This window comes from Streptomyces sp. NRRL S-118 (genome assembly GCF_000716335.1).
GTDB lineage: Bacteria > Actinomycetota > Actinomycetes > Streptomycetales > Streptomycetaceae > Streptomyces.
This window is the reverse complement of the sequence record NZ_KL591013.1, coordinates 1-56,706: the sequence shown is the minus strand read 5'-3', so window position 1 is coordinate 56,706 and position 56,706 is coordinate 1. Positions and strand designations below refer to the sequence as shown.

Sequence of the window (56,706 nt, the reverse complement as noted above, 5' to 3'; positions counted from 1 at the left end):
TGAACTCGATCATGGGATCGAGGATCGCGTCGAGCATCTCGGCGAGCGGCAGGTCGAAGTTGGCCGGGGTGAAGGCCTGGCCGTGCGCCTCGCGCATCCGGTGCAGCAGCCGCTCGCCGAGCTCGACCGCGATGGCCTCCTTGTTCGGGAAGTACTGGTACAGCGTGCCGGGGGAGACGTGCGCCTCGCGGGCGATGGCGTTGGTGCTCGCCGCCGTGTAGCCGGTCGTGCGGAAGACGGTGGCGGCGGCGTCCAGGAGTTGTGCGATACGTCGCTCGCCCCGGGCCTGTCGGCGTCGCGGTTTCACTTCGTCCGGCACGTGCATCCCCAGCTTCCTCGAACGCGGTTGACAAATACGAGCGGGCGCTCGCATTCTTGGAAAACGCGAGCGATCTCTCGTGTTTGCCAGTGTATGGCGATGGGCGACCCGTGCCAGGGCCGCAGCTACGGCTGCGGCTGCGGCCACGGGTCACGGTGAAGGGGACACCGCGTCATGTCCGAAGTCAACCGACCACCCCGGCAGGGTGGCTGGACCCGTTTCGTCACCGCGCGCCCGCGGCTGTCGCTGCTGGTCGCCCTCGTGATCACGGCGCTGGCCGTGTTCGCCGGCAGCGGGGTGGGCGACCGCCTCGGCAGTGGCGGCTTCGAGGATCCGGCGGCCGGCTCGACGTACGCCACCGAGGCCCTGGAGCGCGAGTTTCCCGCCTCCCAGCCCAATCTGCTGCTCCTCGTGGACGCCGGGCGGGCGGGCGTGGACGACCCGGCGGTCACCGCCGCGGCGCGGCGTCTGGCCGAGCGGCTCGCCGCGGAGCCGGGCATCGTCGGCGTCGGCTCGTACTGGCAGACCCGTTCCCCCGCGCTGCGGGCCGAGGACGGGCACGAGGCCCTGATCGCCGCCCGGATCGAGGGCGACGAGAAGACCGCTGGCGAGACGCTGGAGCGGCTCGCACCCGCCTACCGCGGGGCGCACGGCCCGGTCCGGGTCTCCGTCGGCGGACCGGTCGCGGTGCTGCACGAGATGCAGACGGTCATCCAGGAAGACCTGCTCCGCGCCGAGCTGATCGCCCTGCCGGTGACGCTCGTGCTGCTCGTGATGGTCTTCGGCAGCGCGGTCGCCGCGCTGCTGCCGCTGGGCATCGGCATCGTCGCCATCCTGGGGACGAACGCGGTGCTGAGGGGTCTGACCGAGTTCACCGACGTCTCCGTCTTCGCGCTGAACCTCACCACCGCGCTGGGACTCGGACTCGCCATCGACTACGCCCTGTTCGTGGTGCGCCGGTTCCGCGAGGAGCTGGCCGGCGGCGCCGACACCGGAGCGGCCCTCGCCACGACCCTGCGCACGGCCGGGCGCACGGTGCTGTTCTCCGCGCTGACCGTGGCGGTGTCGCTGGCCGCGATGCTGGTCTTCCCGCAGTACTTCCTGCGGTCGTTCGCGTACGCCGGTATCGCGGTCGTACTGCTCGCGGCCGCCGCCGCGCTGATCCTGCTGCCGGCCGCGCTGCTGCTCCTCGGGCACCGGGTCAACGCACTGGACCTGCGGCGGCTGTTCGCACGGTCCCGGGTCCCCGGGCGGCGGAGGGCAACGGCGGAAGACACCCGTGTGCCGGCCGGGCAGGGCTCCGCGGAGGGTGCCGGATGGGGCAGGGCGGCGGCGCTGGTGATGCGCCGGGCCCCCGTCTTCGCGGTCGCCACAACCGCCGGGCTGGTCCTGCTCGGACTGCCTTTCCTGGGCGTGAAGTTCGGTACGGCCGACGACCGGCAGCTCCCGGCCGGCGCCGAGTCCCATGTCGTCCAGCAGCACATACGCGACGGCTTCCCGGGCAACCCGAGCGGCGGCCTCGACGTTCTCGCGCAGGGCCGGGCCACCCCGGCGCAGTACGCCGCGTACCGCGACCGGATCGCGGGTCTGCCGGGTGTGGCACGGGTGGACGGACCGGTGGTCTCGGGGACGTACGCCTACTTCGCGGTACTGCCGGAGGGAGAGGCGGTGGACGAGGACACCCAGCGGCTCGTCCGGGAGCTGCGGGCGCAGGAGGCGCCGTTCGACACCTCGGTGACCGGGGCGGCCGCCGTGCTGGTCGACTCCAAGGACGCCATAGCGGACCGGCTGCCCTGGGCGGTGGGCATCATCGCCGTGGCCACGCTCCTGCTCGTCTTCCTGCTCACCGGCAGTGTGCTGATCCCGGTCCAGGCGGTGGTGCTCAACGCCCTCAGCCTGACGGCGATGTTCGGCGCGGTGGTGTGGGTCTTCCAGGACGGCCACCTGTCCGGGCTCCTGGGCTTCACCGCGACCGGGAGCATCGAAACGACCCTTCCCGTGCTGATGTTCTGCGTCGCGTTCGGGCTCTCCATGGACTACGGCGTCTTCCTGCTCTCCCGGATCAAGGAGGAGTACGACCACACCGGCGACCACGACCACGCCGTGCGGTTCGGGCTCCGGCGCACGGGTGGGCTGATCACCGCGGCCGCGGTGATCCTGGCGGTGGTGATGATCGCCATCGGCACCTCCCGCGTCACCAACACCAAGATGCTCGGGCTGGGAGTGGCGCTGGCGGTCCTGATGGACGCGATGGTGGTCCGCAGCCTGCTGGTCCCCGCCGTGATGAAGCTGACGGGGCGCGCCACCTGGTGGGCGCCGGCCCCGCTGCGGGCCTTCCACGCCCGCTTCGGGATCAGCGAGGGCGGGATACCCGCCCCCGCGCGGCAGCCCGCCGGCGTCGCGCCGCCGGCTCCCGCGCGGGACGCGGACCGCGAACCGGTGGGGCGCCAGGTGTATTGATCACGAGCTTCCGGGACTTGCCGGGCTCGCGCGGCCCGGCGCGCACATCTTCCCCCGTAGCCCTTCGGGCACCGGGGGAGGCTCCCTCCTCCGCCGTGCATCCGCACGCACCGGAACCCGCTCCCTGCTCACTGATCCGGAAGGCAGGCCCCAGGGGGTGGACAGGGAGCGGTCTGGCCGGGGTGGCCGCGGTGGACGGCCCACTCCCGGTCCAGGACCGACATGGTGAGGGAATCGATCCACTCGCCCTCGTGCAGCAGGACCTCGCGTTCGACGCCCTCGTGGACGAAGCCCACCTTCTCGTAGACGCGCAGGGCCCGCGGGTTGAACGCGTAGACGCCGAGGGAGACCCGGTGCAGGCCGATGCCTTCGAAGCCGTGGGCGAGGAACATCCGGATCGCCTCGGTGCCGAGGCCGCGGCCCCGGCCCGCGCGGCCGACGAGGGTGCGGAAGTTGCAGCTGCGGTGTGTCTCGTCCCACTCGTTGAGGACCAGCTCGCCCACCACCCCGCCGGAGGCCCGGTCGACCAGCGCCAGATCGAGCCGGTCGGTCCGGTCGTTCCGGGAGCCGTACCAGGAGCGCAGGAAGTCCTCCGACATCTCCGGGTCGGCACTGGTGCCGGTGTACTTCAGGACCTCCGGGTCGGCGAGGATCTCCGCCATCACGGGGGCGTCGTCGGCGGTGAAGGGCCGCAGTACGACCTTCTCGCCGGTGAGCGTGGGCTTGATGGTGAAGTCGGCAGGGGAGCCGGCGGGGGAGTCGGTGACCGTCGGGTCGTACGCGCGCATACGGCGATCCTGTGCGGTCGGCGCGTCGGCGTGCAACGGATTTAGGCCCGCGCGGACCGGCCCCGCGCGGACCGGCCCCGCGCGGACCGGCCCCGCACGGGGGGGGCGGTGCGGGGCCGGAACGGCGGGCGTCAGGTCTTGCGCCCGCGATTGCCGGGGCGGCTGGCGACCCAGGCACGGACGGTGTCCGCGTACCAGTAGGGCCTTCCGCCTTCCACGTGGTCGGGCTGGGGGAGAAGGCCGTGCTTGCGGTACGACCGTACGGTGTCCGGCTGGACCCGGATGTGCGCGGCAATCTCCTTGTAGGACCAGAGTCTTCTGTCCGTCATCTGTGGCACCTCCCTGCGGGCGCCGCGGCGGCAGCCCTGGAGGGCCGTCGGGGGAGCCGCGGCGGGACGCTGGCGATCACTGAGCCTGTGCCCGGACAACGACACAGAGTGATCGGCGGGGAACGCCTGTTGATCTGCTGTGACGGAAGAGGCGCGGAGTGGAGACAAACGTGACGAGGGAGGGCTTCCTGTAACGGATGGGGTCATGGCGCCGCCGCGGGGGCGGCGTGCCGACGGGACCGGCCGGCCCGATTCAGGCGCGGGTCCCGGGCATCTCCGTCAGGGATCCCAGGCGCGTGCCCCAGAGTTCCTCGGACAGGGCGAAGCCGTTGGCCGCGCGTCCGGCGAGGCGGCGGTCGCCGTCGAGCAGCCCCGGGCCCGCGATCATGATGACGATGCTGCCGGTGTCGAGCGGGTCCTGCACCAGGCAGGCGTCGCTGTGCTCGTTCTTGCGGCTCAGGCGCAGCCGGTCACCGTCGGCGGTGAGCCAGCGGGCGCGCCCCGGCGAGGTGCAGGGGGTGGCCGAGTGCAGGGCGACGGCGGCGCCGCGCTGGCCCTCGACGGCGGTGAGCAGGACGCGTTCCACCTCATGGGCGGGGATGCCGAGATCGTGACCGCCCGCGACCGCGCCCTGGAGCAGACCCCACGGCAGCCCCGGGGTGGCGGTGGACATGACGCGGTGGGCGGTGTTGCCGCGCGGCAGCAGGTCGAGCGGGACGAAGCCGTTCGCCGTCTGCACGCCGCCGATGCTGAACGCGCCCCGGAAGCCGGTCTCGCGGTGCATCAGCGCGCCCACCCGTCGTGCCAGGTCCCGCATCCGGTCGCGGACGACCGGCGCGGGGTCGAAGTAGGTGGAGCAGCCGGCGTACACCAGCCGGGACGGCTCGGGCCCCTGCAGCACCAGCTCCTCGAACGGCCGCAGTACGACCACGCCGTCGGCCAGGACGAAGCCGTTGATGCCGCACGGCGTCCCCGCCAGGAACGGCGTCACCTTGACCTGGCGGCATTCCTGCGCGACCGCCGCCGTGGCCGCCGCGAACTCCTCCTCGTTCCGCACCCAGCAGGCCTGCTCGAAGGTGACCTGCACGCCGCCGTTCATGTCGCGGTACCAGACGGTGCCCTGCCCGAGGTCGAGACGCTCGTGCGCCGCGCGCAGCGCCTTGGAGGTGGCCGGGACGACCTCGGAGGGCAGCCGGTCGACACCCAGTTCGTCCCAGATCCGCTCCAGAGTGATCTTGTCCTCCAGCGCGGCCCAGGCGGGCGGGCGGCCGTCGGCGACCTGGCGGCCGTCCATCACGTCGTGGGTCACGTTGGACTCGGCGAGCACGATCGCGGTGCGGTCGGGGTCGTACGCGTCGAGGGCCTGACGCACGTGCGCGGGCGGGTCGGCGAGCAGCCGGTCGGTGGCCCGGGCGGTGTCGGTGAAGCTGACGGTGCCCAGCTCGGCGGTGGCCCAGCCGGCGACGCCGGCGGGGATGTCGCCGTGCCCGATGCCGTTGCCCAGGATGAACGGCGCCTGGGAGCCCATCGCCTCCAACGCCTTGACGCGCAGCCGGTACTGGGGGACGTCCCGTCCCAGCAGCACCACCTTGCGCCCCCGGTAGAAGCGGGCCACCGCTTCGGTCAGCTCCGCCCATGCGGGGGTGGGGGCCGCCGGGCCGCTGTTGGCTTCCTGGCTGTTCACGCCGTTTCCTTTCCTCGGTGGGGTTGTCCGTGTGTCTGGGTGGGGTGGTGCGCGGGGGCCGGGCGGGCGCTACGGCCGTGCCGTGCTCGCGGTGTCCGGGTCGTCCGCGGTGTCGTCGTCGGGGGCCTCCGGCAGCGAGCGCAGCTTCCGCGCCGGTCCGGCGAGCGGCCACAGGGCCGAGGCGAGAAGCCCGAGCGCGGACAGGACGAGGGTGTTGCGCAGCCCGAGGAGCCCGGCGCCGAGTGCACCCGCCAGGAGGGCGCCGAAGGGTTCGACGCCCCAGCTGATGAAGCGGACGGAGCCCGTGATCCGGCCGAGCATGTGGTCCGGGACCAGGGCCTGCTTGATGGTCTCGCTGAGGATCAGGTTCACCACCACGGCGAGCACCCAGCCGAACTGCGAGAGCCCGACGAGGACGAGCGCCCACGCCTGCCCCCGCCCCTCGGCGAGCGGGACCAGCAGTCCGGCGGCGCCGGGGGCGGCGTAGGCGAGAGCGAGGGGGACGCCGTAGCCGAAGCGCCGGCTGATCCAGGCAGCGGTGGCCGAGCCGAGGAGCGCGCCGACACCACCCGCCGCGCTGAGGACGCCCAGCAGGGCGGGGCTCATCCCCAGGGTCTTGACCACGTACAGCGTGTAGAGCGCGTAGAACATCGCGGTGAAGAAGTTGAAGTGGGCCGCGGCCAGGGCGAGGGAGCGCTGGACGGGATCGCGCATCAGCAGCTTGAGACCCGACAGGGCGGCCTGCAGGTGCTTCTCGCGCGGGCCGTCGGGGGCGGCGGGCTCGGCCCGCGGCAGACCGCGCAGGGCGAGCGCACTGGCGGCGTAGCTCACGGCGTCGGCCATGATGGCCAGCGGGGCGCCGAGGAACTGCACCAGGACGCCGGCGAGGCCGGGCCCGGCGACGTCGCCGACCGCCGAGCTGCCCTCCATCCAGGAGTTGGCGGGGCCGAGCTGCTTCTTGCCGACGAGCCGCGGCAGGTAGGCCGACATGGCGCTGTCGAACAGCAGGCTCAGCGCGCCGACGGCGAAGGTGACGGCGAGCAGCGCCCAGATGGTCAGCGCGTCCAGCAGCCACAGCACGGGGATCACCGCGAGAACCAGGGCGCGCGCCAGGTTGGCGAACTGCAGCAGGCGGCGGCGCTCGAAGGAGTCCGCCCACACTCCGGCGGAGAGGCCGAAGAAGAGGGTCGCGGCCGAGCCGGCGGCGCCCAGCAGGCCCATCTCCCAGCTGCCCGCGTCGAGGACGAGGACGGCGATGAGGGGTGTCGCGAAGTAGGTGATCTGGGAGCCCGCGAGGGAGAGGGTCTCTCCGGTCCAGAGCCGGAAGAAGCCGGTCTTCCGCAGCTCGGAGGAGATGGGCATGGGTGTCCTCAGCAATCGGTGGAGCGGTCGGCGGGGCGGTCGGTGGAGCGGTCGGCGGGGTGGTCGGTGGAGCGGTCGGCGGTCGAGCCGGCGGTCCGGCGGCCGGTCGAACGGTCCGCCGGGCCGGGCGCGGCCGGGCAGCGGCACCGGTCGGGACCGGCATGGCGTGTCGTACGCCCGGTGTCGAAGGCCAGTAGGCCGCGGGCCCCGAGGGTGGGCGCGTGCCCCGAGGCCAGCCAGCGCAGGGCGTCATGGGCGAGGAGGGCGGCGACGGCGGAGTTCGACGGTCCGAAGGAGTACGGGGTGGGTGCCGTGCCGGCGTCCTCCAGCCGCAATCCGTCGGCGTCGCACCGGGCGCGCCGGTCCTCCTCGAAGCACCGCAGGCAGTGACCGCGCGCCGGATCGAGGAGCGGTCCCCAGTACCCGCTGTCCAGTCCGACGGCGGCCGAGGTCATCGCCGTACCGCGTGCGGCGGCCCAGGCCCAGCAGATCCCGGTGATGCCGGCAGGCGTGTCGGCCCCCACCACCAGCAGGTCGATGCCGTCCGGCAGGGCATCGAGGTCCTCCGGGGCGAGGACGCGCAGGGGCAGCCCGGTGATCCGCGCGTCCGGGGCGAGCGCCCGCAACCGGGCTGCGGCGGCCGTCACCTTGGGCGTGCCCACGTCGTCGAGGGCGTACAGGTGCTGCCGGTTGAGGTTGTGGGTCTCCACCTCGTCGGGATCGACCAGCCAGAGCTCGCGCACCCCGGCGGCGACGAACTCCCGGGCGGCCAGCGCCCCGATGCCGCCGACGCCCACGACGGCGACGCGCGCGCCGTCGAGGCGGCGCTGCATCCGGACGGGCTCGGGGCCGAAGAGTTCCAGATAGCCGAGCTGCCGCTGGTGCGGGAGCCCCTCGTACGCACCGGGGTCGGGGGCGGGTTCGCCGGTGATCCAGCCCTGCCGGCCGAGCTCTCCCACGAGTCGCCCGAGCGCGCTCCGGGCCGCAGGCCGCGCCGTGCCCCCGCGCAGCCGGTCCACCGCCCCGGTCAGCCACTCCTGGGGGCCGCGCACCCGGAGCGCCTGCCGGCCCCGGCTGAGCAGCACTCCGCCGGGCACGGGCACCGCGTCCACGGTCGCCGCCAGCCGCACCCGTACCTGCTCACGCTCCGGCGCCTCCCGGCGCTCCGGTGCTGCCTGATGCACCAACAGCTGCTGCCGCACCGGTGCCTGCTGCCGCATCGGAACCTGCTGCCGCACCGGTGCCAGCGGCTGTTCCGGTGCCTGCCGTTGCTCCGGTCCCTGCTGCGGTACGTGGTCGGCCGGCCGTACCCCGGCCGGGCCGGTGCGACGGGTGTCAGTCACGGCCGGCCTCCGCGAGCAGCCCGGAGCGCCGGAGGTTGCTCACCAGGACGTCCGCGACCCGTTCCCCGTGGGCGGCCGCCAGCTCGCGCGGGGTGAAGGGGCGCCCGTCGAGCAGGTGCGTGAGCCGCGCGCGGGCGGCCGGCGGCAGGGTGATGCACTCCTTGGTGCGCAGGTTCACGGCGCGCAGCCGGCCGGTGGAGCCGCTGCCCCGGCCGACCGCCCCGCCCGGTCCTGACCCGCCCGCCGGCGCGCCGCCCCCGTCGGTCCCGCCCTCCTCGTCGGGCACGTAGAGGTCGAAGTCCTCGACGGGGATGCGCAGGGCGGTGTCCGGCGCGACCCGCACCTCGCGGGGTGCCGCGTCCGCGGTGCCGTTGACCCGGTCGGCGAAGGCGGCGTAGCGGCGGTGGATGTCGGCGCGCTGCTCCGGCGTCATCGCGGGGTCGGTGTTGGGCAGGTGGTTCAGGGCGTACTGGGATTGCCAGTTGCCCTCCTGAGGTGCCGTCACGACCAGGCCGAACGCTTCGGGGTCGCGGCCCACGCGCGAGGACCGGGTCGCCTCGAAGGGGAAGACGGACACGGACTGCATGCAGTGCGCGAGCCCCTCGACGTCGGCGAGGGCCTGCAGGGCCTCCTCGTAGGTGGTGGAGGGCAGGTCCGGGATGAGGTTGACGACGAGCTTCACACCCGCCGCGTGGGCCTCGCGCAGGAAGCGCAGGTTCTCCTCGCGGTCGGCGGACTTGTGCACCAGCTTCAGCACGCGCGTGATGGTGGTCTCCATCCCGACGACGAGGAACTCGCAGCCGGAGGCGGCCATCAGCCCCAGCAGCTCCCGGTCGAAGCGGCGGTCGACCATCACGAACGACGACCAGGTGATGTCCAGCTGCCGCTCGATCAGGAGCTTGCTCATCCGGCGTGCGAAGGCCGGCGGAATGGATTCGGTGACGAAACTGAAGCGCCGGGTGCCGTGCTCCTTCACCAGGTGCTCCAGCTCGTCCACGAACGCATCGGGGTGGCGGCCCCGGAAGGGCGGCGAACCGTCGTACAGCTCGACGAAGTCGCAGTAGTCGCACTTGCCCCAGTAGCAGCCGCGGGCCTGGGTGACGCCGAGGACCGGGTCCGACAGGCGGGCCATCGCCTCGGCGGGGAACACCGGGCGGGGCAGGGAGTTGAGGTTCGGACCCGGCGCCGGGTCCTTGGTGTGCGGGGTGCCGTCCGCCAGCAGGCAGGACACGCCGGGGACCCGTTCCGGCTCCCACGTCCCGGCCTCCGCCTGGCGGGCGAGCGACAGCAGCGGGAACTCCCCGTCGAACCGGACGACGGCGTCCACCTCCGGGAAGTCGGCGAGCAGCCGCTCCAGCTCGGGCACGAGCATCAGGCTGAGCGCGGGGCCGCCGAGCACCACCCGTACCGCCGGCCGGACGGCCTTGAGGCGCAGGGCCAGCAGGAGCGACGGTACGAGCTGGGGCCCCATCGGCACCGAGATGCCGACCAGGGTGGTGCCGTCGGGCACGGGCGGGCCGTCCTGCCCGGCCGCCCATCGCTCGTAGAACCGGCCGAATATGCCGTCGCCGGCGCTTTCCACGGCGCCGCGCCGCAGCGTCACCTCGTCCGGATCGATACGGAACGGCACCGCCAGCGCCTCCACGATCCGGCCCGTGTGCCGTCCCGCGCCGAACAGGTGCCGGCCGTCGGGGCCTACCAGCAGTTCCGGTTCGCGCAGCGCCCAGCGCGCCGCCGACGCGGTGTAGGAGTCGCGGGCCGCCCCGGGCACCCGCCCCTCCGCGAGCGGCGCCAGTTCCGCCGGGGCCAACAGGAACTCGGCGAAGTCCTCGTTGAGGTCGTGCTGCCACACCTCCAGGCCGCGGTCCTGGAGGAAACCCGCCAGGACGGCCGTGGAGGGATAGAAGCTGCCGAAGTTCGACTCGACGAGCGGCGGGAAGACCAGACCGATCACTGGCCTCCCTCCCATCGGGCTTCGTGGGCCTGGCCCAGGAGGTGCTGCCCGATGCTGACGGTGTAGCGGCCGGTGCCCTCGCCGGAGAACGGTTCGACCCAGTGCCAGCACTCCTCCCTGACCGGGATCATGGAGAAGGTGTTGAACAGCGGCTCGACCAGTTCGTCGGTGCCCGCCTCGTTGCGGAAGCCGAGCCGGCCGCCGGTGCCGGGGCGGTGGGCGGCGTCGAGGTAGAAGTTGACGGCCATCACGCGGCCCGGGAAGAGGTCCTGGTGGCGCCGGATGCGGTCGCCGTCCCGGTAGGCGGCCAGCTCCACGGAGGTGCGCGGCTCCAGCGGGAACCCGACGCCCGCGGTGATGAAGTCCCGCAGCGTGTCGGTGAGCACGCTGAAGGCGAGGAACTGCTCGATGGTGCGGCGGTGCTCGTCGGTGATGCTGCCGTTCTGGAGCGCCTCGCCCAGCGGGCGGGCCACGAAGTGGCAGGCGGCGCGGTGCGGGTGGTCCGCCCACTCGGCCTCGGGGATCTCCCGGCTGTCCCGCGAGTTGGTGTAGACGGTGGCGCAGCGCGACCACACCGGCAGCGCGCGCATCGCGGCGTCCATGGCTCCGGCCCACTCGGGCCGCAGGAAGTCGCGCAGGATGAACGGGCGGCCCGGTTCGGCGGTGTACCACTCGCGCATCTCCTGCCAGACCGCGGGCGTGAGGTGGCGCTCGTCGATGAAACGGCGGGCGCGGGCGAGCGAGGACTCGGGCATGGCGGGGGCAGCGGAAACAGTCATGTCGCCTTCACAATCGGGTCGGTGCGTCGGGTGCGCCGGACGGCGGTGGGGCCCGGCGGTGCGGAACCGGGCAGTGGGGAGCCGGGCGGTACGGGGCCGAAGGGCCGTACGGGGGCGGTCAGGGGTTCGCGGCGGTGGCCCGTGCCCCCAGGCCGAGCGGCGGTACGACCCCGCTCGGCGTCAGCCCGGCGGCGCGCACCCGGGGGCTCGCGAGGTAGTGGGCGCGGACCCGCAGCAGCGGCACGCGCGGCATCACGTACAGCCAGCGCTCCTCGGCCGCCAGCCATGCGGCGGTCTCCGCCGTCCCGGTGGTGGTCCGCGCCGCGTCGAACAGCCGGTCGAAGGGGGCATCCGTGAAGCCGGTGGTCCGGCTGTACGTACCGCCCGACGCCCACGGGCCCAGGAGCGCGGCCGGGTGGGGGAAGTCGGCGGTGGTGAGCGTGTAGAGGAGGGTGTGGTCACCGGTCAGGGCGGCGCGCACATAGGCGGGGTAGGGCAGGGCCCGTGGGCGGAGGTCGAGACCGAAGACCTGCCGCAGGCGGGCGCAGACCGCCTCCACGACGGTCCCGTTGGGCACGAAGTCCGCGTACGCCACCTCCAGTGGGCCGGCGCCCGCGCAGGCGGCGCGGACCGCCCGTACCTCCCGGGCACCGGGTGCGGCCGGCCGGGGCGGGGCGTCCCGTCCGAGCAGCGCGGCAACAGGTGCGGGAGCGGCTTCCAGGAGGCCCCCGGTGCCGGCCGCCAGCGCCTCGGGGTCGAGCGCGGCGGCGACCGCGGCGCGCAGCCCGGGTGCCCGGCGCAGTGCGGGCACCCGCCGGCCGAACTCCAGGCTCGCGAACAGCGCCATGGGCGCGGTGACCAGGTCCGGGTCGTGCGCATACCGCCCGGTGTCGGGCACGTCGAAGCTGGTGGTGGGTGTGGCGTGGACGAGACCGGCGCGGAAGGCGCCGACGGCCGCGTCCAGGTCGGCCAGAACCGGGAACGCCAGCTCGTCGGGGAGCCCGTCGGCCCCGGCGTACCGGTGCAGCCTGAGCCGGGGCCCGCCGTCCGGACCGGCCGGGGCAGGCGCGTACGGGCCGAGGACCGCGTCGGAGCCCGGCCGCAGCGGGGAGAACTGGGGCAGCGTCAGCAGCGGCGGGAGGAAGCCGGCGGGTTCGCGCAGCCGTATCTCCACACGGCCGTCGGGGAGCTCGGCCGCCGCGGCGTCGCCGTCGGCGAAGAAGCGGCCCGTCTGCCGGTCCCGTGCGGCGGCGTCCCGGACGCCCGCCACCAGGTGCTCGGCACGCAGCGGGGTGCCGTCCGACCAGCGCGGCCCCTCCGCCGGCCACATCCGCCAGCGGAGTCCGTCGTCCACCGGTTCGAGGCCGTACGCGGTGTGCGGCAGCGGCACGGCCGTGCCGGGTGCCTCGCGGTACGGGGTGGCCAGCACGGCCTCGGCGACCAGGCGCGCGTTGTAGTCGACCGGCCGTCGGAGGTCGTCGCCCAGCGGCACGGCGTCCAGGGCGAGGGCGAGGGCATCGGTGGGCATGGGTCCGTCCTCCAGCAGTGCCCGCCGCCGTTTCCGCCGCCCCCTGCGAGGGGCGGCGGAAACGGCGGACGGAGACCGTCTACCTTCGAGGTCCGCTTACGAGCGGTGCTTGACGGCGAGCAGGTCGTTCAGGGTCTCGCGGTCGAACTCCAGCTCCTCCGCGAGCACCTCCTCGGTGACCTCGACGGTCTGCGCGGCCTGCGCCTCGACGGTCTCGGCGATCTGCTGCGACATGTTCATCTCCTTTCGGACACAAGGGATCAGTGATCGACGGCCGCTCAGCGGAAGAGATCTTCCGTTCCCGGCCGGCGGAGTTCACTGTGCCTCCGCCGTGCCCGTGCAACCAGGGCCTTTGCGCGGCCCTATCCGGCCATGACCCGAACCGTCCGCCTCCGGAACCGTGTGCTCCGCCCACCGGACCGGTCGTTTCCGGCCGGGAGCGGGCGGGGTCCGCATGCGCCCGGCCCTCCGCCGCGGCGCCCCGGCGGGCCGCGGCGGCGGCACGCCCCGGCCGCCATGACCCCGGCCCCCGCCCCCTCCTCCGGCCGTCCCCGCCCGTGCGCGGTCAGGTCGTGTCCGTAAACGTCCTGTCCGCCCGGCGACGCCGGGCACGCACGCTCGCCGGCCCCGCCGGGCGGGGGGACGACGCTGCTTCGCGAACGCTCCCTACGCGACGTCCGCACGCCCGCCGGGCTGCTCGTGCAGCCAGCCGCGGCTCGCGGCGAGGGCGCCCGCCTGGAAACGGCTGCGCGCGCCCAGACGCTCCATCAGCGCGCTGGCGAGCCGGCGGGCGGTGCGGGGCGAGACACCGAGCCGCTTGGCGATGGCCTCGTCGGTGTACCCCTCCGCGAGCAGCCACAGCGCCATCCGCTCCTGGCCCGTCAGCCCCTGCGCGTCCTCCCGCCGCTCCGGCGCCTCGCCCAGCGGGACCGCGCCCTGCCACACCTGCTCGAACAGTGCGCACAGTGCGGCGAGGACGCCCGTGCCGGTCAGGACGGCGGCGCCCTTGGCGGAGTTCTCCGGGTCGACGGGGACCACGGCCAGCCGGCGGTCGACGATGATCATCCGGGTGGGCAGGGAGGGCACCGTCCGGACCTGGCCGCCCCGCTCGGTGAGCCAGGAGGCGTGCGCGACGGTCGCCGGACTGTTGCGGATGCTGTCCAGGTACACCGTGCGCATCCGCACCCCCCGGTCGAGGAGCTGCTGGTTGAGGGGCTGCGCGGCGACCCGGTTCTCCTCCGTCTGCGCACCGTCGGGCGCGAACGACAGCACTTCCTCGCGCACCTCGCGCGTGATCTCCGCCAGCCGCTGCCGTACGGTCTCCACCCCCAGCAGCACCTCGGCCTCGGCCTGCTCCTCGTACGGACGCATCCGGTGGTACTCGGCCGCGAGCCGTGCGGCCAGGGCCTTGGTCTCCGCCAGCCGCTGCTCCTGCGCGGCGAGTTCGGCACGCTGCTGGGCGAGCAGCGTGTCCATCCCCACCTCGGGGTTCACCGCGCGCATCGCGTCGGCGTCCTGCGCCGTGGGACGGACCAGCGCCAGCGCGCTCAGCCGGTCCAGTGCCCGCCGTATCCGCCCCTGGTCGCGGCCCAGGCGCCGCGCCAGCTCCGCCACGCCGTCGTGCGGGTGGAGCAGCATGGCCCGGTAGACGTCCTGCGCCTCGGGGTCCAGCTCGAAGCCCGCCCACTCACCGGCCGTCGTGCCCACCGCTTCCCCGTTCACCCCGTCCCCGTTCACCGCTTCCCCGGCCGCCGTGTCCGCGGCCGTCGCTTCCCCGTTCACCGCTTCCCCGGTCGCCGTGTCCGCGGCCGGCGCGGCCCGGGTGGCCGTGTCCCGGCCCCCCGGCTCCCTCTGCGTGTCCTGCATGCCCCCCGGCGTCCGTACGGGCCGGTCTTCGCCGCCGGCCCTGGTCGCGTCCTCTGCCACGCCTTTCCTTCCTTCCCGCCCCGGGCGGCGGCACGGCTGGTCTGTCCGTGCGGCATGCCCGTGTCCGGTGACACGGACTGCCCGGGTCCCCATGAGGAAATCCGATGATGACACGTGCGGCCTCTTCCGGTCCGGGCCGGAAGAGGCCGGGCTCGCGGCCGCCCGCGCTGCGCCACCACTGGCACAGTTGGCTCGCGTGTTCCACGTTCTTGTCGGGCTGTACGGCCCCGACAGCCGCCCTCTGCCCGCCGACGCCGTCGCCCGCCTCGTCGCCGCCGGCGTCGAGCACGCCTGCGCGCACACCGGCGCCGGCCCGGTCCCGTCCCTCGGCGTCTACCTCCACGCCCCTTCCGCCGCGGCCGCCGAACGCCGGGCCGTCCAGGCGTGCCGCACGGCCCTCTTCGGCTGGCGGATCGTGCACGTCCGGGCCACCGATCCGGCCGTACTGCTTGGACACCTTGGGCCATGACCCTTTGTGGCCAGGCCGTTGGTCTTTTCCCGCGCTCCCCGTCCGGCGGACACTCCTCCCCTGCACCGGTACGGCCGCTCCCGCAGCGTCGACGGCCGGCCGGTCGGCTCACGCCCGTTCGACCCGTCGCATCATTTCGGAAAGGCCCCCGCATGACCCGCACGATCAGCCGCCGTGCCCTCTGTGCCTCCGCCGTACTGTCCGCCGTGGCCACGGCCGTGCTCGCCGTCCCCGCGGCGGCGGCCCCCCACCCCGCACCCGGCGGCGCCCAGGTCAAGGCGCCGCACTCCGCCGGCCACGGTCACGGCCACAAGCCCACGCAGCACGACATGGGCTGGCAGTAGCAACAGGCAGCCGTCCACGGCACGCAGGCCCCGCCCGGTCCGCCCCGGGCGGGGCCTGCCTGCCGTGGACGGCCCTCCGTGGGGTGCCGATCAGGCCCCGCAGGACCGCAGGAAGCGGCGGGTGCGTTCGGCGATGGGGTACGGCTTGTCCGGCGGGCAGGGGTACATGTCCTGCTCCACGATGGCGAACAGCTCGACGCCCAGGGCCTGGGCCGCCGCCAGGACCGGTTCCAGCGCGGGGACCCCGCCCGGGGGTTCGCACATCACGCCCCGTGCGACGGCCGGCCCGAACGGCGTTCCCTCCGCGACGACCTCGGCGAGGATCCGGGGGTCGACCTGCTTGAGGTGGAGGTAGCCGATCCGCTCCCCGTACGTCTCGATCAGCTTGACGCTGTCCCCGCCGCAGTAGGCGTAATGCCCGGTGTCCAGGCACAGCGCCACCAGTTCCGGGTCGGTGGCGTCGAGGAAGCGGGAGACGTTCTCCTCGCTGTCGATGTGCGTGTCGGCGTGCGGGTGGACGACGACGCGCAGCCCGAAACGGTCCCGCACCTCCCGCCCCAGGCGCTCCGTCAGGCGGGTCAGGTCGCGCCACTGCTCCGGCGTCAGGGTCCGGTCCTCCAGCACCTGGCCCGTCTTGTCGTCCCGCCAGAAGGACGGGATCACGACGAGATGGCCGGCGCCCGCGGCCCGCGCCAGCGCCGCGTTGTCGGCGACGTGCGCCCAGGTCTCCTCCCAGACCGCTTCGCCGTGGTGCAGCCCGGTGAAGACGGTGCCGGCCGACACCTTGAGCCCGCGGCGCGCGGTCTCCTCGGTGAGCCGGACCGGATCCGTGGGGAGGTACCCGTACGGGCCGAGCTCGATCCACGCGTAACCGGCCGCGGCGACCTCGTCGAGGAAGCGTTCCCAGGGGACCTGCCGGGGGTCGTCGGCGAACCACACGCCCCATGAGTCGGGGGCGGAACCGATCCGGATGCGCGACAGCGGCGGAGGTGACAGCGGCGTCATGAGGGCCAGCTTGGTGGCGCCCGCCGCGGGGCGTCAAGCGATGGTCCGAATGTAAGGACAAAATGTTGACAGGCTCTCCGGCTGCGGCTAGACCTGACCACGGCGCCGACGCGAAGGGGACATGGATGGCACCCGACCCGACCGATCCCACCGACCCCGCCGACCCGTACGACCTCATCACCATGGGGCGCATCGGGGTGGACCTGTACCCGCTGCGGACCGGGGTCCCGCTCGCGCGGGTCGACGCCTTCGGCAAGTTCCTCGGCGGCTCCGCCGCCAACGTCGCGGTCGCCGCCGCGCGGCTCGGGCGCCGCAGCGCCCTGATCACCCGCACCGGCGCCGACCCGTTCGGCGAGTACCTGCACCAGGAACTGCGGGCGTTCGGTGTGGACGACCGCTGGGTGACACCGGTGGAGGGGTGTCCCACGCCCCTCACCTTCTGCGAGATCTTCCCGCCCGACGACTTCCCGCTGTACTTCTACCGCTTCCCCAAGGCCCCCGACCTGGAGATCCACGCGCACGAGCTCGACCTCGCGGCGATCGCCGCCGCGCGCGTCTTCTGGATGACCGGCACCGGCCTGTCCGCCGAGCCCAGCCGCACGGCCACGATCGCCGCGCTCGCCCACCGGGCCCGGCGCGGCATCACGGTCTTCGACCTCGACTGGCGCCCCGTCCTCTGGAAGGACACGGCCGGGGCCGACGCCGCCGCCCGCACCCACTACACCGCGGCGCTGCGGCACGCCACTGTCGCCGTCGGCAACCTCGACGAGTGCGAGATCGCCACCGGCCGGCGCGAACCGGCCGCCGCCGCCCGCGCCCTGCTCGACGCGGGCGTCCGCCTCGCCGTCGTCAAACGGGGCCCCGAGGGCGTCCTCGCCATGACGGCCGACGGCCGGACCGTCGACGTGCCGCCCGTCCCGGTCGACGTGGTCAACGGACTCGGGGCCGGAGACGCGTTCGGCGGGGCGCTGTGCCACGGGCTGCTCGCCGGCTGGGACCTGGAACGCATCCTGCGGTTCGCGAACGCGGCCGGCGCCCTGGTCGCCTCCCGCCTCGCGTGCTCCTCCGCGATGCCCCGCCCCGACGAAGTCACCGCCGCGCTGGACGGCGTACGGCCGGCGGGCCCCGGACCGGACGGCGTGGAGCCGGCGGGTTCCGGACCGGACGGCGGGCGGCCGGAAGGCGTACGGCCGTGACCGGCGTCGACCTCGGGCACCTCGTCGCGGTCCGCACCCGCCACCCCGAGGCCGTGGCCGAGGCCGCGGAGCGCCGCAGGCGCAGGCCGCTCGTCGGCGACTCCGGCCGGCTGATGATCGTCGCCGCCGACCACCCCGCGCGCGGCGCCCTGGCCGTCGGCGACCGCCCGCTCGCCATGGCCAACCGCCTCGACCTGCTCGAACGGCTCTGCCTGGCCCTGTCGCGCCCCGGCGTCGACGGCGTCCTCGCCACCGCCGACATCCTCGACGACCTGCTCCTCCTCGGCGCCCTGGAGGACAAGGTGGTGATGGGCTCCATGAACCGCGGCGGCCTCGCCGGGGCCGCCTTCGAGCTCGACGACCGGTTCACCGGCCACCGCCCGCAGGACCTCGCCCGCCTCCGCTTCGACGCCGGGAAGCTGCTGCTGCGCATAGAGCCCAACGATCCGGGCTCGCTGACCACGCTCCACTCCGCCGCCCGCGCCATCGACGCGATGGCCGCGCTCCGGCTGCCCGTGTTCGTCGAGCCGTTCCTGTGCCGCCGGGAGGCGGACGGCCGGCTCCGCAACGACCTCGGCGCAGAGGCGGTCACCACCTCCCTCGCCATCGCCTCCGGACTCGCGGGCACCTCCGCGTACACCTGGCTCAAGGTGCCCGTCACCGAGCACCCCGACGACATGGCGCACGTGATGGAGACCTCGACACTGCCCGCCGTCCTGCTCGGCGGAGAGGTCGGCGACGACCAGGACGCCGCGTACGAGAGGTGGCGCAAGGCCCTGCGGCTGCCCACCGTGCAGGGCCTGGTCGTCGGACGCTCCCTGCTCTACCCGGCCGGCGGCGACGTGGCCGCCGCCGTCGACACGGCCGTGGGCCTGCTCTGAGACACCGTGCCGAGGGGGTACGAAGGACCATGCGAGAACCGCAGTCACCACCGCCGCGGGACCGGCAGTTGTACGTACCGCGGGGCCGGGCCGCCCACGGGCCCTACGCCCTGCGCGTCGACCCCCGCTACGCCGGCTGGGACTACTCCGCCCTGCGCGTCCTCGACCTCGGCGCCGGCGGCACGCACCGGTTCGCCGCCGGCGACAGCGAGTGGATCGTGCTTCCGCTGTCCGGCGGCTGTACCGTGCGGGTGGAGGGCGACGGCGAGGACGCGGTCTTCGAACTGCTGGGCCGCACAAGCGTGTTCGGCGGCGTCACGGACTTCGCGTACGTGCCGCGTGACGCCCACGCCCAGATCGCCTCCGGCGCGGGGGGCCGGTTCGCCCTGGCAGGAGCGAGGTGCGAGCGACGACTCCCCGCTCGCTACGGACCCGCGCCGGAGGTTCCGCTGGAGGCGCGCGGCAGCGGCACCTGCGCCCGCGAGGTGCGGGGCTTCGCCGCCGCCGACGCCTTCGCCTGCGACCGGCTCATCGCGGTCGAGGTCCTCACCCCCGGCGGCAACTGGTCCTCCTACCCGCCGCACAAGCACGACGAGCACCTCCCCGGCGAGGAGACCCGGCTGGAGGAGATCTACTACTTCGAGATCGAGCACGGGGGAGCGGGCTACCAGCGGGTGTCCCCCTCCCGCCCCGGCGGCGCCGACGTCCTCGCCGAGGTCCGCACCGGCGACGCCGTCCTCGTACCGGACGGCTGGCACGGCCCGTCCATCGCCCCGCCCGGCCACGCCATGTACTACCTCAACGTCATGGCGGGCCCGGGCGACGAACGGGAGTGGCGGATCCGCTTCCATCCCGACCACCTGACGGAGGCATACCGATGAGCAGCCCCCGGCCCGGCACGCGCCGGCTCACCACCGCGCAGGCGCTCGTCGCCTTCCTGGCACGCCAGTACACCGAGCGCGACGGCCGGCGCCACCGCCTCATCGGCGCCACCTGGGCCATCTTCGGGCACGGCAACGTCGCCGGCCTCGGCCAGGCCCTGCTGGAGTACGGCGAGGAGATGCCGTTCCTCCAGGGCCGCAACGAGCAGGCGATGGTGCACGCCGCCGTGGGGTACGCCCGCCAGTCGAACCGCCTCTCCGCCCACGCCGTCACCACCTCCATCGGACCCGGCGCCACCAACCTCGTCACCGGCGCCGCCCTCGCCACGATCAACCGCCTGCCGGTCCTGCTGCTGCCCGGCGACACCTTCGCCACCCGCCCCGCCGACCCGGTCCTCCAGCAGCTGGAGGTGCCCGGCGCGGGTGACGTGTCCGTCAACGACACCCTGCGGCCCGTGTCGGCGTACTTCGACCGGATCACCCGCCCGGAGGCGCTGGTCCCGGCGGCCCTGCAGGCGATGCGCGTCCTCACCGACCCCGCCGCCACCGGTGCCGTCACCCTCGCGCTGCCGCAGGACGTGCAGGCGGAAGGCTTCGACTGGCCGGAGGAGTTCTTCGCGGAGCGGGTGTGGCGGGTGCGCCGGCCGGCACCCGACGCGGCGGAGCTCGACGCCGCGGTGCGGGCGGTCCGGGCCTCGTCCCGCCCCCTGATCGTCGCAGGCGGCGGCGTCCACCACAGCGCGGCCGAGGACGCCCTGCGCACCCTCGCCGAAACCACCGGCATCCCGGTCGCCTCCACCCAGGCGGGCAAGGGCTCACTGAGCCACGACCACCCGGCCGACGTCGGCGGCATCGGCCACACCGGCACCGCCACCGCGGACCACCTCGCCCGCACCGCCGACCTGGTCCTGGGCGTCGGCACCCGCTGGACCGACTTCACCACCGCGTCCTCGACGCTCTTCGCCCACCCCGGCGTCCGCTTCGTCAACCTCAACATCACGGGTTTCGACGCCCACAAGATGGCCGGCCTGCCGCTGGTCGCCGACGCCCGCACCGCGCTCCTGGCGCTCGCGGCGGGCCTGGGGGAGCACCGCGTCGACCCGGCGTACGCCGCCGAGTACGGGCGGCGCAAGGCCGCCTGGGAGGCGCGCGTCACCGCCGCGTACACCCCGCGCGGCGACGACGCGCGGCCCACCCAGCCCCAGGTCCTGGGCGCACTCGACACCCTGGTCACCGGGGACGACATCGTGATCAACGCCGCCGGCTCGCTCCCGGGGGACCTGCACAAGCTGTGGCGGGCCCGGTCCCACGACCAGTACCACGTCGAGTACGGGTACTCCTGCATGGGCTACGAGATCCCGGCCGCCGTGGGAGTCGCCCTCGCCGCACCGGGCCGGCCCGTCTGGGCGTTCGTCGGCGACGGTACGTACCTGATGAATCCCACCGAGATCGTCACCGCGGTGCAGGAGCGCCTGCCCATCAAGGTCGTCATCCTCCAGAACCACGGATACGCATCCATCGGCGGCCTGTCCGAGGCGGTCGGCAGCGAGCGCCACGGCACCGCCTACCGCTACCGCGCGCCCGACGCCACGTACACCGGGGACCCGCTCCCGGTGGACCTCGCGGCCAACGCCGCCTCCCTCGGCATGCGCGTCCTGCGCCCGCGCACCGTGCGTGACCTGCGGGAAGCCCTCGCGGAGGCACGCGCGTCGACCGTTCCCACATGTGTCTACGTGGAGACCGAAACGGCAGACACAGTGTCGGGCGCGCCCCCCGCCGAGGCATGGTGGGATGTGCCCGTGGCCGAGACCGCGACCCGCCCGGCCGCGGTGAAGGCCCGCGAGGAGTACGACCGGCATGTCGCAGCCCGGCGCCGCCACCTGTAGAGGTCTGAAGAGGAGCACGTACGTCATGACGAAGACCGTTCACCACTGGATCGGTGGCAAGACCGTCGAGGGCACGTCGGGCAACTGGGGTCCGGTCACCGACCCGGCGACCGGCGCGGTCACCACGCGGGTCGCCCTCGCCTCGGCCGAGGAGGTCGACGCCGCCGTCGCCGCCGCCAAGGCCGCGTACGCGACCTGGGGCACGTCCTCCCTGGCCCAGCGCACCGGCATCCTCTTCCGGTACCGCGCGCTGCTCGACGCCCGCCGCGACGAGATCGCCGGTCTGATCACCGCCGAGCACGGCAAGGTCCACTCCGACGCCCTCGGCGAGGTCGCGCGCGGCCTGGAGATCGTGGAGCTGGCCTGCGGCATCACCGTCCAGCTCAAGGGCGAGCTGTCCACACAGGTCTCCAGCCGGGTCGACGTCGCCGCCATCCGCCAGCCGCTCGGTGTGGTCGCCGGCATCACCCCGTTCAACTTCCCGGCGATGGTGCCGATGTGGATGTTCCCGCTGGCCATCGCCTGCGGCAACACCTTCGTGCTGAAGCCGAGCGAGAAGGACCCGTCCGCGGCGAACCTCCTCGCCGAGCTGGCCGCCGAGGCGGGCCTGCCCGACGGTGTCCTCAACGTCGTCCACGGCGACAAGGTCGCGGTCGACGCGCTGCTGGAGCACCCGGACGTCGCGGCCGTGTCCTTCGTGGGCTCGACCCCGATCGCCCGCCACATCCACACCACCGCGTCCGCCAACGGCAAGCGCGTCCAGGCGCTGGGCGGCGCCAAGAACCACATGCTGGTCCTCCCGGACGCCGATCTCGACGCGGCCGCGGACGCCGCGGTCTCGGCGGCGTACGGCTCCGCGGGCGAGCGCTGCATGGCCGTCTCGGCGGTCGTGGCGGTCGGCGCGATCGGCGACGAGCTCGTCGAGAAGATCCGCGAGCGTGCCGAGAAGATCAAGATCGGCCCGGGCACCGACCCGGCCTCCGAGATGGGTCCGCTGATCACCGCGGCCCACCGCGACAAGGTCGCCTCGTACGTCACCGGCGCCGCCGCCCAGGGAGCCGAGGTCGTCCTCGACGGCACGGGGTACACCGTCGACGGGTACGAGAACGGCCACTGGATCGGCCTGTCGCTCCTCGACAAGGTGTCGACCGACTCCGACGCGTACCGGGACGAGATCTTCGGTCCGGTGCTGTGCGTGCTGCGCGCCGACACCTACGAGGACGGCGTCCGTCTCATCAACGACTCGCCGTTCGGCAACGGCACCGCGATCTTCACCCGCGACGGCGGCGCCGCCCGCCGCTTCCAGATGGAGGTCCAGGCGGGCATGGTCGGCGTGAACGTGCCGATCCCGGTGCCGGTCGGTTACCACTCGTTCGGCGGCTGGAAGGACTCCCTGTTCGGGGACCACCACATCTACGGCAACGACGGCGTGCACTTCTACACCCGCGGCAAGGTCGTCACCACCCGCTGGCCGGACCCGTCCGAGGCCCCGGCGGGCGTGGACCTGGGCTTCCCCCGCAACCACTGACCCGTCCGGACCGGGAAAACGGCTGGCCCCGGACGGGGCCGGCCGTCGATCCTTGCCGGGATGAACGAGAACGAACCGAAGCACCGCATCCGCGCCCTCCACACCGAGGACACGGTCACCGTCTACCAGGCCTACGCGCCCGCGATCGGCGGGCCCGCCGCCCGCACCGGCCGGTTCCCGGCCGCCTGGAAGCGGGAGCGGATGACGTGGATCAAGCCGAGCTTCCTGTGGATGATGTACCGCTGCGGCTGGGCGACGAAGGCGGACCAGGAGACGGTCCTGGCCGTCGAGATCACCCGCGAGGGCTTCGAGTGGGCGCTGCGACACGCCTGCCTGTCGCACCACGTCCAGGGCTTCCACCCCGACCAGGCCGCCTGGAAGCGGCAGTTGCGGCAGTCGCCCGCCCGCGTCCAGTGGGACCCCGAGCGCGACTTCCACCTGGCGCCGCTGCCCCACCGCTCGCTCCAGCTGGGGCTCGCGGGCGAGGCATCGGCCCGCTACGCCGACGAGTGGACGGTCTCCATCCGGGACGTCACACCGCTCGCCCGCGAGATGCACGCCCTGGTACGCGGGGGCGACCTCGAAGGGGCGCGACGGCTGATGCCCGAGGAGCGCCCGTACCCGGCGGGTGCGGAGCTCCTCGGGCACCTCGTGCCGTCAGGGGTCCCAGGGGGCGCCGATCCGGCCCGATCGGCGGGAGGCCCTAGAACAGGGAGTACAGCAGCCGGTTCGGGGAGCCGGTGAGGGCGTTCTGGACCTTGCCCGGGGTCGCGTTGCCGACCAGCGCGTCACGGACCTGCGCCGGGGACGCCGCCGGGTGCCGCGCCAGGTACAGGGCCGCCACGCCCGCCGTGTGCGGTGCCGCCATCGACGTGCCGGAGATCGTGTTCGTCGCCGTGTCGCCGGTCCGCCAGGCGGAGGTGATCTTCACGCCGGGTGCGAAGAGGTCCACGCAGGTGCCGTAGTTGGAGAACGAGGCGCGCTTGTCGGCGTTGTCGGTGGCACCGACCGTGATGGCCTCGGGGACGCGCGCGGGGGAGGTGTTGCACGCCTTCTCCGGCAGGCCGAGGATGTTGCCGTTCCCCGCCGCGACCGTGTACGAGACGCCCGAGGCGATCGACCGCGCGACCGCGCTGTCCAGGGTCGCGCTGGCGCCGCCCCCGAGGCTCATGTTGGCGACGGCCGGCTTGACGGCGTTCGCCGTGACCCAGTCCACGCCCGCGATGACCCCGGCCGTCGTGCCCGAGCCGTTGCAGTCCAGCACGCGGACCGCGACCAGCCTGGCGGCCTTCGCCACGCCGTACGTCCTGCCGCCGACCGTACCGGCGACGTGTGTGCCGTGACCCTGGCAGTCCTGCCCGTTCTGCCCGCCGCCGACGGTGTCGGTGCCGACCACCGCGCGGCCGCCGAACTCGCTGTGCGAGGTGCGGATGCCGGTGTCGATGATGTACGCGTTCACGTTCGACGCGGTGGTGCCGTACGTGTACGTCGTCGACAGCGGCAGGCTGCGCTGGTCGATGCGGTCGAGGCCCCAGGTGGCGTCCGGCTGCGTGGCGTTGAGGCGGACGGTCCTGTTCTGTTCGACGTACGCCACCCTCGGGTCGGCCGCGAGGGCGGCGGCCCTCGCCCGGGAGAAGGTGCCGGTGAAGCCCGTGAGGGCGCTGCGGTACTCGCGCTGCGGGGTGACGCCGAGATCGGCGGCGCGCGTCGAGCCGTCCTTGAGGACGACGATCCAGCTGTCGGGGACGGCGGTGTCCGCGGGGGCGGGACGGAGGTCGCCGGCGGGCGCGCCATGCGCCGTGGGGGTCGCGGCGAACTGCAGGCCGGCCGCGAGGGCGAGGACGGGTATCAACGCACCGATGCGGCGACGGGGCCTGCGAGAGGGGGCTCTCATCTCGGGGCACCTGACCTTTCATGTCCGGAGGGCCCCACAGCGTCTCGGCTGGTCATGTACGGCACAAGAGAGCTAGTAGCTCCTCCCCACTTCGTCGCCGAATTCCCACGTCAGCATGGCGAATTCTCCATCGTCGGCGGCGCCGGCCGAGCGGTACGTCGCCAGCGCGGGGGCGTTGTCCGTGTCCACGCCGACCCACATGCCGTAGCAGCCGCGCCCGCGAGCCTCGGCGGCGAGCGCCCCGGTCAGCGCCCGGCCGATGCCGCGCCGCCGGTACGGCTCGTCGACGGACAGCTCGTACAGGCACATCTCCGTGCCCTTGTCGGGGTGGAGCATCTCGACACCCGACACCATCCCGGCCGGTGTGCCGTCCACGTACGCGATGAGCATCAGATGGCCGGGCGCGGCGAGGAACCGCGCGGCCCATTCCGGACGCGCCGGGCCGTCGTAGAGGTGCTCGGCGGCCATGAGCTCGGCGACCGTGGTGGCGCGGCGTATCTCCATCGCCGGTTCCTTTCGTCCGTGCGCGCATACCGCGGCTGGTGTACGGCGACGGTAGTCCGTACGCCCGGAGGAGGTGAGCGAGTTCCGCCCGTGGGCAGCGACCGGCCGCCCGCCGGCCCGTCTAGGGTCGGAGACATGCAGATCCGACTCCCCCGGCTTCCCCGCCCGGCCCGCGGCCGGCGGGCCGCCGCCGCGGCCACCGCCGTCGTGCTGCTGGCCGGCGCCGGCACGTGGACCGCGGTCGCCGCGGACGACGAGCCCGCCGTGCAGCGCGAGGACACGGTGCTGGACATGCCCGGGGCGAGGATCGACACGTCGTTCTTCACCGCCTCCGGTACGGGCGGCGACGGCCGGCGCCCCGCCGTCCTGCTCGGTCACGGCTTCGGCGGCAGCAAGGACGACGTGCGCGGGCAGGCCGAGAAGCTGGCCCGGGACGGGTACGCGGTGCTGACCTGGTCCGCGCGCGGCTTCGGCGCCTCCACCGGCCGGATCGGCCTGAACGATCCCGCCTTCGAGGTCAAGGACGTCTCCCGCCTCGTCGACTGGCTCGCCCGGCGCCCCGAGGTCCGGCTGGACGCCGCCGGCGACCCGCGCGTGGGCGTGACCGGAACCTCGTACGGTGGCGCGATCTCGCTGCTCGCGGCCGGCCACGACCGGCGGGTGGACGCGATCGCCCCGCAGATCACCTACTGGAACCTCGCGGACGCGCTGTTCCCCGACGGCGTCTTCAAGAAGCTCTGGGCAGGCATCTTCTTCTCCACCGGCGCCGCCCCCGGCCAGGGCACGGCCCCCGCCCCCGCGACCCGGGACCCCGCGGCCCCCGATCCTGCGGGACGCGGCGCCGCGGCCCCCGACGGCGCCGAGGCGACGAACGGCGCGGCGGGTGACGCACCGGGCGGGACGCGGCGCGCGGTCCGGGCCGCGGCCGCGCCGGCCGCGTGCGGACGGTTCCAGGACGAACTGTGCCGCATGTACGAGCGCGTGGCCGTCGCCGGGAAACCGGACGCGGCGGCGCGGGAGCTGCTGGAGCGGCGCAGCCCGTCGGCCGTCGCGGACCGCATCAAGGTGCCCGCGCTCATCGTGCAGGGGCAGTCCGACTCGCTCTTCCCGCTGTCGCACGCCGACGCGATGGCCGAGGCCGTCCGCGCCAACGGCGCACCCGTCGCCGTCGACTGGATCGCCGGCGGGCACGACGGCGGCGACCGCGAGACCGAACGCGTCGAGGCGCGCATCACGACCTGGTTCGACCGGTACCTCAAGGACGACACCGGAGCCGGCACCGGCCCCGCCTTCCGGGTCAGCCGCACCGGCGGTGTCGACTCCACCGACGGGCAGGCCCAGCTGCGCGGCGCCGTCGCCGACCGCTACCCCGGGCTGCGCAGCGGCACGCGCACCGTCGCCCTGACCGGCGGGGAGCAGAGCTTCCGCAACCCCGCGGGCGCAAGCCCGCCCGCCATCTCCGCCGTCCCCGGCGTCGGCGGCGGACTGTCCCGGCTCTCCTCCTTCGGCGTCGGCCTGTCCCTGGACTTCCCCGGGCAGTACGCCCGTTTCGACTCGCCGCCCCTCGGCGGGACGCTCCGCATCACCGGCTCGCCCACCGTCCGGGTGCGGGTCGCCTCCGACACCGGAGAGGCCGTTCTCTTCGCCAAGGTCTACGACGTCGGCCCCGACGGCCGCAGCCAGGTCCTGCCCGCGCAGCTCGTCGCCCCGGTCCGCGTCGCGAGCGCCACCCCGGACATGGCGGACAAGGGCAAGGGCAAGGAGGTCGAACTGACGCTGCCCGCCATCGACCACGAGATCGAGGCCGGGCACCGGCTGCGGCTCGTCCTCGCCGCCACCGACCTCGGCTACGCCTCCCCGGCCGCCCCCGCCACCTACACCGTCACCGCCACGAGCGGCCTGTCCGTGCCGACCGCGCCCGCCGTCCGCACCCAGGCGGCCGGACTGCCCTGGTGGGTATGGGGCCTGCCGGCCTCCGGTGCCCTGGTCGCGGCCGCTCTGCTGCTCACCGCCCGCCGCCGCACCGCCGCGCCCGCACCCGACCCGGCGCTCGCCGACGTCCCGCTCACCATCAGCGGCCTGACCAAGCGGTACGCGAAGTCCGCCGACCGGTACGCCGTCCGCGAGCTGTCCTTCCGCGTGGAGAAGGGCCAGGTCCTCGGACTCCTCGGGCCCAACGGCGCCGGCAAGACCACCACCCTGCGCATGCTCATGGGCCTGATCACCCCCGACGCCGGTGAGATCCGGGTGTTCGGGCACGCCGTGCGGCCGGGCGCCCCCGTGCTGTCCCGCGTCGGCGCGTTCGTCGAGGGAGCGGGTTTCCTGCCGCATCTGTCGGGCCGCGACAACCTGGAGCTGTACTGGCGGGCGACCGGCCGCCCCGCCGAGGACGCCCGCATGGACGAGGCCCTGGAGATCGCGGGTCTCGGCGAAGCCCTCGCCCGTGCCGTCCGCACCTACTCGCAGGGCATGCGCCAGCGGCTCGCCATCGCTCAGGCCATGCTCGGACTGCCGGACCTCCTCATCCTCGACGAACCGACCAACGGACTCGACCCGCCGCAGATCCGGGAGATGCGGGACGTGATGATCCGGTACGCGGCCGGAGGGCGGACCGTCATCGTCTCCTCCCACCTCCTCTCCGAGGTCGAGCAGTCCTGCACCCACCTGGTGGTCATGGACCGCGGCCGGCTCGTCCAGGCGGGCCCCGTCGCGGAGATCACCGGCGCGGGCGACACCCTGCTCGTCACCACGGCCGGTGAGCTCCCGGAGCCGCTGGTCGAGAAGATCGGCACGCTGCCGGGCGTCGGCTCCGCGGCCCGTACCGAAGGCGGCGTGCTGGTCCGCCTGGACGGGACGACGAGCACCGCGGCCCTGATCGCCGAACTGGTCCGGCTCGACGTGCCGCTGACCGGCATCGGACCGCACCGCCGCCTGGAGGACGCGTTCCTCACCCTGATCGGAGGAGGATCCGCGTGAGCACGCTGCTCGACTCCGCACCCGGCTACCGGCCCGGGCGCACCCTGCCGCTGCGCGTCGAGGCGGTGCGCCAGCTCAAGCGGCGCCGCACCCTGGTCATGGGCGGGATCCTGGCCGCCCTGCCCTTCGTGCTGACCATCGCCTTCGCCATCGGCGGCGGCGCGGACGGGCGCGGCAACGACCGGATCACCCTCATGGACACGGCGACCGCGTCGGGCGCCAACTTCGCCGCCACCTGCCTGTTCGTCTCGGCGGGCTTCCTGCTGGTGGTGCCGGTGGCGCTGTTCTGCGGCGACACGGTGGCGTCCGAGGCGAGCTGGTCGTCCCTGCGGTACCTGCTCGCCGCGCCCGTGCCGCGGGCCAGGCTGCTGTGGTCGAAACTGGCCGTGGCGCTGGGCTTCAGCGCGGCCGCGATCCTGCTGCTGCCCGTGGTGGCACTCGCCGTGGGCACCGCGGCCTACGGCTGGGGGCCGCTGGAGCTGCCCACGGGCGGTTCGCTGGACACGGCCGCCACCGTGCCGCGCCTCGCGCTGGCCGTGGTGTACGTCTTCGTCTCCCAACTCGTGACGGCCGGGCTCGCCTTCTGGCTGTCGACCAGGACCGATGCGCCGCTGGGCGCGGTCGGCGGCGCGGTCGGCCTGACGATCATCGGCAATGTCCTGGACGCGGTGACCGCACTCGGGTCATGGCGCGACTTCCTTCCCGCGCACTGGCAGTTCGCGTGGGCCGACGCGCTCCAGCCGCACCTGGAGTGGGGCGGCATGCTCAGGGGCGCGGCGGTCTCCGTGACGTACGCCCTGGTGCTGTTCGCGCTGGCCTTCCGCGGCTTCGCGCGCAAGGACATCGTGTCCTAGGGAGTGTTCGCGGAGTCCCGTCCGTCCGGCGGGCGAACGACGCTTCTTCGCGGACACCTCCAGGCCCGGTGCCGGCCCTGTCCTGGTCCGGGTCCCGGAGGCGCAGGCGGCCCTCGGGTCCGGCGCGCGCGTCAGACCCAGCCGCGACGAGCCGCTTCCGCTCCCGCCCGGAAGCGGCTCGTGGTGCCGAGGGCCGCGAGCAGCTCTCCCACGCGCCGGCTGTAGGTACGCCCCGATATCCCCAGCCGCGCGGCGGCCGTCTCATCGGTGAGGCCGGCCAGCAGCGCCTCCAGGACCGGCCGCAGGTGCGGCGGCAGCGATCCGGGTGGCGCGGGCGACGCCGTCACCTCGTCGCCCGCCTCCCACCAGGCGCGGTGGGCACGCACCAGCGCCTGCACGATCACCGGGTCGCGGATCAGCAGCAGCCCGTTGTAGAGCAGTTCGAGGTCGAGCGGGATCGCCGCGACCGTGCGGTCCACGATGATCATCTTGAACGGGATCGACTCCGTCAGCCGTGTCCGGCCCGTCAGCCGGCCCGCCGCCGCGACATCGGCCGCCGTGACCCGGTCGAGCGCGTGCCGCGGCACGATCTGCCGGACCGTACCCACTCGTTCCACCCGCTCGGTGGCCGTGCGGACACAGGCGCCGGCGAGTTCCAGGAAGGGCTGCGGGATCGAGTGGCCGAGGCAGGCGGCCGGGTCGTCGAAGGTCAGCAATTCCCTGCGGGCGGACTCGGCGAGCGCCGCGAGCGCCGCGCAGACCTGTCGGGTCCCGCGCACCGACTGCCCGGCAGGGCGAGGTTGCTGACGCGGTGGTGCTTTTTGACGTGTCATCTGCTGAGGTACCTGCATCAGCGCGTGCGGCAGTGCCTGCGATGGCACCGCAGCACGGGCCGGTGCCCTGTCTCTTAATGCCGTCCGGCCGAGCACGGAGCCCGGAGCGTTCGCCACGGCTGACCACCCCCGCCATCCCCTTGGAACGTACGCAACTCCATGTACTCACGTGACTGCGTACGGTGACAAGACCCAGTTCAGGGGTTGGCGAGTCCAAGCCATCACCGGGCGAACGGGGGACCGATACCCCACGGCGGTCTCTTCGAGACCCGAACGAAGGCTCCGAACGTCGCCGTCCGGTGGCCGCCGCCGTCCCGGTTACGGGTCCCCCGGGGACGCGACCGGAGGCGACCCCCGGGACGCGCCCCCGGAGGTGCCCCCGGAGCGCGGCTCAGTGCTACGGCCCGGACGCGGCTGCGTGATGCGGCCCGGACGCGGATCCGGGACATGGCGCCGGAGGAGGTCACGGGGTTCGGCCCCGCCCCCGCGGCCACGCCGTCACCGTGGCCGGAAACCTCCCCCTCCGCGACGCTCCCGCCGGCCTCGGGGAGTCGCGGGAGCCCGCCCGGGATGCGCCGTTTGCAGTATTGCGGGTGGCGCGCCGGGCGTCGTCGCCTTCGGATGGTCACCGTGGGCCCTCTCCCCGTGAGGGTCGTGCACCGCCGACGAGAAACGGACAAGACATCGTGATCCGCTCCCGCTCCCCCCGGCGAGGGGCCGCCACGGCCCTCGCCTGCCTCGCCTTCACCGGTATAGCCGTAGGTCTGGCCGCCCCCGCGGCCGCCTCCGGCGACGCGAGCGCGCTGCCCGTCGACAACGCCTTCCTGCGCGCTTCCCGCCAGGGCAACCTCGCGGAGATCGCCGCGGGTCAGGACGCGCAGAAGAACGCCACGACCTCGTGCGTCAAGAGCGCGGGCCAGGCCCTGATCCGCGACCACACCAAGCTCGACGCCTCCACCAAGGCGCTCTCCGACAAGCTCGGCGTCGACCTGCCCGTCGCGCCCACGGCGGAGCAGCAGAAGGCGCTCGAGAGCGTCATGAAGAAGGCCGGTACGAGCGCGTACGACACCGCCTGGCTCGCCGTGATGGCCGCCGCCCACGAGAAGACGCTGGCGCGCATCGACAACCAGGTCGCCCACGGCCGGAACGCCGAGGTGACCGCCGCGGCCAAGGCCGCCCGGCCGGTCGTCGCCATGCACCTGGACATGGTGCGCGGCGGCGCGTGCCACCACACCGGCGACCACACGCCGAAGGCCATCCACGCGGGCAGCGGCGGACAGGCCGCGCTGGCCGCGGAGGTCCCGGTGTTCCTCGCGATTCCGGCGGTGGCGCTCGGCGGCGTGCTCGTCGCGGGCGGCGCCTTCTGGGCCGCGAACCGCATCCGTCGCAACGACAGCCGCTGACCCGGCGGATGTCACGGCCGTGACCGGCAAGGACGGCCTCCGGCTGGGCGGCGGGTCCGGCCCGGACGGGCTGCTGGTCCGGGCCGGGTTCGCGTCGGCGGCTGTCGCGGCGCTGGCGTGCTTGTTCCTGGCACCGCCCGGCCGGCCCGCCGTACGCACGCCCGACGCGGGCGCCGTCCCCTCGTCCGCGTCGGCGGCCGGGGCCGCGCACGCGGCGTCCCCGCCCCTCGCCCTCGCCGTCCCCGGGCACGTGGAGCGGATCCCGGTCGATCCGGTCACCATCGGCACCGGAGGCGTCCTGGCCCTGCCGGCGTCGCCGTCCCGCATGGGCTGGTGGGCCCTCGGCGCCCATCCCGGCGCCGCCCGGGGCACCCTCCTGCTGGCCGGGCACCTGGACACGGCCGACGAAGGGGCAGGCCCCCTGGAGGGGCTCCACACGGTGCCGTTGGGCGCCCGCGCCCACATCACCACGGCCGACGGCGCCCGCCACACGTACCGGATCGTCGCCCGCCGCACCTACCCGAAGTCCGAGCTTCCGGCCGACCTGTTCAGCGCCGAAGGGGCTCCGCGCCTCGCGCTGGTGACCTGCGCCGGCACGTTCGACCGGAAGGCGCACGCGTACGCCGACAACCTCGTCCTCTACGGCGTGGCCGAGGGCGGTACACGGCGCTGATCCGGTGTCAGGCGGCCGTCCAGCCCCCGTCCACGGGGACCGCCGCGCCGGTGACGAAGGAGGAGCGGTCGCTGCACAGCCACACCGCCGCCTCGGCCACCTCCGAAGGAGCGGCCATCCGCTTCTGGATCGGCCGGGCGAGGAAACGTTCCTCCAGGCCGGGGGTCTCCTCCAGCACCTGGTCCATCAGTTCCGTGCGGGTGTTGCCCACGACGAGCGCGTTGACCCGCAGGCCACGCTGTCCGTACTCGGCGGCGGCCGCCCGGGTGAGGCCGATCACCGCGTGCTTGGCGGCGACGTACGGCGAGACGGCTCCGGTGGCGAGCACGCCCGCGACGCTGGAGGTGTTGACGATGGCGCCCGAGCCGGAGCGGAGCATCACCGGTATCTGGTGGCGCATGCAGTTCCAGACGCCCCGCACGTTGACGTCCATGATCTGCTGGAAGACCGCGTCGTCGGTCTCGTGCAGGTCGGTCCCCACGGTGGCCCAGCCCGCGTTGTTGAAGGCGCCGTGCAGGCCGCCGTAGGTGTCCACGGCGACCGCCACGGCCGCGGCGACCTCGTCCGTCCGGGTCACATCGGCGGGCGCCGCGACGGCACGGCCACCGCTGCCGGCGATCTCCTTCTCGAGGGCCCGCAGCCGGTCCTCCCGGCGGGCCACCAGCACGACCGCCGCGCCCTCCGCGGCGAACAGCCGGGCCGCGGCCGCGCCGATGCCGCTCGACGCGCCCGTGACCATGACGATCTTTCCGTCGAGGAGTAACTGACCAGGTCTCATGCGGCCATTGAACTCCCCGGGCCGGGGACGGCGCCGTGACGCCGGTCACGCGGGGGGCGCGATCCGGTCACGCCGCGTGGCGGAAGACCGCGGCGTGATCCCGGGCCCAGGCCGCGAAGGCCGCGGGCGGCCGTCCCAGGACCTCCGCAACCCCGTGAGCCACGTCCGCCTTGCCACCCGCCGCCTGACGGGCGCTCATCTCCAGCAGCGCCTGCACCAGGGGTTCGGGATAGCGCTCGCGCCAGGCGTCGACCGCCTCCCGAGGGGTCATACCGACGAAGCGCAGGGGTCTGCCCACCACGGCCGCCAGCTCCCGGCACTGGTCGCGCGCGGACACGGCGGCGGGTCCGGTCAGGGCGTACGCGCGTCCCGCGTGTCCGGGTTCCGTCAGGACCCGGGCCGCCACCGCCGACACGTCCCGGGGGTCGACGCAGGCGTTGCGCGAGTCGCCGTGCAGCGCCCGTACCACCGACTCCCGCGCGATCGACGGCGCCCAGTCGCGCGTCTTGGACATGAACGCCCGCGGGCGCAGCAGCGTCCACGCCATCCCCGAGGCGCGCACCCGCTCCTCGTTCTCACGCTGCCAGCGGGTGACGAGGTCGTCGGCGTCCGGGTCCGTGACGGCGAGCGCGGACACCTTGACGACGTGCCGGACACCGCCCGCCCGGGCCGCCGCGAGGACGTTGTCGTCGTGGTCGGGCCGCAGGGGGTTGCTCGTGATGACGAGGAGTGCGTCCGCGCCCTCGCAGGCGCGGGCGAGCGAGGCGCGGTCGGCGAAGTCGGCGCCCATGACCTGCCCCGCCAGTCCGCCGGCGGCCGCCCTCGCGGGGTCCCGGGTGAGCGCCCGGACGCGGTGGCAGGACGCCAGCAGGGCGGCCGCCTCGCGACCCAGCGTGCCGCTGGCGCCGGTGACCACGACGGTCAGACCCCGCGGGGCGGCCGTGGTCTCCGGGACGGCCGGCGCGGTGGTCCCCGGTGCGACCGGGGCGTCCGGAGCGGCGCGGGTGCTCATACGCTGCCCGCGCGGTCCGTGGCGAGTTCGATCCGCTCCGCGACCGCGGGGGCCGCGATCCCCGGGAGCAGGTAGCGCCACATCGCCACCGTCCGCTCGGGAAGGTCCGCGCGCCCGCTGACCAGCTGCGAGTAGAGCTGGATGCCGGTACACGCCCCGACGACGAACTCGGCCACCTCGACCGGATCCGTCGACGCCAGCAGTTCGCCCCGGTCCCGCGCGTCGAGCAGGCACTCGGTCATGATCCGCATCCACGTCCGGTACGAGGTGTCGTCCCGCATCCCGAACGCCCCCTGCTCCACGGCCAGCCGGACGGCGGCGCGCAGCAGCGCGTCCTCCTGGAGCTGGCGCGACCACACGAGCGTGATGTCCACCAGCCGTTGCAGCCCCTGCGACTGCAGGAGCGGGACGATCGTGTCCGGCTGGGCGTTCATCACGGCCTGTGCCAGGCCCTCCTTCGACTTGAAGTGGAAGTACATGGCTCCGGTCGTCGCGCCGGCGCGCTCCGCGATCTTGGTGATGCTGGCGCCGGCGAACCCGTATTCGTCGAGGACCTCCGCGGCCGCACGCAAGATCGATTCTCGCGTCCTGACCGCCCGCTCCTGTTTCGTCCGTGCCATGCACCCTCCTCAATCATAGAGAACGCTCTCTATGGTATCCGCCGCCCTGCTCAACATCACCGTCCTGACCAGCGGTTCGGGAAACTTCGGCTGATACCGCTCGACAAACAAAAAGAACACTCTCTATTTTATGAGGGTGCGTACGGCCCACAGGGGCCCGTGCGCACGGTCATCGACACATGCGATCTGGGGGGAAGACTGCGCATGCCCAACACCACCGCGCGCACGACCGGGACGCCCGCACCCGTGTTCACGCCCACCCTCACCCACGCCGTTCCGCGCGAGTTCGTCCACCGCGCGGCCATAGCCGAGGTGTTCCTCACCGGCTGGCACCCCACCGGTGAGGACTCCTTCACCGTCACCGCACAGTGGCCCCGGCAGCACTGCTTCTACACGGCGCACGAGGGGCTGCACGACCCGCTGCTGCTGAGTGAAACCGTCCGTCAGACCCTGCCCCTGCTCTCCCACGCGGCCTACGACGTCCCCTTCGACACCCGTCTCAGCTGGGACTTCTTCCGCTACACGCTGGACCCGGCGGCCCTGCCCACCGGCTTCGTGCCGGCCGAGCTGGAGCTGCGCGTCACCGCCTCGGACATCCGGCGCCGGGGCGGCCAGCTGGCCGCCGTGACCATGCACTTCGACATCCTCCGGGACGGCGCGCCGCTCGCCACGGCCGAAACCCGGTACGGCTGCTACTCCCCGGCGGTCTACCAGCGGCTGCGCGCCGGACGCGCCGACATCGACCGGGTGCTCGCGACCGCGCTCCCTCCCGCCGCGCCGGTGGATCCCACCGTCGTGGGTCGCGACCGGTGGCCGGATGTGGTGCTCGCCCCGGCCGACCGGGACGGGCGCTGGCAACTGCGTACGGACCCCGGCCACCCGGTGCTGTTCGACCACCCGGTCGACCACGCGCCCGGGATGCTCCTGCTGGAGGCCGCGCGCCAGGCCACCCAGGCCCTCCGGCCCGGCCGCCGGATCCTTCCGGTGGGCATGGACATCGCCTTCTTCCGGTACGTCGAGTTCGACTCGCCCTGCTGGGTCACGGCCGACCCGGACGGCGTGGACGCGCTGGGCCGGGACCGTACGAAGGTCACCGCATGGCAGGAGGAGCACGTGGCCTTCTCGGCGACGGTGACATCGGAGGCGTTCCCCGGCCGCTGACGGCGCGTCCGGCACCTGCCGGACGGGACCGGTGTACGGGACGGTCCGGTGACGCGGGCGGTGCGGAGGGGCTTCACGGCTCCTCCGCACCGCCCGCTCCGTCATGTCCGCCGCCCCCCCCGGCCGCCCCCCGGGGCCGCGTCACGACATGCGCCGGCCGCCGCACAGGGGGCGGTGCGGCGGCCGGCGGGTCGGGCGGTCAGGCGGAGCGCCTGTCCAGTCCGACGATCCGTGGCGGTTCGGCGGGCGCGGCCAGGCGGCTGTAGGCGTACGCCGCCGAGACGAGCGTCATGTGGTGGTGCCAGCCGGGGAAGGACCGGCCCTCGAAGTCCAGCAGGCCCAGGTGTTCGCGCAGGCTGTGGACCGTCGCGGCGGTACCGGCCCGCAGCCGGGTCAGGGCGAGCAGTTCGTTCATGCGCGTCTGCACCATGTTGGTCAGCCACACCCGCGACGGCCGCTGCTCGTCGGGGTGCCACTCGGCGAACAGGCGGTAGGTGCGGTGCGGGGTGCCGACGCCCGCCCGGACGCCGGGCACGCGGACCAGGCCGTTGAGGATGCGCAGCAGGCGCTGTTCCCCGTCGGTCGCCGTCACGGTGGCCGTGTGCGGGTGCCGTCTGCTGTTCATGGCCAGGAACGACCGGGCGCTGAGCGTCGAGGACGAGGCGGCCGTGTGCACGGCCGGCTGGGACTTGAGGTGCCCGTCGGCGATCACCTGCATGCCGTCGGGCACGGCCACGACGAAGTCGAAGCCGCGCGAGGCCAGTCCGGAGACGAGGGGAGCGATGCTGGGCAGCTCCGTCATGTCGGCCACGACCGGCACGGCGGCCGCGGAGGTGCGCGCGGCGGCCGTCGCCACCAGGTCGAGCGTGTCCGCCCACAGCGGGCGGTGGCGCACGGTGTCCGGGATGCGGGTGCGCCGGCGCAGTGTCTTGTCGTCGGTCCAGTGGTCGGGGAGGAACAGGCGCCAGTCGACCGGGACGTTGTGCCCGGGGACGGAGAGGAACAACCCCAGGCAGACCTGGCAGTTGACGGTACGTCCGGCCGAGGGGACGAAGCGGCGGTGGACGCCCACCGAGTGATCGCCCCGCTTGGGCAGGACCGTGGGGGTGATCGTCCAGGCCCGGACCGGCGCGCGCTGCTCGACCCAGCGCATCAGCTCCTCGCGGGCGGGTTCCCACTCCCAGGGGCTGGCGTTCACGAACTGCTGGAGCGACTGGGATGCGGTGGGTGAGGTGGAGACGGCGGCGGCCAGGCGCCGGATCGACTTCTTGCCGGGTGTGGTGAGCAGGCCCTGCAGATAGGCGTGCGCCCATCTTCGCTGGTCGGCGCGGGGCAGATGGCCGAAGAGTTCCTCCGCGTAGGCGGCGATCGGAGCCGGGTCGGCCGGCCCCCGCAGGTGCGTGATGCCGTGCGCAGCCACGATGGTTCCCCCCTTGTGGTTCGGACGGGCGACGGGTGTTGGAGACTCTCCTCACCCCAAAGAATAGAGAACGTTCTGTATTTTCCAAGGGGGTTGCCGGGCAGGCGGCCTACTTGCGGAAGTCGGCCCGTGCCCATGGCGGTTGACCGCCCGATCCGCCGCGTCTTGTCCAAGTCGGCGTTGCCGGGGCGCCGGAGGGCCCACAGGCTGGTCGGGACAGGATCCGGACCGCCGCAGAGGGGGCGCAGTGGTGGCAGTTGACGCACGGGACGCGAATGCGGCGACCGCGGCGGCCGGCCGGCCGGGCGGCGCGCGGCTGCCGTCCCTGACGGGGATGCGGTTCGCCGCGGCGCTGCTCGTCTTCCTCTTCCACGCCACGTACGAGCACGTCTTCAGCGATCCGGGGGCCGACGCCGCCTTCTTCCGCCTGTTCTCCAAAGCGGGCTGGGTCGGTGTGTCCTTCTTCTTCGTCCTCAGCGGCTTCCTGCTCACCTGGTCCGCACGCCCGGACGACACCCCGCGCCGCTTCTGGCGGCGGCGCCTGTGGAAGATCTACCCGAGCCATGTGCTGACCTTCGCCGTGGCCGCCGTGCTGCTCGCGTGGACCGGGCAGGCGCTGCCCGGGGCCGTGCGCAACCTGCTGCTCGTCCAGACCTGGGTGCCGGACGTGGACGTGATCCTGAGCGTCAACCCGGTCAGCTGGTCACTGGCCTGCGAGGCGGTGTTCTACCTGGCCTTCCCGTTGCTGTTGCGGCTGGTGCTGCGGATCCGGCCGGACCGGCTGTGGTGGTGGGCCGGGGGGCTGGTGGCGGGCGTCCTCTGCGTGCCGCTCCTGGCGTCGGCGGTCCTGCCGGCCGGGCCCGAGATGTGGTGGCTGGCCGTCTCGGAGGAGCACTACTGGTTCGTGTTCGCCTTCCCGCCCGCACGGGCCCTGGAGTTCGTCCTCGGCATGGTGATGGCGCGGATCCTGTGGACCGGGCGCTGGCGCGGTCCCGGGCTCCCGCTCGCCGGGCTCATGCTGGTGGCCGGGTACGCGGCCGCGCTGGTGGTGCCGTTCGCGTACGGCATGGTGGCGGCGACGGTCGTCCCGCTGGCCTGCCTGGTGACCGCCGCGGCGGCGGCCGATGTGCGAGGAAACGTTTCACCGTTCGGGGGCCGCGTCATGGTCCGGCTCGGCGAGATCTCCTTCGCCTTCTACCTGCTGCACCGGCTCGTGCAGATGTACGGGCACCGGGTGGTCGGCGCGGAACGGTCCTGGGGCCTCGTCGAAGGGACCGGGATGCTGCTGCTCTGGCTCGCCGTGACGCTCGCCCTGGCCTGGCCGCTGTACGTGTTCTTCGAGCGGCCCCTCACCCGGCGCATGGGCACCGGCCCCACGCCGGCTGCGCCCGCTCCCGCGCCGGGCGCCCCCCTGCCGCCCGCTCCCGGTACGCCCGGGATGCCCGACCACCCCCTGGCCCGAGGGGCCGGAGAGTCCGGCCCGCCCCGTGACGGAGGCTCATGATGACGCTGACGATCGATGTCTGGTTCGACTACATATGCCCCTTCTCCGTGATGACCCGCCAGGTGCTCGCCGAGGCGGTCACCGACCCGGACGTCAGGACGGTGTGGCGCGCCTACGAGCTGCACCCGGAGGGCACGCCGCCGCCCGGCGAGGGGGACTACCCCGAGCGGGTCTGGGAGAACTCCGTGCTGCCCATGGCCGAGCGGCTCGGCGTCAAGCTCGGCGCCGCCCCCTCGCTGCCGCTGCCGCGCACCGGGCGCGCGCTGCGGGGGCACCGCCACGCCGAGCGGGAGGGGGCGGGGGCGGCGTACAGCGACCGCGTCTTCGACGCCCACTTCCTGGAGCACCTGGACATCTCCGACCCGGCGCTGCTCGCGGACCTGGCCGGTGAGGTCGGCCTCGACCGCCGCGCGTTCCTCGCCCACATCACGTCCGGGACGGCCGCCGCGCAGTACCGCCACGAGCAGGAGGAGGCGCGGCGTGTCCACCGCATCCACACCGTGCCGACGCTGACCATCGGCAACTGGCGCACCGAGGGCGTTCCGACCGCCGACCGCCTGCGGGACGTGCTCGCCACGCTGCGGAGCCGCGCGACCGAGGCAGCGTGATCGAAGCAGCGTGACGGAAGCGGTGTGACGGCCGGGTCCGCCGCGGCGGGCGGTGGACGAGGGCCCCGGTGCCGGACGGCACCGGGCGCCCTCGTCGCGCGATGCACCCGCCGGCGCGGGGCCGGCCGCCGCGCCCCGCGCGGAGGTCAGGCGCCGGACTCCAGGGCGTCGACCGCCTGGGCCAGCAGGGCCGTCAGCGCGTCGACCACGCCGGGCGGCAGACCGGCCAGCAGACGGGCGTGCACGCCGTCCACGGTCTCCTGCACCCGGTCGCACACGCGCGTGCCCTCCTCGGTGAGCTGCGCCCAGGAGCTGCGCCCGTCGTACAGGTCGGCCTCCCGCACGACGTAGCCGGACTCGGTCATCCGCCGGATGACGTTGCTGGTCCCGCCGGACGACAGACGGCACAAGGAGGACAGTTCGGTCGGCTTGAGCCGGTGGTCCGGCGCGGCCCGGAGCGCGGCCAGGACGTCGAAGTCGGCACGGGTCAGACCGTGCCGGGCCGCCTCGGCGTTGACGGTGGCGTCCATCGCGGAGGTCAGCCGCGTGGCCTGCTCGGCCAGTTCCGCCGGCGCGCTGCGCGCCGTGGGGCCGGCCGCGCTGCCATGGCCCCGCCTTGCCTTCACGTCCACGTCACTTCCCCGGTTCCTCCCCGGCCTGGGGACTGATGCCCGTCACGGGCGAGGGGAAGTCTAGGCGCGCACGCCCCACCGCAGTAGCACACCCCGGAACGGCGAGCGGCTCCCGGACCGTGGGGGCCGGGAGCCGCGACCGCGCGGGGCGGGGAGGGTGCGGGGAGCGGGGGTCAGGCGGTGGAGCGGGACACCGCGTCGGCCCAGCGGGCCAGCAGGGCGTCGGCCGCGTCGGCGCTCGGGGCCTCCGCCCATACCCTGGTGACCGCGCGCGAGGCGTCCGGCAGCACCAGGGCCCACCGGCCGTCCGGTTCGATCACGCGGATGCCTTCGGTGGTGTCCACCTCCAGGCCGGCCGCGGCCTCGGCGACCTGCCGCATCACCGCGCCCTTGGCCTCCCACGGGGTGGTGAGCTCGCGCCGGCGGACGAACGTGCGCGGCACCTCCTGCACCAGCTCGCTCAGCGGCCGCGCCCGCCGGGCGAGGAGGCCGGTCAGGCGGGCCAGCGCGCCGAACCCGTCGGTGTACGGGGAGTTCTCCGGGAAGGTGAAGCCCCCGTGGCCGTCGGCGGCCAGGACGGTGCCCGCGGCGCCCGCGGCCCGGATCGCGCGGTCCGGCGCCGAGGCCGTCCGCACCACCCGCCCGCCGTGCCGGGCGGCGACGGACTCGGCGGCGCGGCTGACGGTGGGCGGCAGCACGACCGTGCCGCCCGGCCGTTCGGCCGTGACGAGCCCGGCCAGGAGCAGCAGCAGGGTCTCGTCGGGGACGATCCCGCCCCGCTCGTCGACGACCGCGATGCGCTGTCCGGTCGGGTCGACGCGGACGCCGAAGTCGGCGTCGTTGGCGGCGACGACGTCGCCGAGGTAGCGCAGGGCGGCGCGGCGCTCGATGTCGGTCTCGGTGGCGCGCTCGTCGTCCAGGCCGGTGTTGAGCGTGACCGCGCGGACGCCCAGGCCGTCCAGGAGGCCGGGCAGCACCAGGGCGCCGCTGCCGAACGCGGCGTCCACGACCACCTTGGGTGCGCGCTCCCGGATCGCCGCGGTACCGGTCAGCCTCAGCAGCCGCTCGGTGTACGCCGTGATCGCGGTCCGCGCGGACTCCTCGCCCGAGAGCAGCCCGCCGAACTCCCCGGCGGGCGCGCGGCGGAACCGGGCCTGGTGCAGCAGGCGTTCCAGCTTGCGCTGCGCGGCCGTGCCGAGGTCGACGCCGTGCTCGTCGAGGAAGGTCAGGCTCACCGAGTCGGCCGCGCCGGGGGTCGCCGTCAGCAGCACGCCGCCGTCGGTGAGGGCGGCCTCCCGCCGGGCCACCGGCACCGGGACGTGCCCCAGGTCCCGTACATGCACCCCGCTCGACTGGAGCGCGGAGACCACCGCGGCGGCCAGCACCCGGGAACCCTGGGCGTGGTCGCGGGCGACGGTGACCGTGGCGTCGTGGGGCACCGTCGTGGCGTAGGCCCCGGCGAGCCGCACCACCAGCTCGGCGGTGAGGTCGACGTTCACCACGCCGCTGACGCCACGGGGGCCGAACAGGGAGCGCGAGCCCCGGCCGTCCCAGATCAGGTCGGTGCCGATGACGGCGCCGGGCCCGATGGTCCTGGCCGGGTTGACGACGACGCCCGCCGAGACGACCGCGTCCTGCCCCACCCGCGAGTCCTCGCCGACGATCACGCCCTCCTCCAGGCGCGCGGAGCGCCCGGTGGTGGCGTTGCGCCCCACCACGCAGCCGCGCAGGGAGGTGTGCGGCCCGGCGTAGGCGTACGGATGGAGCACCGCCCGGTGCAGGTGGGCGCCGGGTTCGACGACGCCGTGGGCGCCGATCACGGAGTGCTCGTGCACCCGTGCCCCGGCGGCGACGCGGGCGTGCTCGCCGATGACGACGGGGCCCCGGACGTCCGCCTCGGGGTCGACGGAGGCGCTGTCGGCCACCCACACCCCGGGCAGGACCTCGGTGCCGGGGAGCTCGCCGTCCACCCGGCCGTCCAGCAGGTCCGTCTGGGCCTGCCGGTAGCTGTCCAGGGTGCCGACGTCCTGCCAGTACCCGTCGGCGACGTAGCCGTGGACGGCCGCGCCCTCGGCGATCAGGCGCGGGAAGACGTCCCCGGACCAGTCGACCGGCTCCCCGGCCGGGACGCGGGCGAGCACCTCCGGTTCCATCACGTAGATGCCGGTGTTGACGGTGTCGGAGAAGACCTCGCCCCACGTCGGCTTCTCCAGGAAGCGCTCGATGCGCCCGTCCGCGCCCAGCACGGTGACGCCGAACTCCAGCGGGTCGGGCACGCGGGTCAGGCAGACCGTGACCAGCGCGCCCCGCTCCCGGTGGTGGCGTATCAGCGCCGACAGGTCGATGTCGGTCAGCGCGTCGCCGGAGATCACCAGGAAGGGGGCGCCGGCCAGCTCCCGTTCGGCGTTCTTGACGCTGCCCGCCGTGCCCAGGGGCGTCTCCTCGTGGGCGTACGTGAGCGACATGCCGAGGCCGGAACCGTCGCCGAACCGCTCCTGGATCAGGTGGGCGAGGAACTGGACGGTGACGACCGTCTCCCGGATGCCGTGTCTGCGCAGCAGCCGCAGGACGTGCTCCATGATCGGGCGTTCGCCGACCGGGAGCAGCGGCTTGGGCAGGGACGTGGTCAGGGGGCGCAGGCGGGTGCCCTCGCCGCCGGCCATCACAACGGCCTTCGCGACAGTCTTCGGAACAGCCTTCACAGGGAGAGACTCCTTATCGACGGATGGCGGTGCAGGGAATGGGGGGCGGGCGCGGGCGGCGCCGCGGGAGGTGCGGGGGAGGGCGGCGCGGCCGGTACGGCGACGGCGTGCACACCGCCGAGGCGCAGCGCGGACAGCACGGCGTCCCGGGCGCCTTCGAGGACGAGGTCGGTGCCCTGGGGCAGTTCCTGCTGGGCCAGGGCGACGCAGCGCACCCCGCCGGCGGCCAGCGACGTCAGCTCCCCGAGCCGGAGGACCAGGCGGTCCACCGGCTGCTGGACGGCCTGGCCCAGCAGGGCGCGCAGTGCCGTCACCCGGGCGTCGGTGAGTTCGCCGGACAGGTGGATGACCGCCGTCCGTCCGGAGACGGCGAGGTAGGCGTCGAAGGTCATCGGCCGGTTCCTTTCCGTACGGGCGCGGGGCCGGGCCGCAGGCGGACCCGGACCGTCGGCCGGCCGGCGGTGTCCGGCAGCCGTACCGCCATGGCGTCGGCGTCGAAGTCGGGCCAGGGCTCGCCGTCGACGAGCACCCGCTCCAGGTGGACCTTCCCGGGCGGCAGCAGGTCGGGGGCGACGCGCAGGACGCGACGGCCGGGCAGGGCGGCGTCCGGCCGGGGCCTGTACCACAGCTCCAGCGGCTCCCCCTGGATCAGCAGCCGCTCGTAGGTCTCGGCGAGATAGCACAGCTCCGCCTTGTGGTACATGGACATCGCGTGGCTGCCCTTGAGCCGCTCGTTGCCGACCGCGTACGGGATGCCCTGGGCGAGCACGGTGAAGTGGACGGCGCCGGCGTCGTGGTCGAGGAAGAAGGCGTTGTAGAAGGCGGCGGCCTCGCGCGCGTGCCGCAGGTGCCCGGCGTCGCCGGTGTGGGCGGCCAGCAGCAGGTAGGCCAGGATGGCCTGTTCCTGCTGCCACCAGGTCTTGCGGTCGTGCCGGGCGAAGGCGTGCCGGCCGTCGCGCGGTTCGCGCTCGATGAGGTCGTACCACCCGCCGCGCTGGGCGTCCCGGCCGACGGCGGGCAGGCGGGCGCCGAGCTCCTCGGCGAGCGCCCGGTACTCGCGCTTGGGGCGGGTCCACTGCATGCGCAGCAGATTCCAGACGATCTTCAGGTTGTGGCCGACCACCGCGTGGTTCTGCTGCCAGCCCCAGCCGTGGTCGGGGGTCCAGTCGGCGTGGAACCGCTCGTTGACGAAGGGACCGGGACCGCCGCGCTCCGGCATGTGCTCCACGATCATGTCGAAGGCGTGCTCCAGCATGCGCAGGTGCCGTTCGTCGCCGGTGGCGAGGTAGAGGTTGATCAGGTAGGCGGGCGCGTGGTCGCCGGTGGAGTTCCAGTTCTTGCGGGAGCGGTTGGGGCCCAGGGTGTCGGCGTGCGGGCTGAAGGTCACCGGGTCGATGTGGGAGTAGTAGCCCCCGAGCCGCGGGTCGGCGTAGAAGCGCTCGAAGAGCCGTACCGTGCCGTCGATGTCCGCGCGGATCACCGGGTCGCCGGTGATCCGGTACGTCTGCGCCAGGCCGACGAGCGCGTAGATCTGTTCGTACGCGGGCAGGGAGCGGTGCTCGTCGCCGAACTCCGACGCGTACAGCTTGCGTTCGCCCAGCGGGTGCTTCTCGATGCCGTGGTACCAGTGGACCACGTCCTCCGCCGGGTCGTGGAACCGCAGGTGGTCGTGGAGGTAGGCGCAGCCGCGCTCGGCGATGTCCAGGTACTCCTCCTCGCCGGTGAGGAGGTAGGTGGTGGCCATGCCGTACACCAGGCGGGAGATGGTGTCCGTCTCCTGCACGCCGTACGCGGACTTCTCGCCTCCGCCGCGCAGTTCGGTGCGGTACTGGCCGAAGTCCGCGGGCCCCTCGCCGAACTGGGACCGGCGGTAGAAGGCGGCGAGCCGGCGCAGCTGGCCGGTCCACCACCCGGGGGCCTCACCGGGGAGCGGCGTGCCCGGGCCGCCGGCCACGACGATGTGGTCGACCTGGAACCGCGGTCCTTCCGGGCTCCCGTAGTACAGCGGGCCGTAGCTGAACACCAGGGCGCCGGGCACCAGGTGCTCCGCCATCCGCCCGGTCACGTCCTGGTACGGCTCGCCGAGGTTGCGCAGCAGTTGCGCCGAGGTGGCGGGGGTGAGCTCCAGCGTCACGGGGGCGCCGCCCAGGGTGCGGACCAGCAGCCGGTCGCCGCGGTGGTGCTCGACGTAGCCGGCGACCGTGTCGGAGAAGGACGTCACCGGCCCGGTTCCGGTCCGCGCGGCTCCCGTGGGGGCGGGACGCGACCGTGCCGTTCCCGTGGCGTCCGGCCCGGTGGTGAGGCGCGGCGGGATCCCTGTGGCGGTCACGCGGCCGCTCCGCGGGGGCGGGACAGCGCCTCGATCACCGTGCGCGCCAGCAGATGGCAGTGCTCCGCGCTGCGCGAGGTGATGAGGTCCCCGTCCTCGACCAGGTCCTGGTCGAGGTAGGAGGCGCCCATGTTGCGGACGTCGGCGACCAGGTTGTTGTGACAGGTCACCGGGCGGCCCCGGACCAGCTCCTTGGCGGCCGAGAGCAGCAGCAGCCCGTGGCAGGAGAACGCCTTCACCAGGTGCGGGATGCCGAAGGCGCGCCGCATCAGCCGCACGGCGGGGGCCTCGCGCTCGACGTCCTCGCTGTAGCGCAGCCGGTCGGCCACCATCCCGGCGGGCACGACCAGCGCCGACAGCCGGGACAGCTCGTGGTAGTCGAGGGCCTCCAGGTCGCCCGTCACGTGGACGGTGCCGCGGTGGCCGTGCCCGTGGAAGGTCAGGGAGTCGCGCCCCCACAGCCGGGTCAGCAGCTCGACCCGGGCGCCTTCCTCGGCGAACCGCCGCTCGTAGTAGGCGATCTCGTCCTCGGCGAAGTCGTTCTCCATGAGGACGCCGACGCGCTTCCCGGCCAGGCGTCCGTCCGGCAGCGGCTTGATCGTTGCCATGCTCGCATTCCCCCGTCGAGTGGAGTACGGATGGGACGTCACGCGTCGGCCAGGGCGGGGTACCCGGGCCGGGGCGTGAGGGCGTCCACGGTGTAGGTGCGGATGCGGGGCCGGCCGTCGTGCAGGACGACCGACCAGCTCTGCCGGGCGTCGAAGCAGAGCGACCGGCTCTCCGCGGCGGGCGGGCGCCACGTGCGGGTGGTCCAGGTGACGGCGACCTCGACGTCCGCGCTCAGCGGGGTCACCGGGCGGACGGTGACCGCGTCCACGTGGTGGACCTCGTCGAAGAACAGGCGGCAGACCGTGCGGTACCAGGTGCGGAAGCCGCGCAGTCCCCGGACGGTGCCCTCGGGGAAGTGCATGACCAGGCCGCGCGGGACCAGGTGGTGCAGCACCTCCTCGACGGGTGCGTGGCGGTCCAGGGCGGTGTACCAGTCGGTGACGGTCCGTTCGACGGCGGATGCGGTGAGGACGCGGGGGTCCCCGGCAGCGGGCATGAGTGTCTCCGTAACGGGCGGGGGTGCGGGCGGGTCAGGAGGTGACGAGGTCGATCAGGAACGGGCCGCGGCCGGTCAGCGCGGTCTCGACCGCCGGGCCGATCGCGTCGGGCGTCTCCACGCGCGCCGCCGGTACGCCGAGGGACTCCGCCAGCGCGGTGAAGCGGATGGCGGGCCGGGACAGGTCGAACGCCTGTGGCGGCGGTGCGTGCCGGGGCCGGCCCGGCTGCGCGCGGTAGGCGGCGAGGTTGAGGTCGAGCAGCCGGTAGCGGCCGTTGTTGCAGATGACGAAGGTGGCGTCGATGCCGTACCGGGCGGCCGTCCACAGGGCCTGGATCGTGTACATGCTGCCGCCGTCCCCGGTGAAGCCGATCACCTCCAGGTCGGGCCGTGCCAGCTTGACGCCCAGGGCCCCGGGGATCCCCACGCCGAGGGAGCCGCCCCGGGTCTGGAACCAGGTGCCCGGCACCCGCGGCGGAAGGTGCCGGGTGAGGTCGCCGGACGCGGTCAGCGCCTCGTCGAACACGGCGAGGTTCCGCGGGGCCCGAGCCGCCAACTCCGCGCAGAAACGTTCCATCAGGGAGGGGCCGGGGGAGGGCGCCGGCCCGGCGGCCCGTGGCACCCGCGCCGCGCCGGCCCGGGTCCGCGGCGCGGCGCCCCGGTGGCGCAGCTCGGCCGCCAGGGCCGCCAGCGCCGCGCGCGGATCGGCGCTCACCCCCAGGTCGACCGGGAAGTTCTTGGCGATCTCGTAGGGATCCGCGTCGACGTGGACGACCCGGGCACCCGGCCGGAAGGGGCTGACCAGCCACGGGAAGACCTCCGGGAACACATAGGTCCCCACGATCAGTACGGCGTCGGCGTCCGCCACCGCACGGGCGCTGTCGTCGCCCGACATGTGGCCGAGCACACCGGCGAACAGCGGGTGCGCGGCGTCCATGTTGACCTCCGAGGAGTTCACCCCCCAGACCGGTGCGCCGAGCAGCTCCGCGACCTCCGTCAGCTCGCGCTGCGCCCCGCTGACGGCCACCCCGTCCCCCATCAGGATCAGCGGCCGGTCCCCGGTCAGCAGCAGGTCCGCCGCCTCGCGGGTGGTCACCGGGTCCGGGACGGAACGGGTCACCGGCACCGAGGAGGGGACCGCCGGTTCACCCGTGAGCTCCTCCAGGACGTCGGCGGGCAGCACCACCAGCACGGGGCCCCGCGGCGGCGTCGACGCGATCTTCACGGCGCGGCGCAGCACCCGCAGGACGGAGTCGGGGTGGACGACGCGGGTGGCGTACTTGGTGACCGGCGCCGCCATGGCGACCAGGTCGGCGGCCATCTGCGCGTCCATCGCGTCGTACCGCAGCCCCGCCTCACCCGCCAGCGCGACCAGCGGGGAGCCGCCCCGCAGCGCCTGGTACAGCATGCCGACGGCGTTGCCGAGCCCGGCGCTGCTGTGCAGCTGCACCACCGCGGGGCGCCCGGAGGCGCGGGCGTAGCCGTCGGCCATGGCCACCGCCACCCCCTCGTGCAGGGCGAGCACGTACGCGGTGTCGCTGGTGTCGACGAGGTCGAGGAAGCCCTGCTCCACCGTGCCCGGGTTGCCGAACATGTACCGGACGCCGTCCGCGGCGAACTGTTCGAACAGCGCTGCCTTGGCCGGGCGCGGGGGCACGGCGCCGGCGGCCCCCGCCCGGGTGCGGTCACCAGCCATGGCGGCGCAGCCCGGAGTCCAGGACCTCGGCGAGCAGTTCCCCGGCCAGGGTCGAGTCCGGTGTGGACCGGGCGGTGACGAAGGGGAAGTCGACGACGACCGAGGTCTCCTTGCCGACGTTGCCGTGGAACCGGCCGTGCGGCCCGGTGGCGTCCCGCAGGATGTACTCCAGCGGATAGGGCGGCGGCCCCATGACGAAATCGGTGCCGAGGAAACCGGTTCCGTCCTTGTAGTCGTATTCCTTCGGATGCCCGGTGACGTGCTTTCCCCACAACAGGCTGGTACGGCTCTCCCTGTCGCGTGCGAATGCCAGCGCCGCCACTCCGTAGCATTCCGCGAGAATGGGCCGGTCCGCCGCCGCGAACGCCAGGATGACGTCGTGCAGCCGCTCGTTGTTGGCGAGGTCCACGAGGGGTCCGCTGCCGCCCACGATGACCAGCGCGTCGAATCCCGCGAGCAGGTCGTCGGTGACCGCGGAGAGCCGGCGGTGGTATTCCTCCAGCTCCCTCAGGTGGTTCAGGGCGCTGAGGTAGGGCCTTTCCGGGATGAGCCCCGCGAGCGACAGCGGCTGGTCGAGCCTGCTGGACTCGTCCAGCTCACGGGCGCGCCGGGCCATGTCGGGCGTGGTGACCGTGCGCCCCAGGGGCGGGTCCAGATAGCCGGGGTCGTAACTCGGCGGCAGGGCGTGCGCCCGTTTACCGGTCGGCGTGATGAACGTGGTGCGGTAGCCGCGGGCGTCGAACACGTCCAGCGGACCGACCAGTTCCTCACCCCAGTAACCGTATTCGGACAGGGCCACGAGAATGCGTTGGGACACGACAGGACTCCATGCGGTGGAAAAGCCCGGCGGCATGGCGGATTTCGGCGTCCGGTCTGCCGGGACAACGGTGGAGTTTGAGTCAAACCTCAGGTGCGTGCCACCGGCAACATCCGGCCGCCCGGCGGCTGACACTGCTGCGAGTTGCCGAAGTAGCGGTGTTCCCTGCGTACCGGAAACCGCGTGCGCCCCGCATCCGTTCTTCCCCGACATACCGAGGTGCTTTTTGTGATTCCCCGGCGGAGTGCTCCGCTCCCGGTGACGGCGCGGGACGCCGCAGCCGGGAGCACCGCGCGGCCGGCCCGGGGCGAGCCGTGAGAGGGAGCCGACATGACCGGCCGTCTGTTCATCGACGACGTGTCACCCGTCGTCAGCATGGGGCGCCTTCCCGCCAAGGCGGTGGTCGGGGACGCCCTGCCCGTCGAGGCGACCGTGTGGCGGGAGGGCCACGAAGCGCTCGCCGCCGCCGTGCTGTGGACGGGCCCGGACGGGACCTGCCAGGAGGTGCCGCTGCACCGGACCGACCCCGAGGGGGACCGGTGGCGGGCCACGGTGGTGCCCGACCGCACGGGCGAGTGCACCTTCCGCGTCAGGGCCTGGACGGACCCGTGGCAGAGCTGGCTGGACGCCGTGGAGGCCCGGCTGCGGGCCGGCCTGCCGCCCGGCCCCTCGGGCGATCCCGAGAGCGGCGCGCGGCTGCTGGAGCGCGCCGCGCGCCCGGCCGACGCCGCGACGGCGCGGCTGCTGACCGGCGCCGCCGCCGCCCTGCGGCGCGCCGAGGACGCGGCCGCCCTCACCGGGGCGCTCACCCCCGCCGTCCGCGCCGCCATGGCCCGCCATCCGCTGCGCGCCCTGTCGGCCGACAGCCCGGAGTACCGGGTGCGGGTGGACAGACGCCGTGCGCTGTACGGCAGCTGGTACGAGTTCTTCCCCCGCTCCACCGGGGGCCGCACGGCCGACGGCACCCCGGTGCACGGCACGTTCCGCACGGCCGCCCGCGAACTGCCCCGGATCGCCGCCATGGGCTTCGACGTGGTGTACCTGCCGCCCGTCCACCCCATCGGCACCACGTCCCGCAAGGGCCGGGACAACGCGCTGACCGCTGGCCCGGACGACGTGGGTTCGCCGTGGGCGATCGGGTCCGCGGCCGGCGGCCACGACGCCGTCCACCCGGACCTCGGCACCCTGGAGGACTTCGACGCGTTCGTGGCCGCCGCCCGGGAGGCCGGCCTGGAGGTGGCGATGGACCTCGCCCTCCAGTGCTCGCCCGACCACCCATGGCTGCGCGACCACCCGGAGTGGTTCACCCGCCGCCCCGACGGCACCATCGCCTGCGCGGAGAACCCGCCCAAGACGTACGAGGACATCGTCCCGCTGAACTTCGACCACGACCCCGAGGGGCTCCATGCGGAGGTGCTGCGCATCGTCCGCTTCTGGACGGCGCGGGGCGTGCGGATCTTCCGGGTGGACAACCCCCACACCAAGCCCCCCGGCTTCTGGCACCGGCTGATCGGCGACGTGCAGTCGGCCGAGCCGGACGTGCTGTTCCTGGCCGAGGCGTTCACCCGGCCCGCCGTCCAGCACGGGCTGTCGAAGCTCGGATTCAGCCAGTCGTACACCTACTTCACCTGGCACACCGGCAAGCGGGAGCTGACCGGATACCTCACCGAGCTGACCGGGGAGGCGGCCGCCTGGTTCCGGCCCAACTTCTTCGTCAACACCCCGGACATCCTGCCGGTGCACCTGCAGGGCGCGCCGCCGGCCGCGTTCGCGCTGCGGGCCGCGCTGGCGGCCACGTTGTCGCCGAGCTGGGGCGTGTACTGCGGCTTCGAACGGTGCGAGAACGAGCCGCTGGTGCCCGGCGAGGAGGAGTACCGGTCCTCGGAGAAGTACGAGCTGCGGCCCCGGGACCACGACTCCGTCCCCGCCGGGCGGTCGCTGGAACCCTGGATCACCTTCCTGAACACCCTCCGCCGCCGCCACCCCGCTCTCCAGCGACTGCGCTCGCTGCACTTCCACGACAGCGACAGCGACCGGCTGCTCGTGTACTCCAAGCACGACCCGGTCAGCGGCGACACCGTCCTGTGCGCCGTCACCCTCGACCCGGACGAGACGGAGCAGGCCACCGTACGCCTCGACATGGCCGCCCTGGGCCTGGCGCCCGGACAGTGCGTCCGGGCCGTCGACGAGGTGACCGGCCGCACCACCTGGCTCGGCCCGGTCCTCGACCTCAAGGTCGATCCCCAGCAGTCCGTCGCCCACGTCTTCTCCTGGAGTGACCAGTGACCTCTACGCCCCCGTCCCCGCCCGGTGCGGCCCCGCACGCCCCGCCCCCGCACGGCCTGCCTCCCCACACGCTCTCCCCGCACGCCCTGTCGGCCCACGCACCGGCCCGGCGCACCCCCGGCCGCCGGGCGACCCCGCTGCCGTACGAGGACCGGTGGTACAAGCGGGCGGTGTTCTACGAGGTCCTCGTCAGCGCCTTCCAGGACAGCGACGGTGACGGCGTCGGCGACCTGAAGGGACTGACCCGGCGGCTGGACTACCTCCAGTGGCTGGGCGTGGACTGCCTCTGGCTGCCGCCCTTCTACTGCTCGCCGCTGCGGGACGGCGGGTACGACATCGCCGACTACTGCCTGGTGCGGCCCGACTTCGGCACCATCGACGACTTCGTCGACCTGCTGGACGCCGCCCACGCCCGGGGGATCCGGGTCATCACCGACATGGTGATGAACCACACCAGCGACCAGCACCCCTGGTTCCAGGAGTCCCGGCGCGACCCGTCCGGCCCCTACGGCGACTTCTACGTGTGGGCCGACGACGACACCGGCTACCCGGACGCCCGGGTCATCTTCACCGACACCGAGAACTCCAACTGGGCCTTCGACCCGGTCCGCAAGCAGTACTACTGGCACCGCTTCTTCAGCCACCAGCCGGACCTCAACTACGAGAACCCCGCGGTGCGCGCGGCGATGCTCGACGCGCTCGGCTTCTGGCTCGACCTGGGGGTGGACGGCTTCCGGCTGGACGCCGTGCCCTACCTCTACGCGCAGGAGGGCACGAGCTGCGAGAACCTGCCCGCCACCCACGACTTCCTCAAGCTGGTGCGCAAGACGGTCGACGACGAGTACCCCGGCCGGGTCCTGCTGGCCGAGGCCAACCAGCGCCCCGAGGAGCTCGTCGACTACTTCGGCGACCCCACCACGGGTGGCGACGAATGCCACATGGCGTTCCACTTCCCCGTCATGCCGCGCATCTTCATGTCCGTGCGCCGCGAGTCGGCCCGGCCGCTGTCGGAGATCCTGGCCAAGACGCCGGAACTCCCCGAGGGCTGCCAGTGGGGCATCTTCCTGCGCAACCACGACGAACTCACCCTGGAGATGGTCACCGACGAGGAGCGCGCGTACATGTACGGCCAGTACGCCCGCGACCCGCGGATGCGCGTCAACGTGGGGATCCGCCGCCGGCTCGCCCCGCTGCTCGACGGCGACCGGGAACAGGTGGAGCTGTGCACCGCCCTGCTGCTGTCGCTGCCCGGCTCGCCCGTCCTCTACTACGGCGACGAGATCGGCATGGGCGACAACATCTGGCTCGACGACCGGGACGCGGTGCGCACCCCGATGCAGTGGAGCCCCGACCGCAACGCCGGCTTCTCCACCGGTGATCCGGGCCGGCTGGTGCAGCCGGTGGTGATGGACCCCGTGTACGGCTACCAGGCGGTCAACGTGGAGGCCCAGCAGCGGACCGGCGCGTCCCTGCTGCACTGGACGCGCGCCATGCTGGCCGCCCGGCGCGCCCATCCCGCCTTCGGGCCCGGCGACTTCACCGAGGTCACCACCAGCAACGAGGCGGTCTTCGCCTTCGTCCGCCGGCACACCGCCGCGGACGGCATCCCCCACACGGTGCTGTGCGTCAACAACCTCTCCCGCCACCCCCAGCCCGTGGAGCTCGACCTGGGGGAGTGGGCCGGGGCCGTGCCCGTCGAGATGCTCGGCGGGTCGGTGTTCCCCGCGGTCGGGCCGGCGCCCTACCCCCTGGCGCTCAAGGGCCGCGGGTTCTACTGGCTGTCGCTCACGGCGGACGGGCCCCGCACGTGACCGTGGACATGACCACCCTGGAGGGCCGGCTCGAGCGGGCCCTGACGGCCTGGGTGCCGTGGCAGCGCTGGTACGGCAGCAAGGGCAGGCCGCCGCACCGGACCTCGATCGTGCGGACCACCGCGTTCACCGACACCCTGCGCTCCGGCGGTGCGCGCGGCGTGCTGCTCCTGCTGCGCATCACCTTCACCGACGGCGGGCCGCCCGAGTACTACCAGGTCCCGGTGGGGATCCGGGCGGCGCTCGGCCCCGAACTGGAGCCGTACGTCATCGCCGCCGTCGACGACATCGTCGTGTACGAGGCGGTGGGCGACCCGCCGCTCGTCGGCGCGCTGCTCCGGCTCACCGGCGCCGCGGGGCGCCGGGACGCCCCGCCGGCACCGCACCCCTCCAGCCGGCCGCTGGGGGTGGAGCAGACCCACACCTCCGTCGTCGTGGACGAGCGGTACCTGCTGAAGATCTTCCGGCGGATCAGCACCGGCACCAACCCGGACGTGGAGCTGCTGCGCGCCCTCGGGTCCACCGCCAATCCGCACGTCACGGGGTTGCGCGGCGCCGTCGAGGGGGAGCTCGACGGCGAGCCCGTCACCTACGCCATGGTGCAGGACTACCTGCCGGAGGCCACGGACGGCTACACGGCGGCCCGTGCCGCGGCGCGGGCCGGCGCGCCCCGGGCCGGGGCGTTCGCGCGGGAGGCGTACGCCATGGGGGAGGCGGTGGCCCGGGTCCACGCGGACCTGGCGGAGCGGCTGGGCACCGCGCCGACCGGAGCGGCCGAACTGGCCGCGCTGGACGAGGAGCTCACCGCCGGGGCGGAGGCGGCGGCACGGCGGGTGGCCGCCCTGCGCCCCCTGCTGCCGGCGGTGCGCGCCGCCTACGGGCGGCTGCGCGGCCTGACCTCCGGCCCGCCGGTGCAGCGGGTCCACGGCGACCTGCACCTCGGCCAGCTGCTGCGTTCCGCGGGAGGCTGGATCCTGGTGGACTTCGAAGGCGCGCCGGGCCTGTCCCTGGCCGAACGCAGGGCGTCGCATTCGCCTCTGCGCGACATAGCAGGCATGCTGCGATCGTTCGACTACGCGGCCCGTTGTGCCGAGGCGCCCGTCACCGGTCACTGGGCTGACCGGTGCGCGGACGCCTTCTGCGACGGCTACGCACGGGTGTCGGGCCTCGATCCGCGGGAGCACGCGCTCCTGCTGCAGGCCTGCGTCCTTGCCAGGGCCGTACATGAAGTGGTGTACGAGCACGACCACCGGCCTGGCAGGATCAGCGTTCCTCTCGAAGCCGTCGCAGAATTGGTGCAGCACGGACACCCGGACAGCGGGAATTGAACATGGTGAAACAGGAACGGGCAGTGCGGACCAGGCATGCCCTGGTCGTGGCGGCAGCCGACGAATTCGACAAGAGCGGGTACGAGGGAACTTCTCTGTCACGCATCAGCAAAGCGGCGGGAATATCCATGGGAGCGCTGACCTTCCATTTCCCGACCAAGGACCACCTCGCGGACGCGGTCCACGCGGGCGGCCGGTCCATGACCCGCAGCGCGCTGGAGCGCTCCGGCGTACGGCGGGAGGCGGCGCTGGACGGCCTGGTCGCGCTGACGGTCGCCCTGGCCCGGCTCCTCCAGGAGCAGTGTCTCGTCCGCGCCTGCGTGCGGCTGGAGCGGGACGGCTGGCGCAGCCCGCAGGAGACCTGGGCCTCCGTCTGGAGCCCGCTCGCGCGAGAGTTGGCCAAGAGCGCCTGCGACCAGGGGGAACTGCGGGAGAGCATCGACCCCGGCACGGTCACGGCGCTGGTGGCGCACCTGGTGGCCGGCGCGGAGGTGCAGGTGCGTGAGTGGCTGCACGGCTTCCCGCAGCGGGAGGGCACGCCCTGTCCCGCCGACGCGCAGCTCGCCCGCATCTGGGAGCTGGCGCTGCGCGGACTGCGCGCCCCGGCGGACCGGGCCGGGGGCGGGCGCGTGCGGCGCCGGGCGGAGGGCTGAGCCCTCCGCCTCCGGGCGTGGAGACGGATCCCGGCCGCTGCGGGGGCGCTGCCGGGCACTCCGGCGAATTGCCCAAGTCGTTTTGAGCCAGAGGGCGTTGCTTCCCGCCACGGGGAGGCGACGCCTAGCGTTTTTCCCATGAATTCCACTCGGCGCCGCATAACCAAGGCAGTCGTCCCGGTGGCGGGACTCGGCACACGATTCCTGCCGGCCACGAAGGCCACACCGAAGGAAATGCTCCCGGTGGTGGACAAGCCCGCCATCCAGTACGTGGTCGAAGAGGCCGTGACCGCGGGGATGTCGGACATCCTGATGGTGACGGGTCGCAACAAGCGTCCCCTGGAGGACCACTTCGACCGCAACTACGAGCTCGAGGAGACCCTGGCGCGCAAGGGCGACCAGGACAAGCTCGCCCGGGTCTGCGCTCCCACCGAACTCGCCACCGCCGTCCACTACGTACGCCAGGGTGATCCCAAGGGCCTCGGCCACGCGGTGCTGTGCGCCGCGCCGCACGTCGGCAGCGAGCCCTTCGCCGTACTCCTCGGCGACGACCTCATCGACCCCCGCGACCCGCTGCTCACCCGCATGGCCGAGGTCCAGGCCCGGTACGGCGGCAGCGTGGTGGCGCTGATGGAGGTCGATCCCGGCCAGATCCACCTGTACGGCTGCGCGGCGGTCCGGCCCGCCGGGGACGGCGACACCGTGCGCGTCACCGACCTGGTGGAGAAGCCGGCACCGGGGGAGGCGCCCAGCAACTACGCGGTCATCGGGCGGTACGTGCTCGACCCGGAGATCTTCGAGGTGCTGCGCCGCACCGAGCCCGGCCGCGGCGGCGAGATCCAGCTCACCGACGCCCTGCGCGCGCTGGCCGTGCGCGCGGACGCCGGCCCGGTGCACGGGGTCGTCTTCTCGGGCCGGCGCTACGACACGGGGGACCGGCTGGGCTTCCTCCAGGCGACGGTCCGGCTCGCCTGCGAACGCGAGGACCTCGGGCCGGAGTTCCGCTCCTGGCTGGGTGAGTTCGTCAGCCGGGACGTGCTCGTTCCCGTGGGCTGAACCGGGCCGGGGGGCCGCCGGGTGTGCAACCGCGCGTCCTGCGCGGTTGCACACCGGGATCCGCACCGTTCTCGGCAAGTTGCCAAGGTTGCGCCGGGTGTTCCGCGCCAGGGAGAAAAACCGAACGGTATCTACGTAACCTCTTGTCCTGCCCGGTCCGGCCGCACCTCGCGGCCGTGTCCGCCCGCGCACAGCATCCGCACCGTGCACCGCCATGCGTACCGCGCACACAGCCATCCGCTTCCGTCCGACACACCCGAGGGGGTGCGCCCGACCATGTCCCCGATCCGGAACGACACCGCCGTGCCGCCCGCCGCGCCCGACGACGCCGAACCCCGTCCGCTCGAGGACGCCGTGGACCGGCGCGTGCACCAGGTCCCGCTCGACGACCTGCTGCCCGCCGACTCACCGCGCACCGCGGGCGAGGACACCGGGCACGCCCAGGCGCTGGCCGCCTGCGGCGACCCGCTGCCGCCCCTCCTGGTGCACCGGGCGACCATGCGGGTGATCGACGGGACGCACCGGCTGCTGGCCGCGCGGTTGCGCCGGCAACCGACCGTCGCCGTGCGGTTCTTCGACGGGAGCGCCGAGGACGCGTTCGTCCTCGCCGTCGAGTCCAACACCCTGCACGGCCTGCCCCTGACCCTCGCCGACCGGACGGCCGCGGCGGCGCGCATCCTGGTCAGCCACCCCCAGTGGTCCGACCGCGCCGTGGCGGCCCGCACCGGGCTGGCCGCCGCGACCGTGGGTGCGCTGCGCCGGCGGACGGCGCCGGCCCCCGCGGACGCCACGCACCGGGTCGGCAGGGACGGGCGCGTCCGCCCGCTCAGCACCGCCGAAGGCCGCAGGGCCGCCGCCCGCCTCATCGCCGAGGACCCCGCCGCGTCGCTGCGGACCATCGCGCGGCGCACCGGACTGTCCCCCGGCACGGTGCGCGACGTCCGGCGGCGCACCGTCGTCGGCGAGGACCCGGTGCCCCCGCGCCAGCGTGCGGCGGAGCGCCGCGCCACGGCCGGGCCCGGGCCGCGGGCCGCCCCCGGCGGGCCGCCCGGCGACCTGGACGCGCTGGTCAGGAACCTGTGCCAGGACCCGGCGCTGCGGCTGAGCGACGCCGGACGCCTGCTGCTGCGGATGTTCGACGTCCAGGTGGCGGGGTCGCGGCAGCGGCAGCAGATCCTCGCCGCGGTGCCCGCGCACCGGGCGGCCACGGTGGCGGCGGCGGCCGCCGCGTGCGCCGCCGCCTGGCAGGAGCTGGCCACCGGGATGCGCTCCCGGTCCGGGCCCGAGGGCGGTGACGCCTGATGTCCGCCGCGACGTCCCCACAAGCTTCCCCACGGAAGACCCCCCAAGACAGTGCCCAGGAGAGGAACCTCCCCATGTCCGTTGTTG

General features: G+C 74.0%; 49 protein-coding genes (1 of these 49 only partly in view). 22 read left to right on the top strand and 27 right to left on the bottom strand.

Annotated features, from left to right (window positions below):
* Nucleotides 1-325: the beginning of a TetR/AcrR family transcriptional regulator gene (locus tag IH00_RS0121655; RefSeq protein WP_052411549.1), read on the bottom strand. Its footprint begins 368 nt before the window's first position; the window shows 325 of its 693 coding nt (coding positions 1-325); its start codon is at nucleotides 323-325; its stop codon lies beyond the left edge, outside the window.
* A gap of 168 nt (nucleotides 326-493) precedes the next feature.
* Here IH00_RS0121655 and IH00_RS0121650 point away from each other — a divergent pair, with 168 nt between their 5' ends.
* A complete protein-coding gene (locus tag IH00_RS0121650; protein ID WP_031076081.1) occupies nucleotides 494-2,779 on the top strand; it encodes an MMPL family transporter in 2,286 nt (761 codons plus the stop codon).
* Nucleotides 2,780-2,907: 128 nt separating this feature from the next.
* On the opposite strand, the gene IH00_RS0121645 is transcribed toward IH00_RS0121650, so the two are convergent.
* The 10 genes from IH00_RS0121645 to IH00_RS0121600 form a co-directional block, all read right to left on the bottom strand.
* Nucleotides 2,908-3,567 (bottom strand): GNAT family N-acetyltransferase, encoded by a 660-nt coding sequence (locus IH00_RS0121645; protein WP_052411548.1) that lies wholly within the window; start codon nucleotides 3,565-3,567, stop codon nucleotides 2,908-2,910.
* 131 nt (nucleotides 3,568-3,698) lie between these two features.
* A complete protein-coding gene (locus IH00_RS0121640; protein ID WP_031076077.1) occupies nucleotides 3,699-3,896 on the bottom strand; it encodes a helix-turn-helix transcriptional regulator in 198 nt (65 codons plus the stop codon).
* A 253-nt stretch (nucleotides 3,897-4,149) separates the two neighbouring features.
* Nucleotides 4,150-5,580 (bottom strand): hypothetical protein, encoded by a 1,431-nt coding sequence (locus tag IH00_RS39000; protein ID WP_031076075.1) that lies wholly within the window; start codon nucleotides 5,578-5,580, stop codon nucleotides 4,150-4,152.
* Between the two features lie 69 nt (nucleotides 5,581-5,649).
* On the bottom strand, nucleotides 5,650-6,942 hold the full coding sequence (locus IH00_RS0121630) for an MFS transporter (RefSeq protein WP_052411547.1): 1,293 nt from the start codon (nucleotides 6,940-6,942) through the stop codon (nucleotides 5,650-5,652).
* 8 nt (nucleotides 6,943-6,950) lie between these two features.
* Complete coding sequence (locus IH00_RS43420; protein ID WP_052411546.1) at nucleotides 6,951-8,285, bottom strand: ThiF family adenylyltransferase; 1,335 nt, start codon at nucleotides 8,283-8,285, stop codon at nucleotides 6,951-6,953.
* Nucleotides 8,278-10,239 (bottom strand): B12-binding domain-containing radical SAM protein, encoded by a 1,962-nt coding sequence (locus tag IH00_RS0121620; protein ID WP_031076068.1) that lies wholly within the window; start codon nucleotides 10,237-10,239, stop codon nucleotides 8,278-8,280. Before IH00_RS0121620 ends, IH00_RS43420 begins: the two co-directional genes overlap by 8 nt.
* The gene (locus tag IH00_RS0121615) at nucleotides 10,236-11,018 is read right to left on the bottom strand and encodes a 2OG-Fe(II) oxygenase (RefSeq protein ID WP_078887890.1); all 783 of its coding nucleotides are present in this window, start codon (nucleotides 11,016-11,018) and stop codon (nucleotides 10,236-10,238) included. The genes IH00_RS0121620 and IH00_RS0121615 overlap by 4 nt, the downstream gene beginning before the upstream one ends.
* Nucleotides 11,019-11,136: 118 nt before the next feature.
* Nucleotides 11,137-12,546: an ABC transporter substrate-binding protein gene (locus IH00_RS0121610; RefSeq protein ID WP_031076065.1), complete on the bottom strand. Its 1,410-nt coding sequence runs from the start codon at nucleotides 12,544-12,546 to the stop codon at nucleotides 11,137-11,139.
* Nucleotides 12,547-12,642: 96 nt separating this feature from the next.
* Entirely contained in the window at nucleotides 12,643-12,780 is a 138-nt protein-coding gene (locus IH00_RS42835) for a hypothetical protein (RefSeq protein ID WP_158827890.1), read from the bottom strand.
* 432 nt (nucleotides 12,781-13,212) lie between these two features.
* On the bottom strand, nucleotides 13,213-14,472 hold the full coding sequence (locus IH00_RS0121600) for a helix-turn-helix transcriptional regulator (RefSeq protein WP_324615793.1): 1,260 nt from the start codon (nucleotides 14,470-14,472) through the stop codon (nucleotides 13,213-13,215).
* Nucleotides 14,473-14,668: 196 nt separating this feature from the next.
* Between IH00_RS0121600 and IH00_RS0121595 the strand changes: the two genes are divergently transcribed.
* A complete protein-coding gene (locus IH00_RS0121595; RefSeq protein ID WP_031076062.1) occupies nucleotides 14,669-14,941 on the top strand; it encodes a hypothetical protein in 273 nt (90 codons plus the stop codon).
* A 152-nt stretch (nucleotides 14,942-15,093) separates the two neighbouring features.
* Nucleotides 15,094-15,285 carry a hypothetical protein gene (locus IH00_RS0121590; RefSeq protein WP_031076060.1) on the top strand — a complete coding sequence of 64 codons (192 nt, stop codon included), beginning with the start codon at nucleotides 15,094-15,096 and terminating at the stop codon, nucleotides 15,283-15,285.
* Nucleotides 15,286-15,375: 90 nt separating this feature from the next.
* Here IH00_RS0121590 and IH00_RS0121585 read toward each other — a convergent pair whose 3' ends face one another.
* Nucleotides 15,376-16,290, bottom strand: a complete 915-nt coding sequence (locus IH00_RS0121585; RefSeq protein WP_031076058.1) for a sugar phosphate isomerase/epimerase family protein — start codon at nucleotides 16,288-16,290, stop codon at nucleotides 15,376-15,378.
* 125 nt (nucleotides 16,291-16,415) lie between these two features.
* Here IH00_RS0121585 and iolC point away from each other — a divergent pair, with 125 nt between their 5' ends.
* Genes iolC through IH00_RS0121555 form a run of 6 tightly spaced genes read left to right on the top strand, consistent with a single transcriptional unit; the run spans nucleotide 16,416 to nucleotide 23,406 of the window.
* Nucleotides 16,416-17,486 carry a 5-dehydro-2-deoxygluconokinase gene (gene iolC, locus IH00_RS0121580; RefSeq protein WP_078887889.1) on the top strand — a complete coding sequence of 357 codons (1,071 nt, stop codon included), beginning with the start codon at nucleotides 16,416-16,418 and terminating at the stop codon, nucleotides 17,484-17,486.
* On the top strand, nucleotides 17,483-18,367 hold the full coding sequence (locus IH00_RS0121575) for a Cgl0159 family (beta/alpha)8-fold protein (protein WP_031076053.1): 885 nt from the start codon (nucleotides 17,483-17,485) through the stop codon (nucleotides 18,365-18,367). The genes iolC and IH00_RS0121575 overlap by 4 nt, the downstream gene beginning before the upstream one ends.
* 29 nt (nucleotides 18,368-18,396) lie before the next feature.
* Entirely contained in the window at nucleotides 18,397-19,248 is an 852-nt protein-coding gene (iolB, locus tag IH00_RS0121570) for a 5-deoxy-glucuronate isomerase (RefSeq protein WP_052411545.1), read from the top strand.
* On the top strand, nucleotides 19,245-21,134 hold the full coding sequence (gene iolD, locus IH00_RS0121565; protein ID WP_031076049.1) for a 3D-(3,5/4)-trihydroxycyclohexane-1,2-dione acylhydrolase (decyclizing): 1,890 nt from the start codon (nucleotides 19,245-19,247) through the stop codon (nucleotides 21,132-21,134). The genes iolB and iolD overlap by 4 nt, the downstream gene beginning before the upstream one ends.
* Nucleotides 21,135-21,159: 25 nt before the next feature.
* On the top strand, nucleotides 21,160-22,662 hold the full coding sequence (gene mmsA / locus IH00_RS0121560) for a CoA-acylating methylmalonate-semialdehyde dehydrogenase (protein ID WP_031076047.1): 1,503 nt from the start codon (nucleotides 21,160-21,162) through the stop codon (nucleotides 22,660-22,662).
* 60 nt (nucleotides 22,663-22,722) lie between these two features.
* Nucleotides 22,723-23,406 (top strand): DUF4291 domain-containing protein, encoded by a 684-nt coding sequence (locus IH00_RS0121555; RefSeq protein ID WP_052411544.1) that lies wholly within the window; start codon nucleotides 22,723-22,725, stop codon nucleotides 23,404-23,406.
* Here IH00_RS0121555 and IH00_RS45265 read toward each other — a convergent pair.
* Nucleotides 23,366-24,556: a S8 family peptidase gene (locus IH00_RS45265; protein WP_031076043.1), complete on the bottom strand. Its 1,191-nt coding sequence runs from the start codon at nucleotides 24,554-24,556 to the stop codon at nucleotides 23,366-23,368. The two genes, IH00_RS0121555 and IH00_RS45265, sit on opposite strands and share 41 nt — an antisense overlap.
* Nucleotides 24,557-24,628: 72 nt before the next feature.
* The gene (locus tag IH00_RS0121545; protein ID WP_031076041.1) at nucleotides 24,629-25,060 is read right to left on the bottom strand and encodes a GNAT family N-acetyltransferase; all 432 of its coding nucleotides are present in this window, start codon (nucleotides 25,058-25,060) and stop codon (nucleotides 24,629-24,631) included.
* A 135-nt stretch (nucleotides 25,061-25,195) separates the two neighbouring features.
* Between IH00_RS0121545 and IH00_RS0121540 the strand changes: the two genes are divergently transcribed.
* Together IH00_RS0121540 and IH00_RS0121535 are read left to right on the top strand one after the other, a co-directional pair.
* Complete coding sequence (locus IH00_RS0121540) at nucleotides 25,196-28,036, top strand: alpha/beta fold hydrolase (protein ID WP_031076039.1); 2,841 nt, start codon at nucleotides 25,196-25,198, stop codon at nucleotides 28,034-28,036.
* A complete protein-coding gene (locus tag IH00_RS0121535; RefSeq protein ID WP_031076037.1) occupies nucleotides 28,033-28,890 on the top strand; it encodes an ABC transporter permease in 858 nt (285 codons plus the stop codon). Before IH00_RS0121540 ends, IH00_RS0121535 begins: the two co-directional genes overlap by 4 nt.
* A gap of 131 nt (nucleotides 28,891-29,021) precedes the next feature.
* Here the strand turns inward: IH00_RS0121535 and IH00_RS0121530 are convergent, their stop codons facing one another.
* On the bottom strand, nucleotides 29,022-29,669 hold the full coding sequence (locus tag IH00_RS0121530; RefSeq protein WP_039947285.1) for a helix-turn-helix transcriptional regulator: 648 nt from the start codon (nucleotides 29,667-29,669) through the stop codon (nucleotides 29,022-29,024).
* 740 nt (nucleotides 29,670-30,409) lie between these two features.
* Here IH00_RS0121530 and IH00_RS37565 point away from each other — a divergent pair.
* Together IH00_RS37565 and IH00_RS0121520 are read left to right on the top strand one after the other, a co-directional pair.
* Nucleotides 30,410-31,126: a DUF4142 domain-containing protein gene (locus IH00_RS37565; protein ID WP_234334921.1), complete on the top strand. Its 717-nt coding sequence runs from the start codon at nucleotides 30,410-30,412 to the stop codon at nucleotides 31,124-31,126.
* A 19-nt stretch (nucleotides 31,127-31,145) separates the two neighbouring features.
* Nucleotides 31,146-31,799 carry a class F sortase gene (locus tag IH00_RS0121520; protein ID WP_052411543.1) on the top strand — a complete coding sequence of 218 codons (654 nt, stop codon included), beginning with the start codon at nucleotides 31,146-31,148 and terminating at the stop codon, nucleotides 31,797-31,799.
* Between the two features lie 7 nt (nucleotides 31,800-31,806).
* Here IH00_RS0121520 and IH00_RS0121515 read toward each other — a convergent pair whose 3' ends face one another.
* From IH00_RS0121515 to IH00_RS0121505, 3 genes are all read right to left on the bottom strand, one after another.
* Nucleotides 31,807-32,577 (bottom strand): SDR family NAD(P)-dependent oxidoreductase, encoded by a 771-nt coding sequence (locus IH00_RS0121515; protein ID WP_078887887.1) that lies wholly within the window; start codon nucleotides 32,575-32,577, stop codon nucleotides 31,807-31,809.
* 67 nt (nucleotides 32,578-32,644) lie between these two features.
* The gene (locus IH00_RS0121510; RefSeq protein ID WP_078887886.1) at nucleotides 32,645-33,589 is read right to left on the bottom strand and encodes an NAD(P)H-binding protein; all 945 of its coding nucleotides are present in this window, start codon (nucleotides 33,587-33,589) and stop codon (nucleotides 32,645-32,647) included.
* The gene (locus IH00_RS0121505) at nucleotides 33,586-34,209 is read right to left on the bottom strand and encodes a ScbR family autoregulator-binding transcription factor (RefSeq protein ID WP_031076027.1); all 624 of its coding nucleotides are present in this window, start codon (nucleotides 34,207-34,209) and stop codon (nucleotides 33,586-33,588) included. Before IH00_RS0121505 ends, IH00_RS0121510 begins: the two co-directional genes overlap by 4 nt.
* A gap of 204 nt (nucleotides 34,210-34,413) precedes the next feature.
* Here IH00_RS0121505 and IH00_RS0121500 point away from each other — a divergent pair, with 204 nt between their 5' ends.
* The gene (locus tag IH00_RS0121500) at nucleotides 34,414-35,370 is read left to right on the top strand and encodes a ScbA/BarX family gamma-butyrolactone biosynthesis protein (protein ID WP_078887885.1); all 957 of its coding nucleotides are present in this window, start codon (nucleotides 34,414-34,416) and stop codon (nucleotides 35,368-35,370) included.
* A 199-nt stretch (nucleotides 35,371-35,569) separates the two neighbouring features.
* Here the strand turns inward: IH00_RS0121500 and IH00_RS0121495 are convergent, their stop codons facing one another.
* Nucleotides 35,570-36,790, bottom strand: coding sequence for an IS701 family transposase (locus IH00_RS0121495; RefSeq protein ID WP_031076024.1), 1,221 nt, complete (start codon nucleotides 36,788-36,790; stop codon nucleotides 35,570-35,572).
* Nucleotides 36,791-37,040: 250 nt separating this feature from the next.
* Here IH00_RS0121495 and IH00_RS0121490 point away from each other — a divergent pair, with 250 nt between their 5' ends.
* Both IH00_RS0121490 and IH00_RS0121485 read left to right on the top strand, forming a co-directional pair.
* Nucleotides 37,041-38,294: an acyltransferase family protein gene (locus IH00_RS0121490; RefSeq protein WP_234334920.1), complete on the top strand. Its 1,254-nt coding sequence runs from the start codon at nucleotides 37,041-37,043 to the stop codon at nucleotides 38,292-38,294.
* Nucleotides 38,291-38,902, top strand: a complete 612-nt coding sequence (locus tag IH00_RS0121485) for a DsbA family oxidoreductase (protein ID WP_234334919.1) — start codon at nucleotides 38,291-38,293, stop codon at nucleotides 38,900-38,902. The genes IH00_RS0121490 and IH00_RS0121485 overlap by 4 nt, the downstream gene beginning before the upstream one ends.
* A gap of 146 nt (nucleotides 38,903-39,048) precedes the next feature.
* Here the strand turns inward: IH00_RS0121485 and IH00_RS0121480 are convergent, their stop codons facing one another.
* The 8 genes from IH00_RS0121480 to IH00_RS0121445 form a co-directional block, all read right to left on the bottom strand.
* Nucleotides 39,049-39,534 carry a MarR family winged helix-turn-helix transcriptional regulator gene (locus IH00_RS0121480; protein ID WP_052411542.1) on the bottom strand — a complete coding sequence of 162 codons (486 nt, stop codon included), beginning with the start codon at nucleotides 39,532-39,534 and terminating at the stop codon, nucleotides 39,049-39,051.
* Between the two features lie 173 nt (nucleotides 39,535-39,707).
* Nucleotides 39,708-42,197 carry a sugar phosphate nucleotidyltransferase gene (locus IH00_RS0121475; protein WP_031076016.1) on the bottom strand — a complete coding sequence of 830 codons (2,490 nt, stop codon included), beginning with the start codon at nucleotides 42,195-42,197 and terminating at the stop codon, nucleotides 39,708-39,710.
* Nucleotides 42,198-42,232: 35 nt separating this feature from the next.
* Complete coding sequence (locus IH00_RS0121470; protein ID WP_063835424.1) at nucleotides 42,233-42,628, bottom strand: STAS domain-containing protein; 396 nt, start codon at nucleotides 42,626-42,628, stop codon at nucleotides 42,233-42,235.
* A complete protein-coding gene (locus tag IH00_RS0121465) occupies nucleotides 42,625-44,565 on the bottom strand; it encodes an AGE family epimerase/isomerase (RefSeq protein ID WP_324615792.1) in 1,941 nt (646 codons plus the stop codon). Before IH00_RS0121465 ends, IH00_RS0121470 begins: the two co-directional genes overlap by 4 nt.
* Nucleotides 44,562-45,173, bottom strand: coding sequence for a DJ-1/PfpI family protein (locus IH00_RS0121460; protein WP_031076008.1), 612 nt, complete (start codon nucleotides 45,171-45,173; stop codon nucleotides 44,562-44,564). The genes IH00_RS0121465 and IH00_RS0121460 overlap by 4 nt, the downstream gene beginning before the upstream one ends.
* A gap of 38 nt (nucleotides 45,174-45,211) precedes the next feature.
* Nucleotides 45,212-45,670, bottom strand: coding sequence for a nuclear transport factor 2 family protein (locus IH00_RS0121455; protein ID WP_031076005.1), 459 nt, complete (start codon nucleotides 45,668-45,670; stop codon nucleotides 45,212-45,214).
* A 34-nt stretch (nucleotides 45,671-45,704) separates the two neighbouring features.
* On the bottom strand, nucleotides 45,705-47,327 hold the full coding sequence (locus IH00_RS0121450) for a thiamine pyrophosphate-binding protein (RefSeq protein WP_031076003.1): 1,623 nt from the start codon (nucleotides 47,325-47,327) through the stop codon (nucleotides 45,705-45,707).
* A 28-nt stretch (nucleotides 47,328-47,355) separates the two neighbouring features.
* On the bottom strand, nucleotides 47,356-48,183 hold the full coding sequence (locus tag IH00_RS0121445; protein WP_031076002.1) for a type 1 glutamine amidotransferase domain-containing protein: 828 nt from the start codon (nucleotides 48,181-48,183) through the stop codon (nucleotides 47,356-47,358).
* 330 nt (nucleotides 48,184-48,513) lie between these two features.
* Here IH00_RS0121445 and IH00_RS0121440 point away from each other — a divergent pair, with 330 nt between their 5' ends.
* The 6 genes from IH00_RS0121440 (at nucleotide 48,514) to IH00_RS0121415 (ending at nucleotide 56,619) form a co-directional block, all read left to right on the top strand.
* Nucleotides 48,514-50,469: a maltotransferase domain-containing protein gene (locus IH00_RS0121440; protein ID WP_031076001.1), complete on the top strand. Its 1,956-nt coding sequence runs from the start codon at nucleotides 48,514-48,516 to the stop codon at nucleotides 50,467-50,469.
* Nucleotides 50,470-50,606: 137 nt separating this feature from the next.
* Complete coding sequence (treS, locus tag IH00_RS0121435; RefSeq protein ID WP_234334931.1) at nucleotides 50,607-52,280, top strand: maltose alpha-D-glucosyltransferase; 1,674 nt, start codon at nucleotides 50,607-50,609, stop codon at nucleotides 52,278-52,280.
* Between the two features lie 8 nt (nucleotides 52,281-52,288).
* Nucleotides 52,289-53,608, top strand: a complete 1,320-nt coding sequence (locus tag IH00_RS0121430; RefSeq protein ID WP_031075998.1) for a maltokinase N-terminal cap-like domain-containing protein — start codon at nucleotides 52,289-52,291, stop codon at nucleotides 53,606-53,608.
* Nucleotides 53,609-53,631: 23 nt separating this feature from the next.
* Nucleotides 53,632-54,261: a TetR/AcrR family transcriptional regulator gene (locus tag IH00_RS0121425; protein ID WP_234334918.1), complete on the top strand. Its 630-nt coding sequence runs from the start codon at nucleotides 53,632-53,634 to the stop codon at nucleotides 54,259-54,261.
* Nucleotides 54,262-54,399: 138 nt separating this feature from the next.
* Nucleotides 54,400-55,317 (top strand): UTP--glucose-1-phosphate uridylyltransferase GalU, encoded by a 918-nt coding sequence (gene galU, locus IH00_RS0121420; RefSeq protein WP_031075996.1) that lies wholly within the window; start codon nucleotides 54,400-54,402, stop codon nucleotides 55,315-55,317.
* Nucleotides 55,318-55,593: 276 nt separating this feature from the next.
* Nucleotides 55,594-56,619, top strand: a complete 1,026-nt coding sequence (locus IH00_RS0121415; RefSeq protein ID WP_039947284.1) for a ParB/RepB/Spo0J family partition protein — start codon at nucleotides 55,594-55,596, stop codon at nucleotides 56,617-56,619.
* Nucleotides 56,620-56,706: the final 87 nt, after the last annotated feature.

Excerpts from the sequence above, each read along its gene's own strand:
- IH00_RS0121650 (WP_031076081.1), top strand. The coding sequence starts at position 494 with ATGTCCGAAGTCAACCGACCACCCCGGCAGGGTGGCTGGACCCGTTTC.
- IH00_RS0121645 (WP_052411548.1), bottom strand. The coding sequence starts at position 3,567 with ATGCGCGCGTACGACCCGACGGTCACCGACTCCCCCGCCGGCTCCCCT.
- IH00_RS0121640 (WP_031076077.1), bottom strand. The coding sequence starts at position 3,896 with ATGACGGACAGAAGACTCTGGTCCTACAAGGAGATTGCCGCGCACATC.
- IH00_RS0121630 (WP_052411547.1), bottom strand. The coding sequence starts at position 6,942 with ATGCCCATCTCCTCCGAGCTGCGGAAGACCGGCTTCTTCCGGCTCTGG.
- IH00_RS0121615 (WP_078887890.1), bottom strand. The coding sequence starts at position 11,018 with ATGACTGTTTCCGCTGCCCCCGCCATGCCCGAGTCCTCGCTCGCCCGC.
- IH00_RS0121610 (WP_031076065.1), bottom strand. The coding sequence starts at position 12,546 with ATGCCCACCGATGCCCTCGCCCTCGCCCTGGACGCCGTGCCGCTGGGC.
- IH00_RS42835 (WP_158827890.1), bottom strand. The coding sequence starts at position 12,780 with ATGTCGCAGCAGATCGCCGAGACCGTCGAGGCGCAGGCCGCGCAGACC.
- IH00_RS0121590 (WP_031076060.1), top strand. The coding sequence starts at position 15,094 with ATGACCCGCACGATCAGCCGCCGTGCCCTCTGTGCCTCCGCCGTACTG.
- IH00_RS0121585 (WP_031076058.1), bottom strand. The coding sequence starts at position 16,290 with ATGACGCCGCTGTCACCTCCGCCGCTGTCGCGCATCCGGATCGGTTCC.
- iolC (WP_078887889.1), top strand. The coding sequence starts at position 16,416 with ATGGCACCCGACCCGACCGATCCCACCGACCCCGCCGACCCGTACGAC.
- iolB (WP_052411545.1), top strand. The coding sequence starts at position 18,397 with ATGCGAGAACCGCAGTCACCACCGCCGCGGGACCGGCAGTTGTACGTA.
- iolD (WP_031076049.1), top strand. The coding sequence starts at position 19,245 with ATGAGCAGCCCCCGGCCCGGCACGCGCCGGCTCACCACCGCGCAGGCG.
- mmsA (WP_031076047.1), top strand. The coding sequence starts at position 21,160 with ATGACGAAGACCGTTCACCACTGGATCGGTGGCAAGACCGTCGAGGGC.
- IH00_RS0121555 (WP_052411544.1), top strand. The coding sequence starts at position 22,723 with ATGAACGAGAACGAACCGAAGCACCGCATCCGCGCCCTCCACACCGAG.
- IH00_RS45265 (WP_031076043.1), bottom strand. The coding sequence starts at position 24,556 with ATGAGAGCCCCCTCTCGCAGGCCCCGTCGCCGCATCGGTGCGTTGATA.
- IH00_RS0121545 (WP_031076041.1), bottom strand. The coding sequence starts at position 25,060 with ATGGAGATACGCCGCGCCACCACGGTCGCCGAGCTCATGGCCGCCGAG.
- IH00_RS0121540 (WP_031076039.1), top strand. The coding sequence starts at position 25,196 with ATGCAGATCCGACTCCCCCGGCTTCCCCGCCCGGCCCGCGGCCGGCGG.
- IH00_RS0121515 (WP_078887887.1), bottom strand. The coding sequence starts at position 32,577 with ATGAGACCTGGTCAGTTACTCCTCGACGGAAAGATCGTCATGGTCACG.
- IH00_RS0121510 (WP_078887886.1), bottom strand. The coding sequence starts at position 33,589 with ATGAGCACCCGCGCCGCTCCGGACGCCCCGGTCGCACCGGGGACCACC.
- IH00_RS0121505 (WP_031076027.1), bottom strand. The coding sequence starts at position 34,209 with ATGGCACGGACGAAACAGGAGCGGGCGGTCAGGACGCGAGAATCGATC.
- IH00_RS0121500 (WP_078887885.1), top strand. The coding sequence starts at position 34,414 with ATGCCCAACACCACCGCGCGCACGACCGGGACGCCCGCACCCGTGTTC.
- IH00_RS0121485 (WP_234334919.1), top strand. The coding sequence starts at position 38,291 with ATGATGACGCTGACGATCGATGTCTGGTTCGACTACATATGCCCCTTC.
- IH00_RS0121475 (WP_031076016.1), bottom strand. The coding sequence starts at position 42,197 with ATGGCCGGCGGCGAGGGCACCCGCCTGCGCCCCCTGACCACGTCCCTG.
- IH00_RS0121470 (WP_063835424.1), bottom strand. The coding sequence starts at position 42,628 with ATGACCTTCGACGCCTACCTCGCCGTCTCCGGACGGACGGCGGTCATC.
- IH00_RS0121460 (WP_031076008.1), bottom strand. The coding sequence starts at position 45,173 with ATGGCAACGATCAAGCCGCTGCCGGACGGACGCCTGGCCGGGAAGCGC.
- IH00_RS0121455 (WP_031076005.1), bottom strand. The coding sequence starts at position 45,670 with ATGCCCGCTGCCGGGGACCCCCGCGTCCTCACCGCATCCGCCGTCGAA.
- IH00_RS0121440 (WP_031076001.1), top strand. The coding sequence starts at position 48,514 with ATGACCGGCCGTCTGTTCATCGACGACGTGTCACCCGTCGTCAGCATG.
- IH00_RS0121430 (WP_031075998.1), top strand. The coding sequence starts at position 52,289 with ATGACCACCCTGGAGGGCCGGCTCGAGCGGGCCCTGACGGCCTGGGTG.
- galU (WP_031075996.1), top strand. The coding sequence starts at position 54,400 with ATGAATTCCACTCGGCGCCGCATAACCAAGGCAGTCGTCCCGGTGGCG.
- IH00_RS0121415 (WP_039947284.1), top strand. The coding sequence starts at position 55,594 with ATGTCCCCGATCCGGAACGACACCGCCGTGCCGCCCGCCGCGCCCGAC.